General features: G+C 47.9%; 57 protein-coding genes and 1 riboswitch (1 of these 58 cut by a window edge). Of the genes, 32 read left to right on the forward strand and 25 right to left on the reverse strand.

The window, feature by feature from the left end; genetic code table 11:
• Positions 1-713, reverse strand: the 5' portion of a protein-coding gene (gene cls / locus EH198_RS03285; protein ID WP_124694104.1) for a cardiolipin synthase. It extends 703 nt beyond the left edge of the window; 713 of the gene's 1416 nt are visible here — the first part of the coding sequence; the start codon lies at positions 711-713; its stop codon lies off the left edge, out of view.
• A gap of 20 nt (positions 714-733) precedes the next feature.
• The gene (locus EH198_RS03290; RefSeq protein WP_246014071.1) at positions 734-1306 is read right to left on the reverse strand and encodes a class I SAM-dependent methyltransferase; all 573 of its coding nucleotides are present in this window, start codon (positions 1304-1306) and stop codon (positions 734-736) included.
• Between the two features lie 217 nt (positions 1307-1523).
• Between EH198_RS03290 and EH198_RS03295 the strand changes: the two genes are divergently transcribed.
• Positions 1524-3092 (forward strand): alkaline phosphatase family protein, encoded by a 1569-nt coding sequence (locus EH198_RS03295; RefSeq protein WP_425464150.1) that lies wholly within the window; start codon positions 1524-1526, stop codon positions 3090-3092.
• A gap of 51 nt (positions 3093-3143) precedes the next feature.
• Here EH198_RS03295 and EH198_RS03300 read toward each other — a convergent pair whose 3' ends face one another.
• From EH198_RS03300 to EH198_RS03315, 4 genes are all read right to left on the reverse strand, one after another.
• The gene (locus EH198_RS03300; RefSeq protein WP_124694105.1) at positions 3144-3926 is read right to left on the reverse strand and encodes an ABC transporter permease; all 783 of its coding nucleotides are present in this window, start codon (positions 3924-3926) and stop codon (positions 3144-3146) included.
• A 4-nt stretch (positions 3927-3930) separates the two neighbouring features.
• Positions 3931-4734 carry an ABC transporter permease gene (locus EH198_RS03305; RefSeq protein WP_124694106.1) on the reverse strand — a complete coding sequence of 268 codons (804 nt, stop codon included), beginning with the start codon at positions 4732-4734 and terminating at the stop codon, positions 3931-3933.
• Positions 4731-5720 carry an ABC transporter ATP-binding protein gene (locus EH198_RS03310; protein WP_246014072.1) on the reverse strand — a complete coding sequence of 330 codons (990 nt, stop codon included), beginning with the start codon at positions 5718-5720 and terminating at the stop codon, positions 4731-4733. The genes EH198_RS03305 and EH198_RS03310 overlap by 4 nt, the downstream gene beginning before the upstream one ends.
• Positions 5721-5898: 178 nt before the next feature.
• Complete coding sequence (locus EH198_RS03315) at positions 5899-6384, reverse strand: DUF6803 family protein (RefSeq protein ID WP_124694107.1); 486 nt, start codon at positions 6382-6384, stop codon at positions 5899-5901.
• 166 nt (positions 6385-6550) lie between these two features.
• On the opposite strand from EH198_RS03315, the gene EH198_RS03320 reads away from it, so the two are divergent.
• Complete coding sequence (locus EH198_RS03320; RefSeq protein WP_246014073.1) at positions 6551-7066, forward strand: GNAT family N-acetyltransferase; 516 nt, start codon at positions 6551-6553, stop codon at positions 7064-7066.
• A gap of 25 nt (positions 7067-7091) precedes the next feature.
• Here EH198_RS03320 and EH198_RS03325 read toward each other — a convergent pair whose 3' ends face one another.
• Positions 7092-7895: a MotE family protein gene (locus tag EH198_RS03325; protein ID WP_124694109.1), complete on the reverse strand. Its 804-nt coding sequence runs from the start codon at positions 7893-7895 to the stop codon at positions 7092-7094.
• A 261-nt stretch (positions 7896-8156) separates the two neighbouring features.
• Here EH198_RS03325 and EH198_RS03330 point away from each other — a divergent pair, with 261 nt between their 5' ends.
• From EH198_RS03330 to EH198_RS03380, 11 genes are all read left to right on the forward strand, one after another.
• A complete protein-coding gene (locus tag EH198_RS03330) occupies positions 8157-8771 on the forward strand; it encodes a DedA family protein (RefSeq protein ID WP_124694110.1) in 615 nt (204 codons plus the stop codon).
• Positions 8772-8809: 38 nt separating this feature from the next.
• Positions 8810-10297 (forward strand): sensor histidine kinase, encoded by a 1488-nt coding sequence (locus tag EH198_RS03335; RefSeq protein WP_124694111.1) that lies wholly within the window; start codon positions 8810-8812, stop codon positions 10295-10297.
• On the forward strand, positions 10272-10961 hold the full coding sequence (locus tag EH198_RS03340; protein ID WP_124694112.1) for a response regulator transcription factor: 690 nt from the start codon (positions 10272-10274) through the stop codon (positions 10959-10961). Before EH198_RS03335 ends, EH198_RS03340 begins: the two co-directional genes overlap by 26 nt.
• Positions 10962-11088: 127 nt before the next feature.
• A complete protein-coding gene (locus EH198_RS03345) occupies positions 11089-12273 on the forward strand; it encodes an MGDG synthase family glycosyltransferase (protein WP_124694113.1) in 1185 nt (394 codons plus the stop codon).
• Positions 12260-13456, forward strand: coding sequence for an MFS transporter (locus EH198_RS03350; RefSeq protein ID WP_124694114.1), 1197 nt, complete (start codon positions 12260-12262; stop codon positions 13454-13456). Before EH198_RS03345 ends, EH198_RS03350 begins: the two co-directional genes overlap by 14 nt.
• Positions 13457-13583: 127 nt before the next feature.
• On the forward strand, positions 13584-14402 hold the full coding sequence (bacA, locus tag EH198_RS03355; protein WP_124694115.1) for an undecaprenyl-diphosphate phosphatase: 819 nt from the start codon (positions 13584-13586) through the stop codon (positions 14400-14402).
• Between the two features lie 125 nt (positions 14403-14527).
• Complete coding sequence (locus tag EH198_RS03360; RefSeq protein WP_124694116.1) at positions 14528-17647, forward strand: efflux RND transporter permease subunit; 3120 nt, start codon at positions 14528-14530, stop codon at positions 17645-17647.
• 45 nt (positions 17648-17692) lie between these two features.
• Positions 17693-18985 (forward strand): VTT domain-containing protein, encoded by a 1293-nt coding sequence (locus EH198_RS03365; protein WP_124694117.1) that lies wholly within the window; start codon positions 17693-17695, stop codon positions 18983-18985.
• Between the two features lie 39 nt (positions 18986-19024).
• Positions 19025-19561 carry an RNA polymerase sigma factor gene (locus EH198_RS03370; RefSeq protein WP_124694118.1) on the forward strand — a complete coding sequence of 179 codons (537 nt, stop codon included), beginning with the start codon at positions 19025-19027 and terminating at the stop codon, positions 19559-19561.
• Positions 19558-20043, forward strand: a complete 486-nt coding sequence (locus tag EH198_RS03375; protein WP_124694119.1) for an anti-sigma factor family protein — start codon at positions 19558-19560, stop codon at positions 20041-20043. The genes EH198_RS03370 and EH198_RS03375 overlap by 4 nt, the downstream gene beginning before the upstream one ends.
• Before the next feature lie 5 nt (positions 20044-20048).
• On the forward strand, positions 20049-20876 hold the full coding sequence (locus tag EH198_RS03380; RefSeq protein WP_148091479.1) for a hypothetical protein: 828 nt from the start codon (positions 20049-20051) through the stop codon (positions 20874-20876).
• 119 nt (positions 20877-20995) lie between these two features.
• Here the strand turns inward: EH198_RS03380 and EH198_RS24970 are convergent, their stop codons facing one another.
• The 3 genes from EH198_RS24970 to EH198_RS03390 form a co-directional block, all read right to left on the reverse strand.
• The gene (locus EH198_RS24970; protein WP_246014074.1) at positions 20996-21127 is read right to left on the reverse strand and encodes a YjcZ family sporulation protein; all 132 of its coding nucleotides are present in this window, start codon (positions 21125-21127) and stop codon (positions 20996-20998) included.
• 229 nt (positions 21128-21356) lie between these two features.
• Positions 21357-21992 carry an FMN-dependent NADH-azoreductase gene (locus tag EH198_RS03385; RefSeq protein ID WP_124694121.1) on the reverse strand — a complete coding sequence of 212 codons (636 nt, stop codon included), beginning with the start codon at positions 21990-21992 and terminating at the stop codon, positions 21357-21359.
• Positions 21993-22126: 134 nt separating this feature from the next.
• Positions 22127-22873, reverse strand: coding sequence for an SDR family oxidoreductase (locus EH198_RS03390; RefSeq protein ID WP_124694122.1), 747 nt, complete (start codon positions 22871-22873; stop codon positions 22127-22129).
• Positions 22874-23211: 338 nt separating this feature from the next.
• On the opposite strand from EH198_RS03390, the gene EH198_RS03395 reads away from it, so the two are divergent.
• Complete coding sequence (locus EH198_RS03395) at positions 23212-23910, forward strand: helix-turn-helix transcriptional regulator (RefSeq protein ID WP_342772019.1); 699 nt, start codon at positions 23212-23214, stop codon at positions 23908-23910.
• Between the two features lie 69 nt (positions 23911-23979).
• Here the strand turns inward: EH198_RS03395 and EH198_RS03400 are convergent, their stop codons facing one another.
• The 3 genes from EH198_RS03400 to EH198_RS03410 all read right to left on the reverse strand — a co-directional run bounded on the left by EH198_RS03400 (position 23980) and on the right by EH198_RS03410 (position 27036).
• Positions 23980-24837 carry an NmrA family NAD(P)-binding protein gene (locus EH198_RS03400; protein ID WP_124694123.1) on the reverse strand — a complete coding sequence of 286 codons (858 nt, stop codon included), beginning with the start codon at positions 24835-24837 and terminating at the stop codon, positions 23980-23982.
• A 33-nt stretch (positions 24838-24870) separates the two neighbouring features.
• Positions 24871-26286, reverse strand: coding sequence for an MFS transporter (locus tag EH198_RS03405; protein ID WP_124694124.1), 1416 nt, complete (start codon positions 26284-26286; stop codon positions 24871-24873).
• A 162-nt stretch (positions 26287-26448) separates the two neighbouring features.
• Entirely contained in the window at positions 26449-27036 is a 588-nt protein-coding gene (locus tag EH198_RS03410) for a TetR/AcrR family transcriptional regulator (protein ID WP_124694125.1), read from the reverse strand.
• Between the two features lie 204 nt (positions 27037-27240).
• Between EH198_RS03410 and EH198_RS03415 the strand changes: the two genes are divergently transcribed.
• Positions 27241-27690: an Rrf2 family transcriptional regulator gene (locus EH198_RS03415; protein WP_124694126.1), complete on the forward strand. Its 450-nt coding sequence runs from the start codon at positions 27241-27243 to the stop codon at positions 27688-27690.
• Between the two features lie 204 nt (positions 27691-27894).
• Entirely contained in the window at positions 27895-28794 is a 900-nt protein-coding gene (locus tag EH198_RS03420; RefSeq protein ID WP_124694127.1) for an alpha/beta hydrolase, read from the forward strand.
• A 218-nt stretch (positions 28795-29012) separates the two neighbouring features.
• Here EH198_RS03420 and EH198_RS03425 read toward each other — a convergent pair whose 3' ends face one another.
• The 6 genes from EH198_RS03425 to EH198_RS03450 form a co-directional block, all read right to left on the reverse strand.
• Positions 29013-33221, reverse strand: a complete 4209-nt coding sequence (locus EH198_RS03425) for a sulfite reductase subunit alpha (RefSeq protein WP_124694128.1) — start codon at positions 33219-33221, stop codon at positions 29013-29015.
• A gap of 35 nt (positions 33222-33256) precedes the next feature.
• Positions 33257-34489, reverse strand: a complete 1233-nt coding sequence (locus EH198_RS03430) for a nitrate/nitrite transporter (RefSeq protein ID WP_124694129.1) — start codon at positions 34487-34489, stop codon at positions 33257-33259.
• Positions 34490-35025: 536 nt separating this feature from the next.
• Positions 35026-36018 (reverse strand): 3-oxoacyl-[acyl-carrier-protein] synthase III C-terminal domain-containing protein, encoded by a 993-nt coding sequence (locus EH198_RS03435; RefSeq protein ID WP_124694130.1) that lies wholly within the window; start codon positions 36016-36018, stop codon positions 35026-35028.
• Positions 36019-36148: 130 nt separating this feature from the next.
• Positions 36149-36490 carry a hypothetical protein gene (locus tag EH198_RS03440; RefSeq protein ID WP_124694131.1) on the reverse strand — a complete coding sequence of 114 codons (342 nt, stop codon included), beginning with the start codon at positions 36488-36490 and terminating at the stop codon, positions 36149-36151.
• A gap of 212 nt (positions 36491-36702) precedes the next feature.
• Entirely contained in the window at positions 36703-37071 is a 369-nt protein-coding gene (locus tag EH198_RS03445; protein ID WP_124694132.1) for a carboxymuconolactone decarboxylase family protein, read from the reverse strand.
• Positions 37072-37097: 26 nt separating this feature from the next.
• The gene (locus tag EH198_RS03450; RefSeq protein WP_246014075.1) at positions 37098-38732 is read right to left on the reverse strand and encodes a thiamine pyrophosphate-binding protein; all 1635 of its coding nucleotides are present in this window, start codon (positions 38730-38732) and stop codon (positions 37098-37100) included.
• Between the two features lie 164 nt (positions 38733-38896).
• Positions 38897-38993: riboswitch (cyclic di-GMP riboswitch) on the reverse strand.
• A 270-nt stretch (positions 38994-39263) separates the two neighbouring features.
• Between EH198_RS03450 and EH198_RS03455 the strand changes: the two genes are divergently transcribed.
• From EH198_RS03455 to EH198_RS03475, 5 genes are all read left to right on the forward strand, one after another.
• Entirely contained in the window at positions 39264-39566 is a 303-nt protein-coding gene (locus tag EH198_RS03455; RefSeq protein WP_124694133.1) for a Dabb family protein, read from the forward strand.
• A gap of 96 nt (positions 39567-39662) precedes the next feature.
• Positions 39663-40037: a hypothetical protein gene (locus EH198_RS25410; protein ID WP_124694134.1), complete on the forward strand. Its 375-nt coding sequence runs from the start codon at positions 39663-39665 to the stop codon at positions 40035-40037.
• 190 nt (positions 40038-40227) lie between these two features.
• Positions 40228-41703, forward strand: coding sequence for a protein adenylyltransferase SelO (locus EH198_RS03465; protein WP_124694135.1), 1476 nt, complete (start codon positions 40228-40230; stop codon positions 41701-41703).
• Positions 41704-41891: 188 nt separating this feature from the next.
• Positions 41892-42671, forward strand: a complete 780-nt coding sequence (locus EH198_RS03470; RefSeq protein ID WP_124694136.1) for a DeoR/GlpR family DNA-binding transcription regulator — start codon at positions 41892-41894, stop codon at positions 42669-42671.
• The gene (locus tag EH198_RS03475) at positions 42664-43479 is read left to right on the forward strand and encodes a Cof-type HAD-IIB family hydrolase (RefSeq protein ID WP_124694137.1); all 816 of its coding nucleotides are present in this window, start codon (positions 42664-42666) and stop codon (positions 43477-43479) included. Before EH198_RS03470 ends, EH198_RS03475 begins: the two co-directional genes overlap by 8 nt.
• A 100-nt stretch (positions 43480-43579) precedes the next feature.
• Here EH198_RS03475 and EH198_RS03480 read toward each other — a convergent pair whose 3' ends face one another.
• The gene (locus EH198_RS03480; RefSeq protein WP_246014076.1) at positions 43580-44710 is read right to left on the reverse strand and encodes a hypothetical protein; all 1131 of its coding nucleotides are present in this window, start codon (positions 44708-44710) and stop codon (positions 43580-43582) included.
• A gap of 331 nt (positions 44711-45041) precedes the next feature.
• On the opposite strand from EH198_RS03480, the gene EH198_RS03485 reads away from it, so the two are divergent.
• Genes EH198_RS03485 through EH198_RS03515 form a run of 7 tightly spaced genes read left to right on the forward strand, consistent with a single transcriptional unit; the run spans position 45042 to position 50097 of the window.
• Entirely contained in the window at positions 45042-45980 is a 939-nt protein-coding gene (locus EH198_RS03485) for a hypothetical protein (protein WP_124694139.1), read from the forward strand.
• A gap of 24 nt (positions 45981-46004) precedes the next feature.
• Positions 46005-46577, forward strand: coding sequence for a hypothetical protein (locus EH198_RS03490; RefSeq protein ID WP_124694140.1), 573 nt, complete (start codon positions 46005-46007; stop codon positions 46575-46577).
• Between the two features lie 24 nt (positions 46578-46601).
• A complete protein-coding gene (locus EH198_RS03495) occupies positions 46602-47066 on the forward strand; it encodes a cytochrome b/b6 domain-containing protein (protein WP_185702732.1) in 465 nt (154 codons plus the stop codon).
• Positions 47067-47089: 23 nt separating this feature from the next.
• Entirely contained in the window at positions 47090-47389 is a 300-nt protein-coding gene (locus tag EH198_RS03500; protein WP_124694142.1) for a hypothetical protein, read from the forward strand.
• Between the two features lie 3 nt (positions 47390-47392).
• The gene (locus EH198_RS03505; RefSeq protein WP_124694143.1) at positions 47393-47773 is read left to right on the forward strand and encodes a hypothetical protein; all 381 of its coding nucleotides are present in this window, start codon (positions 47393-47395) and stop codon (positions 47771-47773) included.
• On the forward strand, positions 47755-48444 hold the full coding sequence (locus EH198_RS03510; RefSeq protein ID WP_124694144.1) for a hypothetical protein: 690 nt from the start codon (positions 47755-47757) through the stop codon (positions 48442-48444). The genes EH198_RS03505 and EH198_RS03510 overlap by 19 nt, the downstream gene beginning before the upstream one ends.
• 12 nt (positions 48445-48456) lie before the next feature.
• On the forward strand, positions 48457-50097 hold the full coding sequence (locus EH198_RS03515; protein WP_124694145.1) for a multicopper oxidase family protein: 1641 nt from the start codon (positions 48457-48459) through the stop codon (positions 50095-50097).
• Positions 50098-50175: 78 nt separating this feature from the next.
• On the opposite strand, the gene EH198_RS03520 is transcribed toward EH198_RS03515, so the two are convergent.
• From EH198_RS03520 to EH198_RS03540, 5 genes are all read right to left on the reverse strand, one after another.
• Positions 50176-50799, reverse strand: a complete 624-nt coding sequence (locus tag EH198_RS03520; protein WP_124694146.1) for a class I SAM-dependent methyltransferase — start codon at positions 50797-50799, stop codon at positions 50176-50178.
• 15 nt (positions 50800-50814) lie between these two features.
• Positions 50815-51291 carry a hypothetical protein gene (locus EH198_RS03525; protein ID WP_124694147.1) on the reverse strand — a complete coding sequence of 159 codons (477 nt, stop codon included), beginning with the start codon at positions 51289-51291 and terminating at the stop codon, positions 50815-50817.
• A gap of 10 nt (positions 51292-51301) precedes the next feature.
• Entirely contained in the window at positions 51302-52441 is a 1140-nt protein-coding gene (locus EH198_RS03530; RefSeq protein WP_124694148.1) for a ParM/StbA family protein, read from the reverse strand.
• Positions 52442-52468: 27 nt separating this feature from the next.
• Positions 52469-52744 (reverse strand): hypothetical protein, encoded by a 276-nt coding sequence (locus tag EH198_RS03535; RefSeq protein ID WP_124694149.1) that lies wholly within the window; start codon positions 52742-52744, stop codon positions 52469-52471.
• Positions 52745-52912: 168 nt separating this feature from the next.
• On the reverse strand, positions 52913-53494 hold the full coding sequence (locus EH198_RS03540) for a hypothetical protein (protein ID WP_124694150.1): 582 nt from the start codon (positions 53492-53494) through the stop codon (positions 52913-52915).
• 183 nt (positions 53495-53677) lie between these two features.
• On the opposite strand from EH198_RS03540, the gene EH198_RS03545 reads away from it, so the two are divergent.
• From EH198_RS03545 to EH198_RS03565, 4 genes are all read left to right on the forward strand, one after another.
• Positions 53678-54868 (forward strand): cell wall-binding repeat-containing protein, encoded by a 1191-nt coding sequence (locus EH198_RS03545; RefSeq protein ID WP_124694151.1) that lies wholly within the window; start codon positions 53678-53680, stop codon positions 54866-54868.
• A 490-nt stretch (positions 54869-55358) separates the two neighbouring features.
• Positions 55359-56066, forward strand: coding sequence for a response regulator transcription factor (locus tag EH198_RS03555; protein ID WP_185702733.1), 708 nt, complete (start codon positions 55359-55361; stop codon positions 56064-56066).
• Positions 56063-57472 carry a sensor histidine kinase gene (locus EH198_RS03560; protein WP_124694153.1) on the forward strand — a complete coding sequence of 470 codons (1410 nt, stop codon included), beginning with the start codon at positions 56063-56065 and terminating at the stop codon, positions 57470-57472. The genes EH198_RS03555 and EH198_RS03560 overlap by 4 nt, the downstream gene beginning before the upstream one ends.
• On the forward strand, positions 57469-57669 hold the full coding sequence (locus EH198_RS03565) for a hypothetical protein (RefSeq protein ID WP_124694154.1): 201 nt from the start codon (positions 57469-57471) through the stop codon (positions 57667-57669). Before EH198_RS03560 ends, EH198_RS03565 begins: the two co-directional genes overlap by 4 nt.
• The last annotated feature ends 2 nt before the right edge of the window (positions 57670-57671 follow it).

The raw sequence follows: 57671 nt of genomic DNA on the forward strand, positions 1-57671 counted from the left end.
TCATCCCCGATATTCAAGCCGCCGAAAAAACCGATTTTGCCGTCCACCACCACAATTTTACGGTGATTTCGATAATTGAGCCGTCTATTGAAGAAAGAGGCCAGCAGAGGAAAAAAGCATCCCGTTTCCACCCCCGCGTCCCGCAGCCTTTTCAAATAGGCCTTTCCTAACCGGCGGCTGCCGATCCCGTCATATAAAAGCCGCACTCGAACCCCTTCCTGCGCTTTTCGAATCAACAATTGCTCAAACCGGGCACCGAGACGGTCGTCGCGGAGAATGTAAAACTCCACATGGATATGATGCTCGGATGCGGCAATCGAACCCAGCATCGCTTCAAAGGCGCTTTCTCCTTCGGCAAATACCGTCGTTTCATTACAAGCGGTAATGGGGGCGACAGGAATGTTGCCAAGTAATGCATGCAAATTGTCGTCTTGGTGAATGGTCTCCCCGCGAAGATTTGTCAGGGCTCGCTGTCGGCATCGATCCATGAGTTCTGCCTTTAACCGGTTCCAATGCCCGATTTCTTTCTTCGAAAGAGCAGGGGTGCGGTTGTATTCTTTCGCCACAAATAAATACAACAGGAAACCGATGACCGGAAAGATGTACAAGACGATGAGCCAAACCATCGCTTTGTTCGGACGTTGATATTCGAAGAAGATCACGAACGCAATTTGGATGATAAACAACAAGAGAGCCCCAACGATCCAAAGCAACGGTTCAATCTCCCCTCTTGTCAGGTTGATCTGAGGTTTGCCGTGAAAAACAACTCATGATATAAGAAACCTTTTCGAAACCGGTTGATTACCTGCGAAGTAAATTCATTCTCACGAAACAATTGAATGTATTCTTCTTCTCTCCGGATATATTCGCCATCGTCATAGAAGTTCATGAACCAATTGCATAACGGATTTTTCTTGCATATGCAAGGTTCCATAACGATGATGTTTCCGTCCGGTTTTAATATCCGCTTAAATTCCTTCATGTAATCGGCAATTTCTGCAGATGAAATATGGTGCAAAACAGCGATGATGAGTATGTAATCGACAGACTCATTATCTACAGGAAGCTTGCCATTTTCAAGAACATGAAACTTGTAATTCGGATATGACCGTCTCGCGTAATGAATCCGTTTTGCGTCCGGGTCGATACCGAGATAATGGATCGGCTGAAACATCGAACAATTGGCGCCTGTACCGGAACCAAAGTCAAGCACGATTTTATCGTTGAAAGCGAATCGGGGTGCAATTTGATTGTGTATATATTTCTTGGTAAACCATTTCGGACGGACTAGCCTATGATAAAGCACGGGTGAAGACGAAGTATTCAAAAGGAGCCACCATCTTTCCTGATTTTGAAGTCAACGACAATAATCTAACCTTCCAAACCGGGAAAAATTCAATAAAATTTTACATAATCACATCCTGAAATGGACATCTTTATATTTATTCGAAAAAAAATGATGAGGTGTAAAGTTGAGTAGAATGTCCTATGTAATGGGGGGAGGCAGGAAAAAAACCGTTGTTTTGACAATCGGTTTGGCTTTAATTATGTCTCTCACCGGGTGCCGGGTGAATTCGGGAACGGACGTTGATGTACATTCCGAACCGGAGTTTAAGGCCAAAGCAGTGAGCGGAAAGCCAGTTGTAGTCATTATTATTGACTCTCTGATGAACAAGCCGCTGCAGGAAGCGTTGGAACAAGATCGGGTGCCCGCCCTGAAATATCTGATTGATCACGGGCGATACTATCCCAGAATTATCAGTTCATTTCCGACCATGTCCGTAACGATTGACAGCACTTTGTTAACGGGTGTGTATGCGGATCGGCATCATGTTCCTGGGCTTGTATGGTACAGTGACCGGGAAAGGCGGATGATCTTTTACGGCAATGGGCCAAAAGAAGCTTTGAAGATTGACCAACTGCAAGTATTGACGGACAGCGTCTATCAAATGAATCAGGTTCAATTAAGCAAGAAAGTGAAGACCATTCATGAGGAACTGGCTGAATCGGGCAAACATTCGGCTTCGATCAACGCAGTTATTTTCAGAGGTAAAAAAGAACGCGATTTGCGCGTACCCAAATCGATGGCGAATACCACACGGCTGCCGGATCATTATAAAATAACCGCTCCGGAGCTGTTTTCGCTTGCAGCTTTCGCTCACCTTGACCCGCGAAATGCCAACCATACAGCTTTATGGGAAAAATATGGGATGAACGACAAATTCACAGCCCGGGACATTGCTTTTCTCGTAAAGAATGGGAAGCTTCCGGAAGTCACAATTGGATATTTTCCGGGAAACGACAGCGTTCATCACCGAAAAGGCTCCATGGCGACTAAAGGAATCGAAAGGGCCGACCGGGCGCTGCGAGACGTACTGGATGCGTACGGATCATGGGAGGAAGCGGTAAAAACAACCACCTGGATTATTCTAGGAGACAGCGCTCAAAGCGATGTGTTGGAAAATAGGGAAGAATTCAAAGTAGATCTTCGCCCTCTTCTAAACGGTTACCGAATTGCCAAGCTCGACCGGCCCGTCGGGCAAGACGACCAGATCGTCATCGCCGCTAACGAAAGGATGGCCTATATTTACGCTATATCGCCCGGTCTAAAGCTTTCCGGGATCGTAAAAGGTTTGCAAACCGAAGCAAAGCTCGACATCATAGCGGTTAAGCGGGATCATTCAGTTGCGCTTACGGGCGGAGGAAAAGGCGAAAATGTATTATCCTATCGCCCGGGAGGACCTTATTCAGATGAATACGGCCAAAAATGGTCGCTCTCCGGCGATCCCGGTCTCGCGGACATTTCGCTTCGTGGACATCGGATCAAATACGGACAATACCCGGACGTGCTCGCCCGATTGTACGGAGCGCTCCATTCACATGAAGGGCAATATATCGTCGTTACGGTAAAACCGGGATACGAGCTGGCCGGCGAAAGCTCTCCCACCCATCGGGGAGGAGGAGCACACGGTTCGCTGCATGAGGTGGATTCCGTCGTCCCCCTTATTGTAACCGGAACGGATTTGCAGCCGAAGTCACCCAGAATCGTTGATCTGAAAGACTGGATCCTGCGGATTGCGGGCGACAGATAACATCAGCCCGCATTCCCGGTGATAGCCGTAGGAATGCGGGCTGCGCTTGCTTTAGGACCCCGTGGAGCGATAATGTCGGACGCCGAATTGCCACACAGCCAGGCAGGGAAGAAGGAACAGGATGGCGGCCAGAGGAAGCAGAGCGTACAGGAGTCCGTGTCCCTGGGTCCGGTCCAGGAGAAAGAGCAGAGGCAGATAGCTCACGCAGCCAAACGGTATAATGAAGGTGAAAAAGAGCGTGACCCGCTTATGATAGATATTTAGCGGATACTGCGCCATCTCCCGCCCGCCGTCGGTCAGCAGATTCCCCACCTCCAGCCCCTGAACCGTCCAGAAGCAAAGAGTGGCATTCAGGATAAAGATACCCGCAAAAATCAGGATGCCGCCCGCCACCATCATCATCAGGGTCAGCACCTTAAGAGGCGTCCAGGCAATCGGGAGGTTCCAGAGAGCCCAGCCCAGCACGACGGCGCTTTGCACCAGACGGCCGAACCGGGTGAACTCGAATTTACTGCCAAGAACCTGGACAATTGTGCTCCGGGGACGTACCAGCAGGCGGTCAAATTCTCCGCTTACCACGAGGGAAGAGAAGACGTCGAACCCGCGAACAAAACATTCGCTGAGAGAGAACGCCATGTGAATGACGCCGAAACAGAGCGCCGTCTCAAAGAAGCTCCAGCCCTGAAGCTCCCCAAACCTGGAGAACATGAAATACAGGCCGGCAAAGACCGAAAAGGGGATGAAAAATTGCCCGAAGGTGAGCAGCCAGAAGGACGTCCGGTACTGCATCTGAGAGCGAAACAAAATTGACAGATACTTTAAATAAAGCTGCATCTTGTTATCCTCCTTGCACGACGACTCGCCGAAGCGCCCGGTTTATAAGCAGCAGACCGAGCCCAGTCAGCAGCGCCAGCCAGAATAGCTGAATCATAAGGCCCTCCAATGCTTCTGCCGCTGCAATATGGCCCGTATAAACCCGGAAGGGAAAATCCACCGTCCACCGGAAAGGCAGACTATTTGCGAGCTTTTGCATCCAAACCGGCATCAGGGGAATCGGCAGAATCATCCCGGCCAAAAACTCTCCCGCTGTCGCTACCATGAGGGTAGACCCGGTGGGCGACATCGTCCAGAAGATGGAGATGTAGATCAGCAGCGAAATCGCGCAGACTATGAGCAGACCGAGCAAGAGGGACAGAAGAAAAAGCAGAAAGGCCGTAATGCTGGGCGGCAGACTTATCCCATAGGGATTAGGGAGAAGCAGCACCGCCACCAGAAGCGGGAAGCAGCGAAGCACGACGCCGGAGACACGGGTCGCCAGAAGCTTTGCGAACCAGAAGCCATACAGACCGCAGGGACGGCACAGCTCGTAAGCGATATTACCGCCGGTGATCAGCTGAAAGATGTCCGGATCGCGGAAATAAAGCGCAATGAGGCCAAGAAACATCTGCTGGAGCCAAATGTATGTGACTACTTCCTGCAAGGTCATGGGCAGCTGGGCACCGCTGCGGTTGTAGAACGCGACGTATACCATAATGAAGACAAAGCCGAAAAAAAGCTGGGTGAGAATGCCGGCAAAGGCGGCAGTGCGGTATTGAAGGCCTGTTACGAAGCGCAGCTTTCCGACTGACAGATACATTTTCATATCTGATGCTCCTTGTACAGCTGCAAAATCAGCTCGTCCACCGATTTGGAATCCACCGCCACATCCAGAATTTCAGCCTGTTCGGATAATTGGGAAATGACGCCCGTAAGGCTGATCTGTGCGCTGTCGAAGGTATAAACGGCCTGCTGCGGCGACCAGGAATGGCGCACGGCACCGGGAATGTCGACGGGACGTAGGCAGTCCCGGTAATCGACGGTAAGGGTCCGGCTGCTGCCGAACCTTCGGCGCAGCTCGTCCAGGGAGCCGTCGTACAGGAGGGAGCCCTTTCCAATCATCAAAATCCGCTCTGCAAGTGCCTCAATGTCGTTCATGTCGTGGGTGGTGAGAATGACGGTAATGCCTTTTTCCTTGTGAATGGTCTTGATGAACTGCCGGACAGCAATTTTGCTGGCGGCGTCCAGGCCGATGGTCGGTTCATCCAGGAAAAGAATGCGGGGATCGTGCAGGAGCGAGGCCGCGATCTCGCAGCGCATGCGCTGTCCCAAGCTGAGCTGCCGGACCGGGACGTGGATCAAGTCGGCCAGCGCCAGAGTCTCCGTGAGCATGGAGAGATTTTTGCGGTAACGGGTGTCCGGAACCTTATAAATGTCCCGCAGCAGCTCGAAAGAATCGATCACCGGCACATCCCACCAGAGCTGGGAGCGCTGTCCGAAGACGACGCCGATGTTGCCGACATAGGCGGTCCGGCTTTTCCAAGGGGTGTAGCCCATTACTTTGCAGTCGCCCTCGTCCGGAACCAGAATACCGCACATCACCTTGATCGTCGTCGATTTGCCCGCCCCGTTTGGCCCGATGTACCCGGCGATTTCGCCCTCGCGGATCGTGAAAGAGATATCTTTTAGCGCCTCCACGAAAGTATGCTTCCGGTAAAATAGAGCTTTTGCCGCCTGCCTTACCCCGGCGGCCCGTTTTGCTACTTTGAATGTTTTGCCGATCCCTTCCAGCGAAATAATAGGGTTGCCCAATTCAGCACCTCCGTCAACGTTTAATTACAGCTCAACAAATATAGCGGAAATCCCCAAAAAAGAATAGACTTTTACAGAGAAACGACAGGTGAATGTTGTTTTTTTATAAACTGTAACGCCCAAGAAATCAAAAAAGACTTCGGAGCCCGGCTCCGAAGTCTTTTTTGATTCTCCCTGATTAATGATTCATTCCGGCCATTCCCCCGATGATTTCCGGGTTAATCATTCCGAAGATCATCGCAACGTGGGCCACAATGAGGAAGCCGCTGACGAGGATAAAGTGAAGCTTCAATTTTCCTTCTGCGGAACGATTGCGGGCGATTATGCCAAGATCAAGAAGGGCGAGAGGCAATAAGAAGAGCACACCGCTTAGGTAAAAACCGACAGCGACAACGTCCACCCAAGTATGCCATTCTCCGTTTACGGTCAAAGGGATAAACGCGGTGGGGAACAAGTATATAAAGATTCCTGTGAAATACAACCCGGCCAGGATGCTGCAGATGCGGTTAAAGCTTCTGAGACCGCCTTGCGTCGTTTTGTTGAAGAGGATAAAGAATTCGGTTACAGTGATCGTCTCGGCAAAGATCACGGGAATGGCCATGAATAGAATCAAATTCCATGGCTGATTGTCCGCAAGCAGGGACATGTAATGCGTCATGCTCATTGTTTGATACTCCCCCAATAGATAAATTAACTTCGAGGCCATTGTATAAAAAAATTATGTGGAATGTGTGAAGAAGCTTCTAATGGAAACAACAAGCAGACATATATATCGTACAATCATTTAGATGAGCTTGAAGAAATCCGTTGAACAGAGGAGGGTGTATCCATTGTTTATCATTCGGCCGGAACAAAAAGAAGATATTCTTGAAATTAGTGAGGTGAATAACCTTGCTTTCAAGGGAGAGGAAGAGGCCAAACTGGTAGAAGCAATTCGGGCCTCGGAGTTTTTTGTTCCGGAGTTGTCGCTGGTTGCCATTTCAAACGAAGTAATCGGTCATATATTGTTCAGTATCATTTCCATTGAAACAGATAGCGGAATCGTGCCGACGTTAGGACTCGCGCCTTTATCAGTCAAACCTGAGTTCCAGAATCTGGGCATAGGCTCTGCTTTGGTAAGAGAAGGTTTAAAAAAATGCAAAGAATTAGGATTTGAACATGTTGTCGTGTTGGGACACCCGAATTTTTATTCCAGGTTCGGGTTTATTCCTTCTAAGACCAAAGGAATCAAGCCACCGTTTCAAGTACCGGATGAGGCATTTATGGTGCATGAACTGAAAAATGGATCACTTGACCATATTACCGGAACCGTGAAGTATCCCCCAGCTTTTGATGTTGTATCTTAATTGAGACAGTCATCTCGGAATAGGGTTACCTGCCAATCGCTTTTACGATAAGAGCTGCCGATGCAATTAGTGTCTGATCATCAGTCATGACCGTTAATATTCTGGTTCGTGCGGAGGAGTCCATGGCTTTCACAACGGATAGAGTCTTGGCAGTGTCTGTTTGCAGCAAGTTGTCAATAAGTTTAGCCGCTTCAGCAGGAGGCATTTGGGAATAGGTCTTGGCTACCTCGTTCAAAGGTGAATTTTTCAGCTCCGCCCGCTTGATGAAATTAACCTTTTTTTGAAGCTGGGCGATCTCCTGATTTGTCCAATCGGAGCGGTTTTTAAGCTGGAAAGAAACCTCCGCAACCTTGGCGGGATCCATTTTACTCCAAATATGTCCGCGTTCAATTGAAGACATCTCGGCCATTGCATAAATGATTTCTTCGGCAGATTGGGTTTGCAGGATCGCGGCAGCTTTGGATGGCAGCATTGCAGCATAGCTTTTTGCAATTTCGGCAGCGGCGCGGATATAAGTTTCTTTTTTGTTCGCGCTTCCCGGTGAAGGGGAGGCTGTTGACGCAGCGTTAGCGGCATTTGCAGCCGGAAGTGTGGATTTGACGGTGCCCATACCGCTCTCTACAGGTGGTGTGGATTTAGACGTGTCTGGATAAGAGGAGGGCGCCACTGCCGAGGTACCAGCCGATGTTCCACCGAGCCAGGTTGAAATCAGCTGTGCCAAAGGCTTACGATAAAATAAAGCTCCGCCTATTAAGATCAAAACAAATAGCAGAGGCAACCATTTAAACTTGCGTTTTTTTCGAGAAATGGCAGCGGGGGTCTTATTCACCTGGGAGTTTTCCTTCGGCGAAGAGATCTTTACTGGGACGCGCTGAGGTCTGGCTAGGGGCATTCAAGTACACTTCCTTGTTCAGTCTAATTAGGATTGGCAAAGTATAGCATGATTTTGTTAAAAAATGATTAAGGCCTGATTATAGCAAACTGTGTATATCCAGCCTCCAATTAATTAATAAATCGTTAAGAATTGATTCATGGCCAGTTCATACTTAAGCTGTAAATTGGAGTATATGTCGGAGAGGAGTGAAACCTAATGCACCAATTATTGGCTTGGATATCCGAGACGACGCTTCACCTTGTGGATACAATGGGAATCTGGGGGATATGGATAGGAATGATTCTGGAGAGTGCCTGTATTCCGATTCCCAGTGAAGTTATTATGCTTAGCGGCGGTTGGTTGGCTGCTCAAGGATCGCTATCTTTTGCGGAAGTGGTTGTCGCGGGTGTATTTGGAAATCTCATGGGTTCGATGATCGCTTATTATGTCGGAGTCACGGGAGGCAGGCGGTTGCTGGATAAATACGGAAAATATATTCTCTTAAACACACATCATCTGGAACAAGCGGAGCGATGGTTTGGACGTTATGGAGAGAGCACGGTTTTCTTTACCCGCATGCTGCCCTTTATTCGCACCTTTATCTCATTGCCGGCGGGGATCGCCGGGATGAAAGCCTGGAGATTTGCCATATTCACAGCGCTTGGCTGCATACCTTGGGACTTGGCTCTTGTCTACATAGGTTTCAAGCTAGGCGGAAATTGGACCATTGTGGAGCAGTATTTGCGGCCGGTCAGCTATGCGATCTGCGTAGCTGTACTTTTACTGCTGGTTTGGTGGTTGCTGCGGAGAAGGAAGGAACGGGCGGTGTAACCATTTTTGAATCCTAGAGGCAGGGAGATTGACCAAAGATGTCCATTCGTTTGAAATTTTTGCTTTCCTATGCGGCAATGCTTGTGATTCCCCTGTTTCTGCTTGTTGTAACCGCCTTGCTGCTGACTGTGGTTTACCATGGAGATGTTCAAAGCCTTAAAAACGCCTACGAAAGCAAATTCGAAGGAATGGAAGAGAGAGATACCCGAAATTTAATTAAACACACCTTTCTGCAAAATTCCGCTTTGCTCACGGATACCGGATTTCTGAATGATTTTTCCGCAGATATGCTCCAAAAGAATACGGCCATCTATATCCGTTCCGAAAATAAAGAACTCTACGCTTCTGACGATCTTTTGCAGAAAAAGGGTTTAATCGACGAGCTGCCTTCTTTCACAAAGGCGGGACGAGAGTATGAGCCCTACCGGCAAAAATATAACAATGAATGGTATAAAGTCGCCCAGTTTGATTTATTATCCAAGGACGGCACGCCGGTAAGCCTTTTTTTGCTGACAAAACTTGATCCTTTGGTTCACTTTGTGAGAACTTTTTTTCCCATCCTCTTCCTCTCAACGCTGGTCGTGCTTCTGTTGACGCATGGGCTGCTGACCTCCTATATGTCGAGACGCATTATCCGTCCTTTGCTTGAACTGCGTAGAGCGACGAAGCTGGTTACCGACGGCAACTTGGATTTTAAGGTGAACATTAGCGGCAAAGATGAGCTGGGCCAGCTGGGTATGGCTTTTGAGAAAATGAGATCCCGACTACAGCAATCCATTTATCTGCAGCAGCAATATGAGAACAATCGCAAAGAATTAATTACGAACATCTCTCATGATCTGAAGACGCCCATTACGGCTATTAAAGGCTATGTGGATGGAATATTGGAAGGCGTGGCCAACTCGCCCGAAAAAAACGAGAAGTACATGCGCACGATTGCCGCTAAGGCCGGGGAGATGGACAGACTGATTGACGAGTTGTTTCTTTACTCCAAACTGGATATGCAGAAGCTTCCATTTTCCTTCGAATCCGTGCCTATTCTCCCTTTTTTGACGGATTGGGCGGAGGAGCTGGAGGTAGAGCTGGAGAAAAAAGGCGTGCAGCTTCAAATCGAAATGAATGGCGGAGAAGGAGCCTGGGTATCGGTAGACCGCGATTCGTTTAAACGTGTACTCGGCAACATTATTCAGAACAGCCTGAAATATATGGATAAGCCTGAAAAGAAAATCACGGTAAATACTCGTTTGGAGACCGAGCGTTTTATTCTTGCCATTCGGGATAACGGCCCCGGAATTCCGCCGGAAGCAGCCCCTTTTATTTTTGATCGCTTTTACCGGGCGGAGCAGTCGAGAAATACGAACACGGGGGGCAGCGGTCTGGGTCTATCCATTGCCAAGCAGATCATCGCCGGTCACGGGGGAAGTATTTATGCAGATAGCGAAGAAGGCGAAGGAACTGCCATTTACATTGTTTTATCGATAGAGGAGGGGGCACCGGGAAATGGAGCGAACGATACTGATTGTTGAAGACGAACCTTCGATTGCCGAACTCCAGCGGGATTATTTGGAGATGAGCGGATATCGGACCGAAATCGCCGTCAATGGAGAAGAAGGCCTGGAGATGAGTCTCACCGGTAAATTTGAATTAATCGTACTGGATGTCATGCTGCCCAAGCTGAACGGATTCGAGGTATGTAAAAAGGTTCGCGAAGAGCTGGATATTCCCATCCTTATGGTCACCGCCAGACGGGAGGACATCGACATTGTCCGCGGTCTAGGGCTTGGAGCGGATGATTATATTACGAAGCCCTTCAAACCCGCGGAGCTTGTCGCCAGAGTCAAAGCCCATCTTGCCCGTTATGACCGTTTGAAGGGACACAGATCATCCACAAATGAACTGGAAATCAGGGAAATACGGCTCGATCCCGACTCCCGCCGCGCATTTGTGAGGGATCGGGAGGTAACGCTGACAACGAAGGAATTTGACCTGCTATACTTTTTAGCGCTGCATCCCAATCGGGTATTCAGCAAGGATCAGCTCTTCGAGAGATTATGGGGCGTTGATTCGTTCGGAGATACGCAGACCGTAACCGTGCATATCCGCAAGCTCCGGGAAAAAATTGAAGAGGATTCCGCCAATCCGGTTTATATCGAAACCCTTTGGGGCGCCGGTTATCGTTTCCGTTCTTGAAGGCAATTATAACCCCGTATTCGCGACTCTCTTGCGGAAGTTAATATTCCATTAAGAATCCCTTTACGTTCTTTTTACGATTGAGGGTTAGAGTTAGAGAGAGCCAAGATAGAAAAGGAGCTTTCTTATGAACCCAAACCCTGTAGTGCTAATTGTGACCTCCACGTTTGGAGACGGTCATGTCAAGGTGGCTGAAGCTATTGAACATTCTTTCAGATCCAGAGGGATTAATCAGGTCCACACCGTTGACCTCTTTGCTGAAGTCCATCCTAAGCTGAATGAGCTTTCCCGAAGATTCTATTTGAACAGCGCGGTATACGCTCAAGGACTGTATGGATTATTGTACGAGATGACGAGCGGGATGAAGCCGAGACGCGCCCTGGGCCGGCTTTTGCATTCCATGGGCAAGCGAAAGGTTCAAAAGATACTGGACGATATGCGGCCGGATGTCATTATTCATACCTTTCCTTATTTGGCAGCCGCCGAACTTGGCGAGGGGACTGTAAGCGGGGTGCCGATATTCACCGTCATGACGGATTATGTTCTGCACGGAAGATGGCTCCATCCGCACACCATGAAGTACTTTATCGCAACGGAAGGTATGAGGCAGGCCCTGCTGTCGGAAGGTATTGCTGAAGACGCGGTCGTTGTCAGCGGAATTCCAATCCGTCAAGCTTTTGAGACTTACCAGGATCGTGAACTGCTCCTGAAAAAGCACGGATTATGCGGAGACCGGCGCTATATTCTCCTTGCAGCCGGCGCTTACGGCGTAATGAGTCATACCAGCAAATTAATAGAGACCGTAATCGCAAAATCCGATTTCGATTTAATTGTGCTCTGCGGAAATAATCATAAGCTGCGAACGGCTATGGAAGAACTTTATCAAGAGAACAGCCGTGTCCATTTGCTCGGCTATACGGAAGAAATGCAGGAACTTATGTGCATTTCCTCTTGTCTGCTGTCCAAGGCCGGCGGAATTACGCTTACCGAGGCGATTGCCCAATCTCTTCCGGTGATTGTATACCGGCCGCTCCCCGGACAGGAGGCAGGCAACGCGGAATGGCTATCCCGGCAAAAAGTGATAGACACCGCTCACAATGAGGAACAGTTAATCGATCAGCTTCGTCAATTGGAGAAACCGTTATACCGGAGAGAACGGATACGGCGTATGAAGGCTTTTTCCCGAAAATCATCAGCAGAGCATATCGTTTCCGAGATTTTGAATGCTGTGGAGCAGCGGCAACCCTTTGCCGGGCAAGCGAAGCCCAAGATCGTCGAAGGGCAGGTGAAAACCATCCATGGGTATCTCTAATACGGTAGAAGAGCCCCGGCAATCCTTCACCCGCCTGGCGGTTGTTCTCTTTTTCATGGAGTGGGTAAGAGGGGCCTTTCTGGTCGCTTATTTGCCGGCATATGCATTGGAGGGCTGGGGGCTTTCCTCATCCATCGTCGGAATAGCAGTGTCCGTTCACTATTTGACCGACAGCCTGATCAAAGGCTTCACCGGCTATCTGCTGGACAGATTCTCTAACCGTAAGGTGCTTCACGGCGGCTTCACCCTCAGCATGATTGGACTGTTGCTCATGGCAACTACTCATAACGCGTGGATTCTCATTGCCGCTTCAGCTTGTTTGGGAGCCGGCTTCTCTCCGATCTGGATCATTTGCATGAGCCAAATCAAAGAAGAGAACCGAGCGCAGCAGGCAGGGGTCTTATATGCATATTGGATGGCGGGTCTGGGACTCGGTCCGGTCACCCTTAATCTGGTTATGGGCTGGGGCTTGTCCATTTCGCTTTTAATTATTGGCCTGTTTTTTACCGCCGGCTGGATATTGGCCGCTATGGTGAAGCTTGATGATGTCGCAGCGGCGCCGCGTTTAGAGCTCACCATAAATGAGCAGTTTGCCGCTTTGTGGGACAAAGTGAAAAAGGGCGGTTTTCTGGTGCCCGGCATGGTGCTGCAAACTACGGCGGGTGGAATACTGGCGCCTTTTTTAACAAGCTTTGCGGTCAAGCATGTGGGCCTCTCGCATACACAGCTATCCATTGTATTATTGATGGGCGGCGCCGGTGTAATTCTGCTTCTTGTCCCGATGGGCAAATGGTTCGATTATGCCGGGGGAAGATGGTTCCTGGTATTGGGGTTCGGTATTTTTGCAGCGGCATTATTCGGACTAACTTCGATCAGCTCTTTCGCCGGCGCAATGGGGTTCTCGGTTCTGTTAGGGTGTGCGTATGCAGCGTTATTGCCTTCATGGAACGCATTAATGGCTTGCTATATTCCTGAAGATTCCGTTGGAACAAGCTGGGGGCTGCTGTTCTCCATTGAAGGTTTGGGGGTAGTCATCGGACCACTAATCGGAAGCTGGCTGGCAAGCGCAGGGAATGAGCTTCTGCCTTTTCAGGTCAGCGCGTGTATGTTCGGGTTGATCAGTCTGGTCTATCTGCTGTCTCCGTCCCGTTTGTTTGCGCATAAAGAAAGGTCGATGGGTTAAGCCATTATGCCATGCAGTTAAGATTTATTTAATAGTCTCTTCACGTTGAATTTAGGATTATAGCTTAGTCTAAGATTATGAAGACAGGAATCATCACTAAAAGAAGACGGAGGAGGGCGCCGCTGATATGCACGAGTTCATTATCGCAATCATTCAAGGAATTGTAGAGGGAGTCACTGAATTTCTGCCGGTATCATCCACAGGCCATCTCATTTTGAGCGGAGAACTTCTCGGATTCACCGGAGAAAAAGCCGACACTTTCGAAATCATCATCCAGCTTGGAGCTATTCTTGCTGTAGCCGTCATTTATTGGCGGCGGATACTCGGCTTGCTGGGTCTAATGAAGATCCAATCCGAAAATGGAGATACGAAAGAGAGGCCGAAATTAAACCTTTTACATATCATATTGGCTTGCTTACCGGCAATGATACTTGGGTTTATACTTCATTCCTTTATTAAAACGTATCTGTTCTCACCCTATACCGTACTTGCGGGGCTTGTACTGGGAGGACTCTTTATGCTTCTTGGCCAGAAGAAACAGACTCCTGTGCGGGCGGAGAGCATTGATCAGCTGTCGTATAGACAGGCGCTGACGATTGGTCTATTCCAGTGCCTATCCCTGTGGCCGGGATTCTCCCGTTCCGGAGCGACCATTGCCGGGGGCTTGCTGGCGGGAGCAGGCTATAAAGCCGCGACTAATTTTTCCTTCCTGGTTGCCATCCCGATGATGATTGCCGCAAGCGGTTATGAATTACTAAAGAGCTACCAGACGTTAACGGCAGCCGATGCCGGCTTCTTCATCGTCGGATTCCTCGTAGCCTTCGTAGTGGCGCTCCTGGCCGTGATAACCTTCCTGAAGCTGCTTGAGCGGCTGAAGCTCGCGCCGTTTGCCTATTACCGGTTTGCGCTTGCCGCGATTTTCTTCATCTATTTGCTGGCACATTAAACATCGAAAGAATGGATAGGGCGTCAGACAAGTTCTGATACACTATCCATTCTTTTTTTACCCCAATGAACAAAAAGGTCCTCTTTGAAGTCTTTTCTTTATATAGACTCGAGAGGAGACTTGAAATGAAGCGATTAATCGAAGCAGTCATGCAGCGGGCGACCATTATTTTGGTCAGTGTCGTGCTAATTTTAGCATGGGGGGCGGTATCGGCTTTTCAAATGCAACGAGATTATCTGCCCGGCATCAATAACACCACATTAATGGTGTACTTGCGGGCATCGTCCTACCAAGCGGACCAAATGAAACGTGATATTACCGCGCCGCTAGAGGAAGTGATTCGCAAGACGAACGGACTGACCCATCTGGAGACGACCTCATACGATGGCGGTCTCTTGATGAATCTGTATTACCCGATGGATTATGATATGGAAAAAGCGGAGAACACGATCAAACAAGCGCTGAACGATGCCGCATTGCCGGATGGGGTGGGCAAGCCTGCCGTGACAAGATTAACCTCCAGCACCTTCCCGATTCTGAGCTACAGTCTGACTGCGAAGAATAACCAGGTAGATGACCTGACCTTGCAATCCTCATTGCAAACGGATATTGTGAAACAATTAAAATCCGTTCCCGGAGTGGCCGATGTCCAGACCGTCGGGGGAGCAAATAAAGGCTATGTCGTCAGCCTTCGGACGAAAGATCTGGCGGCAAACGGCTTAACGCTGGACGATTTTAATAAATCCATTGCAGCCGATATTCCCAGCATGCAGGGGAATCTTGCGAATGTGAAAGCCTCATTTCCGATTAGGGTAGAAGGTTGGGACATTACGGATCAGCAGCTGAATAACTTTGCGATTAAGAACAGCGTTGGAAAAAGCGTACCCTTATCCGCCGTTGCGTCGGTATTCGAGTCGCTTACGGATGTTAAGACCGTCTCACGAACCGATGGCCAGGCAAGTGTGCTTATCAATGTGATCAAAACGCCGACTGCAACCATCACGGATGTTGCCGGGCATGTGAAAGAACGGGTTTCCGGCATAGCGGCGGTGAAAAGCGGTGACGTCGCGATGACGCTGCTGACGGATCGTGCCCATGATCTGAACGAATCCTTGAAGGGGCTTATTCGCGAGGGCTTGCTGGGCTGCCTCTTCTCGATGCTCTGTGTGCTTTTCTTTTTCCGGAATGTGAAGTCTACAATCTTGATTGCCGTATCGCTTCCCATTACGCTCCTTGCTACCACAGCTATTCTGAAATGGATGGGCGTTACGCTTAATTTATTGACCGTTTCCGGATTAATTGTAGCCATGGGGCGCATTGTGGATGATGCGATCGTTATCCTGGATAACATATACCGGAGAGTACAGGAAAATAGAGGTGAACCCGTCTTACATGTATTAGCTTCCGCGGTTGTGGAGATGCTGCCGGCAATTTTCGCCTCCACGGCGACAACCGTTGCCGTTTATGTTCCGATTGCTTTGGTTGGCGGCATCATTGGCGCTTCATATTCCGGCTTTGCCTGGTCTGTCGTCATCGCGCTTGGGGTGTCATTCCTCGTAGCAATGCTTGTCATTCCGGCTTTCGCATATATCGGTTGGAGAGAGCCTCATGCCAAAGCGGTAACGCTTGAGCCCTTGATGAAGCCATTCCTCTTATCCGCATTGAAGCACAAAAAAACAGTGATCAGTATCTCGATCCTCCTGTTTGTTGCCGCCGCCCTGTTCGCCGCCCGTCTGCCGTTTAGCCTGCTGCCCAGTACGGCCGGCGGACAGGTGGCTGTAAAAGTGGAGCTGCCGAAAGGAACCCCGCTCTCGGAAGTGGATAAGGAAGTAAAAGCTGTTGAAGATGTTCTGCATAACAACGCCCAAATCGCTTCCTATTCATCCACTTTCGGTTCTTCATTTACACCGCAGGCAGATGACGTATTTGACCAAGGCGGCGGGTATATTCAGCAGCCGAACGTAGCCAATCTTTCCATTCAATTAAAAAACAAGAAGGAAGTTAATTCGTTCATACCGTCTTTACAGTCTGATTTGTCCCATCTTTCTAACCGTGCCGCCATTACGGTAACCAATCAGAACATCGCAGGCGATGATTCAACGATTAAAATCATGCTGATGGGCGCAGATGGCAAGACACTGGAGCAGGCCGCGGAACTTGTGCGGACCAAACTGGTCGATATCCCAGGTCTAAGCGTATCAGGCAAAACCGATATGACCAATGGTATTCCTAAGTACGCCATATCCATCGATAGGGAGAAGGTTGCGAAGGCCGGTATCAGGGAAGGTGACATTAACAAGCTGTTGAAACGGTATATGGCCAAAGGGAAGGACTTTGACATCATGACGTCAACCGGTTCGGGAGTCATTCCGGTAGATGTCTACATCGACCCTATTCAAAAGAACACGGTTAAAGAGAAGACATTGCCTGTCTATACACCGGAACAAGTGCTGGCTTCTCTATCAGCAGAGCTGCTCACCGGCAGTAACGGCCAGTCGTACCGGTTGGATCAATTGGCATCCATTCATAAAAGCGATGCGGTTTCATCCATTCAAGAGCGCGATGGTCAGCCTTTCTCAGTCGTTACCGCGCAAATCATTTCCAGTGACATGAGCAAGGTGTCGGGCGCGGTCGATCAGGCTCTGAAAGATGTGCAGCTTCCAAACGGGGTAACCTATTCCCTGGGAGGCATTACAGAGCAGGTTACGCAAATGATAATCGAAATGACGATAGCTGTAGTGATTTCAGTATTGCTCGTCCTGCTTATTACCAGCATTGTATTTAAAGGATGGAGAGCGCCGTTTGCCGTATTGATAAGCATTCCGCTGGCTATGTCCGGTGTGGTGCTCGCCTTGTATGCGATCCACGGTCAATGGAACCTGGCTGCATTGATTGGGGTATTGATGCTTACGGGTATAGTAGTGACTAACGGGATTGTCCTTATCGATAAAATTGAACGAAATCGAAAAGAAGGAATGAGCCTGAGGGGGTCCATAGTGCAGGGGAGTCTGTCCCGGGTACGTCCGATTTTTATGACGGCGGGTACAACCGTTCTTACGCTGATTCCGCTTGCTTTATCCCATAGCGCCGATACGGTCATTTCACAGGTGCTTGGCATCGTGGTTATTGGCGGTATGGTCACCTCAACACTAAACAGCTTTGTGGTAATCCCGATTATTTACGAATGGATGCAGAGAAAAGCGGACCGGAATACCGAGCTGTCCTTGAACGGAAGCGCAGTGTGATTCCTGCCCGGTATGTATAAACTATAAGGAAGAGGAGGGGTTCCAGTGAACATAGTTACCGCATGGCTTGAACAATATGGATACGGAGTTATTTTTATAGCCTTATTCCTTGAGATGCTCGCATTGCCTCTTCCTGGTGAAATGTTGATGAGCTATACGGGATTATTCGTTTTTGAAGGGAAATTGAATTTGCCGCTCAGCATCTTATCCGCGAGTGCCGGTGTAACAGCCGGCATCACCCTTTCTTACTGGATCGGTCACTGGCTGGGAAGGCCCTTTGTACACAAGTATGGGCATCGGGTTCATCTGGGTGAAGACCAGCTCCTTAGAATGAATGTGTGGTTTGAAAAATACGGAGACAAGCTGTTGTTCGTCGCGTACTTTATACCCGGGATCAGACATATTACAGGGTACTTCTGTGGGGTAACCCGTATGCCTTTCCGGAAATATGCGATTTATGCGTATTCGGGCGCCATTTTTTGGGTCAGCTTATTCATTTCACTTGGCAGGGTATTGGGACCGAAATGGGAAGCTTACCACCAAACCGTGAATCGCTATATGATCCTGTTTGGGGTCGCTTCCGCGTTGTTGACCTTGCTGATCTATTTCTATCAGAAGCATAGACAGCGTGCCCTGGCAGCGCTTATGGTCTTGCTTACAAAAGGTGTGCGCCATTTCAACTCGCTCGGCAAAGTCAGATTCCTGGTTCTGTCTTCGTTTGCCGCATTTGTGTTGTTTGTTTCCTTGATGCTTGGACTTATACAGGATTTCTTGGCACAGGAATTTAACCGCTTTGACGAGGTTGCTTCTTATGTTATCCTCTCGGTATTTGGACCTGAATGGAAGGACCTTATGAACGGCTTTGCCCTGTTAGGTTCGATCTATCTGTACGGGCCTCTGATTGCAATAACCGCTATTTGGATCATACTGAGTGCCCGCCAAAAGCTGCTTGAGCTATCCTTCCTGTTCTGGGTCGTCATCGGTGGGGAAATGCTTGATGAAGGATTGCGGGTGCTTTTTCATCGTCCAGGGCCGGTTGCGGCCGGATATCAAATATTCAACACCTTCCCCAGTGAAGAAACCTTAACTTCGATCAGCGTATGCGGATTTTCCGCTTTTTTAATGCTTCGTCATTACAGTAATAATCTCATCCGGATTTCAGCCGTTTTTGCTGTCATACTCTTGGGTCTCCTTGTCGGGGTTAGCCGGATTTATTTCAAAGTGCAATTTCCGAGTGACGTTGCGGCCGGCTATGTCTTCGGCGGGGTATGGATCAGTCTGAACGTCATTCTGCTGGAGATTCTGCGAATACTTCAGACGAACGAAATTATGGCATGATAATGAGAAAGCTGCCGTATCCGGTAGGAGTGAACATAAGTGGTAGAAGAAGAACTTTATCAGATTATTCATAAAGCCAAAGGTGGCGACCAAGACGCATTTGCCGAGCTTGTGAAACGTTTTAAAGGCCATGTTTATCGTTACGCCGTCGGCATGTTGAGTAATCGAATGGATGCTGAAGATGTTTCTCAAGGGGCGTTTGTCAAAGCGTTTTATTCGATATCCGGTCTGGACAATGAATTTGCGTTTTCCTCGTGGATGATTCGAATTGCAGCCAATCTGTGCAAGGACCGGTTGAAAAAAAGAGCAAAAGAGAAAGAGTTCAGCGATGAGCAACCCAATGAGCATCTGGTGGACCCCAATATACCCGACATGTCGGTGAAACTATCCATAGAGGAATGCTTGAGCAGGCTTTCCATTGATCATCGGGAGGTTATCCTGCTGCATGATGTGCAAGGATACCGTTATGAAGAGATAGCGGATATGCTAGAAGTGCCTCTTGGAACCGTAAAGTCGCGGCTATTCGCAGCTCGAATGGCACTGCGTAAGGAACTAGCAAAGGAGGAGCAGGGATGACCGGCCATTTAGAGGAGCAATTATCCGCTTATATGGATGAGGAGTTAAGTGATGACGAAAGACGGCAGATCGAAGCCCATTTGGAGATATGTGAGTCCTGTCAAGTCCTGCTGGAAGAGCTGTTAACCCTCCAAAGCAACATCACACGCACTTATGAAGAGATTCAAGGACCGGCAGATTTTGAAATCCGGGTTATGCAGGTAATCGCAGACAGGCAAGAACCAGCTGCCGCCGGAAAGGGTTGGATATTCGTTCCTCTTCTGTCTTTCATGGCACTTGGGTTACTCTGGTTCGCAGCCGGAGCCATCTTAATGAAACTGATTAACGGGTTTTTGAAATTAGTGGTCGCTCTGGTCTATATGGCGTCGCATTTCGTTTCAGGTGTGCCTGTCTTATCCGGGGCAGTGGTTGTGCTTTCATTAATTATCCTGTCAACCTCCGTTTATTCGCTTAGACGGCTGCTTCAAGCCTCAACCAGTTGAAAGGGATGAACACATTGAGAAGGATTTTTTATACATTAAGCTGTTTTGCATTCCTCATGCTCCTCATTCCGGGTATTGCATCGGCAAAGAGCATTTTCGAGCATCAGAATACGACCGTACCCGCAGGGCAGACCGTAGATGATCTGTATGTGTTTGGAGGCAATGCCGAGGTATACGGACAAGTGACCGGTGTGGCGGTCGTTGTAAACGGCGATCTTCACCTTGGCAGCACAGCCGATATAAAAAGCGTTGTCGTCGTAATCGGGGGCCTTGTTAAACAAGATCCCGGAGCCGTGCTCGGTGATGATATATATACAATTTCTCTGGACAGTGCGACGCAAAACAGTCTGTTGATCGGGGGCGGGCTTGCCCTCGGTTTATGGGTGCTGCAGCTCGCCGTCAGTCTGCTAATGATTCTTGTACCTGTTCTAATTCGGATTTTGGGGAAACAAAAAGTAGCCGCATTTACTGATCGCTATCCCTTAAGCTCCAATGGACGGCTGATTCTTATTGGTTTGTTGGGGTGTTTGATCCTCGCGGCTTTGAGTACATTGCTGCTTGTCACCGTTATCGGCATGCCGATTATCATTGTTATCTTGTTGGCTGTGCTCCTGGCGCTGGCATTTGGAGCTACCGTCATTAGTTTCCGGATTGGAGAGATGTTTCATGGGCCAACGCTCATGTCCGATTGGATGAAGGTATTAGTGGGTGCCGCCATCTTAACCGCCTTTATCAATATCCCCATTGTCGGGTGGCTTCTGCTGCTGCTTGTCTTGATGATATCTCTGGGCATAAGCATACAGTGGATTTTCAGAAAGAGAACGAAACAGTAAAACAAGAATTCATGATATGTATACCTGCCTAAAGTTGTCCCGTTGTTACTAAAAATTTTAACTCCCGCCGGGCATGTGGTCGCAAACTCCCGGCGGGGCTGACAACCGTCAGAGATAATTTAGATCCAGCAAGTTTTCAAAATGATGACCAGCAGAATGTAGAGAACCAAAATTGTACCCGTAGATGTGAACATAGGATAAACGGGGCCTTTATCTTCTCCGCCTACTCCTCCAACGCAACCGTAGCCCATTTGGATTTCCTCCTCTGTTTTATAAGATACAGCACAGTATATGACTAAGGAAATGTAGGTGATTAGGCTAATGGGCATGAATGATAACCTGTTTTTTGTCTACCTCAACGGATCAAAGACAATATCGGTGGCTTTGCAACGAATAGGGAAGATCAGCAAATGGAAAAAGAGAGCTGAAGTCTCAGCTCCCTTTAGGGGATCTTTTTTAACCGTATGGACCGGAAAGATTTTAGAACGTTTTTGCAGCCTCTTTTGCTTTTTCGATCGCTGCTTCTTTAATCGATTGAGCTTGGTCCGGCTTTGCGGCCATGCCTTCAACAAAAATCCCGTCAAAGGACGGCACGCCATGGAATTGCATGATTTTTGCCAAATAGCTGTGGCCGCTTTCGAAACCAGCTGCAGGGCCTTCCGAATAAACGCCGCCGCTTGCTTGAATGTGGATCGCTTTTTTGTCCGTCAGCAAGCCAATGATGCCTTGCTCGGTATATTTGAAGGATTTACCTGCGACGCAAACAGCGTCAATATAAGCCTTTAAAATTGGTGGGAACGAAAAATTCCACATTGGTGAAACAAATACATATTTATCGGCTGCGACATATTGATCCACGATTTCACCCAGTCTTCCGACTTTAGCCTTCTCGTCGTCGGAAAGCTGGTCGAATGAAGATCCGGAAGCAAGCTTGCCCCAACCGCTGAATACGTCCGCATCGATATGAGGGATGTCCAGTTTAAACAAGTCGAGCCTGATCACCTCATCGTCCGGGTGTGCTTCCCGGTAAGCTTCGATAAATTCGTTCCCGACGGCCATGGAGTAAGAAGTCTGATGATCGTGAGGGTGGGCAGTTATATAAAGAACAGTTGACATATGTAACACTCCTTTTTAAATGGTTTAGTTTATTATAACTTAAATAAAGTATATTTTCAAATTATAATTACTAAATTAATTAAAGGGAGTGGACATTAATACATCACTAGGTTAAACGAGCGGCGCACTAAGGCTTACCAAGGAAGCACTCCGTTTTCATCAAAGAATCCGCCGGTAGGCCCATCATCCGAAAGAGTAGCAAGACGAACGACGATTTCTGCAGCTTGTTCAACGGTTCGCTTACCTTGAAAGCCATTTAGATCGGTAGTCGTAAATCCTGGGTCTGCCGAGTTTACTTTTACCGGCGTGTCTTTCAGCTCATGGGCGAAGTGAACAGTTAACGCATTGACTGCGGTTTTCGAGGTATTATACAGTAAAATTTTGTTATCATAAAACTCAAACACGGGGTCGCTGTGCAGCGTTAAGGAACCAAGCCCGCTGGATAAATTGACTATCCGTCCTGCCGCCGATTTACGAATGAGCGGTAGCAAAGCCTTCGTTATGGCAAACATACCGAAAAAGTTAGTTTCGAATGTTTCCCGTAATACCTTAACGTCTGTTCTCGAAGGAACAAGAATATCTTCCAAATTACCAAGCGCGACCCCCACGTTATTGATCAGAACATCCAACCGACCGAAGGTCCCCCCAATTTCTTTTGCCGCTGAATCAATTGAGAGTTGGCTTGTTGCATCCAGTTCAATAAAATGGGCTGTGACCCCTTCAGACTGTAATTTCGCTTTGGCCTCAATTCCTCTTTCTTTATTTCGGGCACCTACTAAAATAGTAAATCCTTGTGAGCCTAAACGCCGGGCCGTTTCAAATCCGATTCCTTTATTTGCACCGGTAATCAGTATTGTTTTACTCAATGTTTGTTCCGACATCTTGAAGACCTCCCATTCATTTATTGTTGATTGGATGTTGCGCCGAATACGATAGCGTCCTCCTTGCAGTTTTTTGACATCCTGTTATCGGCCCCACTGATAATGTATAATACCTGTAACCAGTTTAAGGAGACGGACGGTTATCCTAGGAGAAAAACTACTAACCAAGATCAATCAACGGGAGGTTATGGTTTGATGGAAAATTTGAAATTCGACCGACATCATGAGTTGGGACAGTTTTTAAGGAAATGCCGTGAGCGGATTTCTCCCAAGCAAGCCGGTATTCCGCATGGAAACCGAGACGTACGCCGGGTCTTCGGCGCGGAGAAGTGTCAGCCTTGGCGGGGATAAGTCTTGAATGGTACACGTATCTTGAACAGGGAAGGGACATTCAAGTTTCCGTTCAGGTTTTGGAAAGCTTGACCCGTGTACTTCGGCTGGATGCCAATGAACGCAGGCATTTATTTTTACTCGCATATAGACAGTACCCTTTGGAGGAAAAGCGTGCCCAGTCCGTTATTAGCCCGAACCTGCAGAACTTCCTGGATCAATTGGCCGCTTGTGTAATTGACGTTAGAATGAATGTTGTGGCATGGAATAAAGCGTTTTGCATCGTATACGGTGACTACGACTCGATGACCGTGCGGGAGCGGAATTTGGTATGGAGCACCTTTACATCCGACTATTTGCGTCAAATCAAAGGGGAATATTGGGAAGAAGGAGCGCTGCGCTGCTTGGCGCAATTTCGGGCCGGGTACGGCCGCTTTATTGAAGATCCGTGGTGGGGGGAACAAATCCGGGAATTAACGCAAATCAGCCAAGAATTCAAGGAAATGTGGCAGCGCCAAGAAGTTCTCTACGCTCCGGAAGGGAACAAGGTGATTTATCACCCGGTAGCAGGGGAATTGATCTTTAAACATCTTTCATTTACGGTTACCGACTCGCCTGAGCTTCAAGTCGTGATTAATACGCCGCTGGACGGTACGGACACAGCCGACAAAGTGAAACGGCTTCTTTCCCAAAAAGAGTTCTTTTAAGATGAAAACAATGAAAAAATGACCTCAACATCCACGGGTTATATGGAGATGAGGTCATTTTTAATATGTTTAGCCTTTTTTCCAAAATGCGGTATGCGATTTGGCGAAATCGGCTAACGATCGCGGAGGACGGCCGGTCACGCGTTCCACGGTATCGGTCACGAGATCCTCGGTGCCGTCGTTTTTAATGCCTTCATCCAAGCCCGCAAGGAAGATCGCGTAGTCTTCAGGCATCCCGAGGTTGATCATCCCGGCCGCGAGCTCTTTCGTCTCTATGTGTGTATGTGTAATGGTTCGGCCCGTAGCGGCACCGATAATTCCCCCCGCCTCTGCGTAGCTGAGGGACTGCGGACCGGTGATGATGTGATCGGTATTATGGGGCTGCGGGTCAATCAGCGCCCGTACGCCCACCTCCGCGATATCGTCCGCATCAACGAAGCCCATTCGTCCAGGCCCCGTGGCCGAAATGATCACCCCATCCCGGTTAATCGTCGCACCGTGGGGGCCTTCCGTGAAATTTTGAAAAAAGTACGAAGGCCGCAGAACCGCCCACTCCGGCGCAAACTGACGAACTGCCTGATGCACCTTGCCAAACACAGGCCCTTCTTCCGAAACGGAGGCGCTGCCGAGCAGTACGATCCGTTGCACCCCTGACTTCAACGCTTTCTCCAGAAAAGGCAACATCAATTCTATAGGATTCATGACCAGAAGCGGGGCTACGAGATAGACTTTATTTGCGTTTTTTAGTGCCAAATCGAACGTGGTCTCGTCATTCCAGTCAAAATACACATGTTCGTCGATAGTGGAAGCAGATTGTTCACGGCCGGCTGTACGAACATTATAACCAAGTTCCTTAAGTCGTCTGGCGATTCGGCTTCCTGTTTTGCCGGTTCCGCCCGTAATCAGAATTTTACTGTTGTCCATCATGTCATTCACTCCTGATTCAAGAAATATTTTCATTTATGCGGCTGCTTTTACTTTCGCGGATTTTTTGTGTCTAAGTGAGATAAACGCCACGGCAATGCTTATCAGCGCAATAACGGCTTCGATGAAGATTGCCATACGGATCGCTCCATTGAGCGCCGCGGACTCCATCGTTTCCAGCGTAGCATTCGCACCCAAACTTGCCGAGATGATCGCCATAATGACAGCCAACCCGACGGCGCCGCCAATCTGCTGTCCGGTCGTGACGATCGCGGAGGCGACTCCTTGCTCCTTCATGTCAATTCCTGTGCTTGCCGCAATATACATCGTTGTGAACGTAAACGCCTGACCCAGACCGATAATAACCATGCCCGGAATGACGTCCCAAGCCGATCCGGTTTCGGATACCCGGGTCAGAAGCAAGAATCCGATGACGCCAAGTCCCATCCCGGCCGCAATCGTGCCGGCAACGCCAACGCCTGAAATCATTTTGTTAATCAGCTTGGCTCCAAGCAAAGCGCTGACCGTCAGAGGCAGGAAGGTAAGGCCAGACTGGATCGCGGTATATTGCAGCACCTCTTGCGTGTACAGCGTCAGGAAATAATACAGCGTACCGAATGAAGCGGAGAATAGAGCGGCCGTAATGGCTGCGCCGGTCAAATTGCGGTTGCGAAACAGACGGAACGGAATCAGCGGCTCGCTTGTGCGCTTCTCAATCGCTACAAACAGCAGAAGCGAGGCAGCCCCGATTAGCCCCGGAATAAGCGTTGCTGTATGCAGCCAGCCTGTGACCGGGGATTGAATGAGATAATACACGATTAAGATCATGCCGACTGTTACGGAAATCGTCCCGGCCGCATCATAATGGCGGGTTTCGGACAGTGTTTTGCTCTCCATAAGGGCCATTGGCGACAGGATAAGGACCAAAATAGCGATCGGCACATTGACGAAGAATGTCGATTCCCAGCCAATGTAACTGGTTAACACACCGCCCAGAAGCAATCCAAGCGACATTCCGACTCCGCCCATTGACGCCCACACACCCAGCGCGCGGTTGCGTTCCTTGCCTTCTTCAAAATTGGACATAATCAGGGACAGTGTGGCCGGGGACAGGAGCGCTCCGCCCAGCCCTTGAATGCCTCTGGCGATAACGAGCGCGAGCTGCGAGCCTGCCAGCCCTCCGAGTAAAGAGCCAAGACCAAAAAGCGCCATGGCGATCATAAACATCCGTCTTCTGCCAAGCAGGTCTGACAATCTTCCGCCGATAAGCAGGAATCCGCCAAAGGCCAAGGAGTAGGCGCTAATGACCCATTGCAGATTGTTCGCGCTAAAGCCTAGATCCGCCGCCAGGGAAGGCAGGGCCACAAAAATAATCGTGTAATCAAGCGCCAATATCAACTGGGATACCGCCAAAAGCAGCAATGCCAGTCTTTTATGTTTCGAGTTGTTCATATGAATGTTCATCCTTTCTTTTGTAGATCAAACAGTCTGGAATAGGTAAAAAAATGAATTTATTTTCTCCAATTCAGAGCACGCAGGGGAGAATCACCTCCTTTATAGATCGTTCGGTCAAAAATATTTAAAATAATAATGAAGCATCTGTATGAAGCTTCATTATTTATCTAGCACCGAGAGGGTGACAGCCGCAATTTGGTCCAGAACCTGCGGGTTGTCGGTAAGTTTAGCCGCTTGGGTTAGCGCATATCGCGAATGATACAAATAGCGGGCAAGGGCAAGCAGGTCATCATGACGGCCGCTCAGTTCGCCTTGTTCACGGGCCCGAACCAATGCGTCATAAAAGGCTTGTTCCAGACGTTCCATGTCATGCTTGAAAAAAGCCGCAATCTCCGGATCGTGAGGGACTTGATCAATGGCGCTGTACAGAATGAAACATTCCTTGCGGCGCTGTTCATCCTGCAAAACGGCTGCAATTTCGTGAAAAATGTCGGCAATCGCTTGTTTCACCGAACCCGAACGCTCCAGATAGGAGACGACGGCCGCCGATTTCTCATTGACATAATATTTGACTGCCGAGATAAAAAGGTCCCTTTTAGTCCCATACGTATCGTACAGACTTTGGCGGGCAATCCCCAGACCGTCGAGTAAATTTTGCAGTGAGGTTCCCTCATAACCGTAATGGCCGAATACTTCCATGGCCTTATGCAGCACAAGGGTGGTATCGAACTCTTTGCTTCTAGCCACAACATTGCACCTCCTTTCTGGTGTTATCATACCCCTTTTCAGACCGTTTAGTCAAGAAAAAAATTATTACTTTTATTCATCGCAGGGCAATGAACGGGAGCAGGTAACTAACTTGTCTGTAAAAAGATCGTGAAGCGCTCTTGCCAAAGGGTTGACAAACTATTTTGATGTAATTATTATAGTTACAACGAAAGGGTGATCACCTTGAGAATCAGCAGCCGGTTTTCAATAGCCGTTCATATGCTCTCGCTAATCCACGTGCGGACTGATCTTCTGACTTCAGAGCAGATTGCCGACAGCGTAAACACGAATCCGGTAATTATCCGCCAAATCAGCCGGTTATTAAAGAAATCCGGTCTGCTCGATGTGAAACGGGGCTCCGGAGGGGCATTCTTGCTAAAGGAGGCTGCCGACATTTCCTTATATGACGTCTACAAAGCCGTCGAGGTGGTGGAGGAAGGCGAGCTGTTCCATACGCATGACCATCCGAATCCGAACTGTTGGGTGGGAGCCAATATTAATCAGGTGTTGGAGCTGATTTTATTGAAGGCTCAAACGGCGATGGAACAAGTTCTGCGAGAAATCTCCATAAAAGAAATAACGGTACTTATGGTTCAAAGAAAGAATGCTTCTCATGCTTCTGCGGAAGCATAATTTTTTGAGCTTGTTGTAATGATCGTGTTTACAACGATACTCGAAGTTCTTAATTTGCCGGGCGGACTTTCGTTTGTTGTCGTTGTAACATTTTTCATTACAACATGGAATTTGTATTTGAAGGGGGTGAGGACCATGTAGCAATGAAATTGCAGGCTAAATTTTACCGGCTACATATTATTTATTTTCAAGGAGGAACGTCAAATGGCAGATATCAGCAATGCAGAACAGGAAATCAAGGTGCTCGACTGGGAGCAAAATGTCAATTCGTATGTACAACTCATTCCCAATATTGAGTTCTCCAATGTAGAGGGAACTTCATTGAAACTGAATTTACTGGTGTACCGGGACCCGATGGATGAGTTGTTCGGCAGGGAAGGGAATAAAGAAACGTATTCTTTGATTATTTACTTGCAAGGCTCGGGATGGGGATGGACGGAACAGAACATTTACGCTTTCATCCCTCAACTGACCGATTTTGTGAAACAAGGCTACGTCGTCGCGTCTGTGCAATACAGAGGAAGCGGAGAAGCTCTGTTCCCGGGACAGCTTCAGGATGTGAAGGCGGCGGTGCGTTTCCTGAAAGCCAATGCGTCTAAGTACAATATCAATCCGGAAAAAATAGGAGTATGGGGAGATTCATCGGGCGGACACCTGGCTCTTTTGCTTGCCTTGACGGAAGGTATCGAAGAATTTACGGGAGACAGAGAGCATCTTGAAGAGTCCAGCCAGGTTCAGGCCATTGTAGACTGGTTCGGCCCGACGGATCTTTTGTCCATGAGTCAATATCCGTCCCGCTTAGACCATGATTCGCCGCATTCGCCGGAATCGAAGCTGGTTGGCGGAGCTATTCAGGAGCATAAGGATAAAGCGAAAAAAGCAAGTCCAAGTCAATATGTGCATCCTGATGCGCCTCCGATCTTGATGATGCACGGGGATCAGGACGATGTCGTGCCATACGAACAAAGCCTTGAATTTTTGAAGACAATGAGGCAGGCCGGCAATGATATAACTCTGTATAAAATAACGGGCGGCGGACATTTCGGCTTCACCCAGCCTCATACGCTTGATGTGGTGAAGGATTTTTTTCATAAGCATTTATAAAAATAATAATCAAGCCGGCAGAAAGCATCAGAAGCCCGCTGAATCACCGTTTTATGCAAAGAGTTTATCGTCAATGCGGTTCACCATGTCGTTCGCTACACGAACGAGGCGGTTTTGTGAAATAAAGAATGGCTTTAGTAAATGGAAAAGGGGCGATCCCAAAGTCATCCAGGATGACTTTGGGGATCGCCCCTTATTTCTGATGCGGGCCATTTTTATTAATAGACATCCCGCAAATATCGTCTGCTCAGCGACAGCTCTTTCACATAATCCTTCGCTTCATCCGCACTCATCCCGCCATGCTGCTGAATAACGGCCTTCAGCGCGGCATCCACCTCTTTGGCCATTTGATTGGCATCTCCGCACACATAAAAGTGGGCGCCTTCCTGCAGCCAAGCCCAAAGCTCTGCGCCGTGCTGCATCATGCGGTGCTGGACATAGATTTTGTCGGCCTGGTCGCGGGAAAAGGCGGTGTCCAGACGATGCAGTAAGCCTTCCTTCTGGAAAGCTTCTAGTTCATCCCTGAAGTAAAAATCGCTATCTTCACGCTGTTCTCCGAAGATCAGCCAGTTCTTGCCCCTGGCCCCGGTCGCTTGTCGCTCCTGAAGGAAGCCGCGGAATGGAGCGATTCCGGTACCCGGACCGACCATGATCATCGGCGCATCCGGATTTGCCGGCAGACGGAAATGAGCGTTCTTCTGAATAAAAATCGGGATTTCTGTATCCTGTGCGGCGAGGTCTGCCAGAAAGGTGGAGCACACGCCTTTTCGGGGGTTGCCGCCACACTCGTAGCGTAAGGTGGAAACCGTGATATGGACCTCGTCCGGATTGGATTTCGGGCTGGATGAAATGGAGTACAGGCGGGGCTGCAAAGGCTTGAGCAGCTGAGTAAACTCCGCCGCGCTCATGGATACCGGAAACTCCTGCAGCACATCGATCAGCTGACGCCCCCACAGCCACTCCTTCAGGCTTGCCTGGTTTTCACTTTGAAGAAGCTCGCTCAACCTTTCATTCTGTGATTGATCGCGGATAAACCGGAGCATTTCCGGTGAAATCCGGGCAATTTCGAAGTAACGTAGCAGCGCCTCGGCGATCGGCACTTCTCCTTGGCCTTTTACCGTAACCGGGAAGGATGGTTCCAGTTTCACCGCGCTTAGCAAATTTCCGACAAGCTCAGGACAATTGGCCGGCCATACCCCCAGAGCGTCACCTGCTTCGTACCGCAAACCGGTATGTCTGAGGTCGAAAGCATAGTGGCGGGTTTCCTTCTCGGAATTCTCTTTATTCAGGCGCCGGTTGAACAGGATACGCGAATGCACCGGGCGATTTCGGTTATATCCATTTTGTTCCGGGATCGGGGAAGCCGCATCGGGGCCGGTTGCTTGAGCCGATATGGCGGTGGCTGCAGCCGTAGGTAAGGCTTGCTCCCGGTTGCTTGCATACTCGCGTAACATCCCCGCAGCTGTGTTCGTCCACGTTTCGACCTGTTCTTGGTAATCCGTATCGCAATGAGCGCAGTCAAGGAGCCGCTGAGCGCCAAGCTCCTCCAAACGGGCATCCAAATTTTGTCCGAATCCGCAGAACTGATCGTAATTCGAATCCCCGAAGGCGAGAACGGCATAGCGAAGCTCAGTCAATAGAGGCGCATGATCCGCTTGCAGGGACTGAAAAAAGCTTTCCCCATTGTCCGGAGGATCTCCGGCACCGAAGGTACTGGCAATGAACAGGACAAAGCGCTCCTTGGCCAGATCCGGTACGGCATATTGATTCATGTTGACGAGTCTTATATCATAACCGGATTCCTGCAATTTCTTCGCGCAGTCGATTGCCGCACCTTCCGCATTTCCGGTCTGCGAGGCCCAGAGAATGGTGACAGGAAGTCTGCCCGCAGCCTCTGGCGCCGCTCCCGCCGCCGTTTCAAGCTTGGAAATCGTATCCTCATCGGGAAGGGAACTGCGGGAGAACATCCCGGCCAGCAAGCCGTCTACCCAATAACGTTTGGCTGGTTCAAGCGGCGCGGCAGGGGGCAGAACCGGAATGCCGGCAGCCGTTCGCGAATCCTCGGTGCGGAGACCGGTTAAGAAGCCCGACAGATAAACTTGTTCATGACTATCCAGCGTTATGGCTTTGGGGGATTGAAGGCCCAACATGTTAGCGAGCGTATCTAGTTGTGCCAAATACAATTCCTCCTTCTGATTGACGGTCGCTGCGTTGGTTGGAAGAGGTGTCTCAATTCCATCTTTGTCCGATAAATTATGCTCCGCTGACGGATGCCCCGCAGCCTTGACCAACGAGACGGAGCAATACTTCAATTCGGGCTGAAAGGACAGGGGGTCGACAGAATCATTGGTGACGTCGTTTACCGCCAGATTCGGCCCAAACACATCATTCCAATGGAAGGGGGCAAAGCAATTTCCCGGGCGCACCCGATCATTAATGACTGCTGGAAGAATAGCCCGCCCTCGCTTCGAACGAATTTCTACCGGGTCGCGATCTTTAATTTCAAGCATCGAAGCATCCTCCGGGTGAATTTCAATAAAAGGCCCTGGATTCAGTTTATTTAGCGTGGGAATCTTTCCCGTTTTGGTAAGCGTGTGCCATTGATGCTGCAAACGGCCGGAATTCAGCACAAAAGGATATTTGTTGTCCAGTATTTCTGCAGGCGGCATATACGGCCGCGCCCAAAAGATTCCTTTTCCGCTTTCCGTGGGGAAAACAATGCGCGGAGCGCTGCTGCCGGCAAACTCTATCGGCGTACTGTCGGCCTGATCGTTCAAATAGCGGATCGGGTTCCGATCGCTCGCGCTGTCCGAAGCACAAGGCCACTGCACAGGCGTTTCGCGCAGCCTTTCATAAGTCGCGCCGCGAATGTCATAGCCGGTCTTCGGATTCCAGGCCTGCTGGATTTCCTGATAGACCTCAGCTGAGGAACCGTACGAGAAAGCCGCGGAATAGCCCATTTCGCATGCAACCTGGGCGATAATCTGCCAGTCGGGCATGGCTTCTCCGGGCGGCTCGACCGCTTTCTGCATCAAGGTCAGGTTGCGCTCGGAGTTGATCATCACACCTTCGGCTTCGGCCCATAGAGCGCCGGGCAGCAGAATATCCGCGAACCGGTTCGTCTCAGTATCGAGGAACGCATCCTGCGTAATGACCAGTTCGGCAGCTTCCAGTCCTGCAATCACGTTCTTGCGGTTCGGCACGGTGGCGACCGGGTTCGTACAGATGATCCAGCAGGCTTTGATATCGCCGGATTTCATACTTTCGAACATGGATACGGTGCCGGTGCCGACCTCAGTACGAACGGTGCCCTCGGGAACCTTCCACATTTCCTCGATAAACCTCCGGTCTGCTTCGCTTAGGACGGAGCGCTGACCGGGCAAACCCGGCCCCATGTAACCCATCTCCCGGCCGCCCATGGCGTTGGGCTGGCCGGTGAGGGAGAAGGGGCCGCTTCCCGGGCGGCATATGGCCCCTGTAGCGAGATGCAGATTGCAGATGGCGTTCGTATGCCAGGTGCCGTGTGTACTCTGGTTAAGGCCCATGGTCCAGCATGTCATCCAATTAGGGGCCCCGCCGATCCATTCGGCGGCTTTACGGATATCCGCCTCGGGGATTCCTGTAATTTCGGCCACCTTGTCCGGCGGATAATCTTCCAGGAAATCCGGCATGTTCTCAAAGCCGGAGGTGAACTCTGCGATGAAGGCCGGGTCCGTATGGCCGTTCTTTACAAGCAGGTGCAGCAGTCCGTTAAGCAGGGCGAGATCCGTTCCGGGCCTGATCTGCATATACAGATTTGCTTTTTCCGCGGTAGCCGTACGGCGGGGGTCCACGACAATCAGCTTCGCTCCCGCTTTAACCCGATCCATCAAACGCAGGAACAGAATTGGATGACAGTCGGCCATATTGGCTCCGATAACGAAGAACAAATCGGTTTTATCCATATCCTGATAAGACCCCGGAGGCCCATCCGCTCCAAGCGAAAGCTTGTAGCCGCTGCCGGCGCTCGCCATACAAAGGCGGGAATTGGATTCGATGTTATTAGTTCTTATGAAGCCCTTAGCCAGCTTGTTGATCAAATACTGGGCCTCCAATGACATTTGACCCGAGACGTAAAAGGAGAGGGCATCCGGGCCATGTTCGTCAAGAATGGCACGGAGCCGCTTGGCCGTATCGCTGATGGCGTCATCCATGCCGACTTTGGAGGCCAGGCCCTTTCGGTCCTGACGCATATAGGCGTTTTCCATTCGCCCCGATTCTGTGATGGCTAGAGCGGCAGTGCTGCCTTTGGTGCACAGTCTGCCGAAATTGGCCGGATGCTCTTTATCTCCAGTGAGTTTGACAACGCGGTTACCGGACACCTCGAGTACGATTCCGCAGCCGACGCCGCAGTAAGGACAGACACTTTTTACTTTTTTCGTTGTCATGTGAGTTCACCCCCACTGAAGTTTTTTTTAATCTGCTAGAAATTGACGCCGGATTCCGCTTTAGCCCAGGATTTTCTCCAGGAACGTGTAACCGCGTAAAAAATAAGGGTTGTTATTAACACGATGGAACCTACAACAAGGAATCCTGTGACCTGTGAACCTGTGGATTGCTTTAGCGGGCCGAGGATGTATGTTGGCAGCAAATATCCTCCCAAACCTCCTGCTGCGCCGACGATTCCCGTAATGACTCCGATTTCACTGGAGAAGCGCTGAGGTATGATCTGGAATACCGATCCGTTCCCCATGCCAAGGCAGGCCATCATTACGCTGGTATATAGTAGCATTACAAGGAATGAAGAGGGCATAGTAGCAATCGCAAAGGCGCATACGGAAACCACGCTGTACAAAATAACCAGGAGACGCATGCCGCCAATTTTGTCGGCGATCCAGCCGCCTACAGGTCTGAAGAAGCTGCCTGCAATGACTGTAATGGTTACCAGGTAACCTACCTGAATTTTGGTCAAACCGCCGGGATTCGCGCTGTCGCCATATATATCATAAAAGAAAATGCTCGCATAGTTGGCGAATCCGACAAAACCGCCAAAGGTAATGGCATAGAACATCGAGAACCACCAAGTATCCGCATGCTTGAACACACTGAGGTAATCCATAATTGGCTTTGGTGCAGGAGCATTCGGGGCATCTTTAACCAAAATAGCAAATACGATCATGACCATAACCAATGGGATCATCGCGATACCAAAAACATTATGCCACCCGTAAGCCTGAGCGAGCTGCGGCCCGAAAAAGGTTGCCAGCGCCGTTCCGCTGTTGCCTGCTCCCGCAATGCCCATCGCAAGTCCCTGATACTGTGGAGGATACCAGCGGCTCGCCAAGGACAGTGATACGGCAAAACTCGCGCCCGCGAAACCGAGCAGAAATCCGATCATATGAATCTGCAGCAGGCTGGTTCCGCCAAGCCAACCCCACAGAAGAGGGATGAGGGTTAGGGACATGCCGGTAAGGCCCGCTTTTTTACAGCCGATGCGGTCTGCCAATATTCCCATCGGTATCCGGAACACCGAACCGCCCAGGATCGGAATCGCAACCATTGTAGCTTTCTGGGTATCCGTTAAGCCGAAATCCTTAGTGATGAAGAGCGATAGAGCTCCGCACAGCACCCAAATCATAAAGCTTACATCAAAATATAAAAAAGCTGACAATAAACTCGGGGAATGACCGGCTTTACGAAATTCTTTTGCTTCCATTTTTAACTTCCTCCTTTTATTGGGTAAACCACTGTTTTGTTAGGGCTTGCAGGTGGGCTGGGAGTATTCGAGTTCATTTGCCGCTGACATCGCCTCCTTAAAAAGTAAGTGAATGAGCAAAAAGAGCCGACTGACAGAACCCGCAAATCTGCGGATTTCGTTAATCGGCCCCGTTGCCATTGCAGCCACATCATTGTGACTGACTGTATAATTTTAAGTACAGCAGTACAACAAGCCATCCGGCCACAGCGTTGTGAGGATTGACTGTCCTGCTCTGAGTGACACACTGTTGTGTCGCTAAAAATCTTATAATGCCAATATAATTAGCTTTTGAATTAATGTCAATAATAATAACATAAAAATTTAAAATAATTAATTTTAATGCTGTTTTCGTGTTTTTTGAGCTAGATGTGTGATTTAAACTGACATTCGATTTCTATTCCTTTTCCGGAAAAATTATCTGTAAAAGGAGGCTTAATAAAAAAAGCGTCCCTAATGCAGATGTTCTGCATTAGGGACGCTCTTGAATATCTAGCTTAATACTCCATCACAAAAGCTACGTTTTGCCAACCGGCGCCAACGGTCCAGAACAGAAGCTTGTCCCCGCGCTCGAGTTTCCCCGTGTTTACGGCTTTGTGCAGGGCGATAAAAGGGCTGCTCGTGGAGGTATAGCCGAATTCATCGCCTATGTAGACGGCTGCGTCGCTGTCGATACCGGTTTTGCCCGAAACCGCTTGAATGTTGGGAAGTGATAGCTGAGAGAAGCAGGCCACTTTAATCGATTCAGGGGCAATCTCATTATCTCTTAGCAATGTGTTGATAGACTCGGAAGCGGCGTCTACGCAAATCGAGTCGTCAAATGGGATGAATTTAACATTGAACTCTCCGGCGCCCACGCCGGTGCGTCCCAGATTGGCTAAGCCTTCCGCAGGGAACATCGAATTGCCGTAGACGCAAGTGTCTGTCTGGTAGATGGAATCGATGAAGCCTACGGAATTCTCATCACGCTCCAGAATGACCGCGGCGGCGGCATCTCCAAAGTTGGCGTAATATACAGGGTCATTCTTGTCGGCATGCGGTGCAACATGGTCGGAGCCGATGACCAGAGCGCGGCGGATTTTTGGATTGGCCATCATTTGCCGGCTTACCTGTTCAACCGAAGCAGTCATTCCCGCACAGTTTGCATTGCTGTCAATGCAGATCGTATGGGATGCGCCGCCGATTAGCCGGTGGATCATCAATGAATTGGTAGGAAAGATATATTCAGGAGTTTGGCTCGCATAAGCGATAAGGTCGATATCAGCACCGGTAAGACCGGTCTTCTCCAGAACATTGCTCGCCGCCTCGAAAGCCATCGACAGGGAATTCTCTTCCTCATTGTCAATGCTGTAGCGGTTTTCACGGCCCAGAGCAGCGAGAAGTCCACGGATATCAATGCCTTTTTCGTCAAAATGCTCAATGAAAAAGTCGTTGCCAATCTTTTTACTTGGATGATAGATATCTATGTCCTTAATACGAATCCCAGCCATATGAATCCTCCTAAAAGTTTTGTGAGCGGCGCTTCAGGCTTAACTTCGTACAAAACTTGCATCGAAAGCATCCGCTAAGTTTAAACGCCGCTGTCTTTCCCTGGCTCAACAGTTGCAGGCGTAGCCAGATTTAAATGCTGATGATTTCCAGGTTTTCAAGTCCCGCTTTACGTCCCAGACGAGCCAGCTGCATTTTGAGGACAGGATTATTCTCAAGGGTAAGCTTCACTCTTTCAAATCCGTCTTTCTTGAACATCATGAAGCAACCTTCTAGAAGCGGCACAACATCAGGGGATGTTACATTCAGCTTTCTGCAATCAATATCCAGTTGATAATCAGCTGGAGTAATAGGATTAATGGTTTCTTGATAGGCTTGAATCGATTTAAGACCATCTTCTTCGGTGAAGGTTCCCTCCAATTCGATATTAATGACTTTTTTGGCAGAATCGGTGTTCAAAATAAATTTTCCCATGTGCTCATCTCTCCCAGAGTTTGATTAGTTCAGCATTAACCCGACTGTGCGAACACAACCGGTATTAATAAATATCCTTCATAACTATTCACCAACGTCAATATTCGACATTATCACTTTAGTTTTGGGATATTTTAACTTTATTATATACATAAATTTCTCATCCGTACAATAAAAAAGTCGAATGGTGTATTATTTTGTCGCGGGAGCAGTTATTGGATTTCTTCCAGTGTTGAGAGCAGAACATTAAAAGCGGTAATAACCCTTGGAGCACCGACACATGGCACCAGATGCAATAAAATACCCTTGATTTGATCGACGGTCATGCCTACACTAAGCGCCATCACATAATGAACGCCGAGCTGGTCGAACTGGCCCATCGATATTAAAGCGGAAATAACGGCAATCTCTTTCCAATCCGCGCCAATGGTGGTCCGCTGAAAAACATCGCCATATGCGTTGCCCATGATATATTCGGCAAGCTCTGGAAAATGCTCTTTGATCGGAGCCAGCGCTTTGGCGCCATAGTCGCCTGAAAGGTTGGAGAAATGCTTGAGACCGCTGTTGATGTTGTCTATCATCGGAATACCTCCTAAACGTTTTATGTTTAATTCAGATTCAATACACGGTGTGCAGTAGGGGGCACTTCGTCACGATCAGTCAATAGTTCGATGACAGCAACACGGTTTAAAGCCACAGCTTCGCTAATGGCGGCAGCAAATTGATCTTTAGTCTCGCATCTGAAGCCGGTGGCTCCTAGAGATTCGGCAAACTTCACGGCATCCATAGGAACTTCAAATATCGTTCCGTCAATTCTGCCTGTGGTTTTTTCCATACCTTTTAAAGCCATATCGAGCTGCATATTGTTCACAACGATGAAAATAACCGGAATATTCTTGCAAACGGCGGTATTTATTTCAGTGCCGAGCATCATGAAGCAGCCGTCGCCGGTAATGCAGAATATCGTTTCTTCAGGAGAAGCAACCTTGGCGCCGATCGCCATTCCGATTGCGTTGCCCATGCAGGCAAAGTAGGCGTCAAAGACAAAGCTTCCCGGTTTCTTCACGTTGTACCATTTCACGGCGTTGAAGCCGTGGCTGCCATCATCCACAAATACCGTATTGTTATAAGGGATCAGGTCGCTCATGATGCTCATCACCGATGCAAGTGAAAGATTGGGCAGAACTGGCAGTTCTTCCGAATAATGAACGGCGGTCTCCGTTTCGCGTGTTTTAATCGCGGCAGTGTCAACATTCTGGAGAACCAGCGACAGATTATCGCGTAAATCGCCACCGACCGCAATCGTATGGGAGTTCAGGATTTTACCTACAAAAGTAGGGTCAACATCAAACTGAATCAGCGTCTCCGGATGGTTCTCCGCCTTGAGATTGCAGGTGGTCATATCGCTGAGCCGCGACCCAAGCACGATAAACAAATCGCTATGATTCAATAGGTCGTCGCCATGCTTGCATCCGCCAACACCTACAGGTCCGTGGTACAGCGGATGATCCCAGACGATAGAGCCTTTGCCGCCGGGAGTGGTAACGACAGGAATATTGAAGACTTCCGCCAATTGAATCAATTCCTCATGCGCGCCTGAGCGGTTAACGCCTTTGCCGGCAATGATGAGAGGCTTTTTGGCATGGTTAATGGCGTTGATAACCCGGCCAATATTCGCGTAATTGACGAGTGTTTCCCTTTCAGGGATAACGATTCGGCATTCTTCAAGCGGCTCTGTCTGGACATCGAAAGGGATGCAAAGATGAACAGGCCCGCGTTGGCCACCGAGTGCAACAGAAATGGCATGGTTGAAAATCGTGCTGAAATGATCGCCGCGTTCCACCAGCTTGCTGAAGAGCGTTGCGGGTCTGAACATTTCCGCCAAATCGGCTAGATACGAAGAGGAATCCTGGCACTGCGGAATACCCAGCTCTTTAATGGATTGATGCCCTGTTATGAAGAGGACAGGGAGGTTGTTGGCTTTGGCGTGCGCAGCGGCGGTAAGGAGGTTGGTTCCTCCCGGGCCGGAAGTGCCGAAAGCCACGGCGAGATTTCCCGTCTTGAGGGCGTAACCGGAAGCTTCGAATCCTGAACTGGACTCATGTCTCCCGGGGATAAACTCAATACCGTAATCCACCATTTTCAGAACGATGGGGCAAATGGATTTGCCGATAATACCAAAAGAATGCTTTACACCGAGGTTGCGTAGCGCCTCCGCCATATAGTCTGCGACTGTCTTCACAAAGATCCACCCCACGATTTATTATTGTTTGCTATGTTATCTATCCTTCGAAGTGAAACCGGAAGTTAGAATAACAAGTAAATAGAAAACCTGTACTCAGGTACTGAGCACAGGTCGGTTGACAAATCACCATATAGGACGCTAGACATATAGCATCCCGGTTTTTCAGCAACCTGGCTGTCATGGTCTCAAATGAAAAATGAGACTGTAGATCCATGGCTTTGCGTCATTCCCTTTCGGAGAATTTTGCCCATATTTAGTTTATTTTTTTGAAAAAATAAAGAATAATTACCCTTTACAATATATTCCTACTCTGCTTTTGTCAATATATTTTATACAAAACACCCCGAAATTTGACGAATAATATGATTATCTAAATCTCTGTTTATAAAATAGGCCTAATGTAGGAGTGAACGGGATTGAGAAGAAAGAAAGAGTTGAAAATGACAACCATAAAAAAAGTGCAAAGCAGATTTGCTTTGTCACTTAGGTGAACATGCCGTTTCGCATTAATGAAGGAGGGATTTCACGATGTACGAACATCTTGTAGTATTTAAATTCAATACTAACATTACACCCGCCAAACAACAGGAGCTTCTGGATCAACTGCTCGCCTTTCGGGATCGTATCCCGGGAATATCCGATCTGAGTGCAGGCATCAACGTAACTGAAGAAACGGAAAACATTCATGGCTACACGCTCGGATTAAGGGTTACGTTCAAAGACCTGGAGTCGCTGCGCTCTTATGGACCGCATCCCCTCCATCAAGAGTTTGTGAAATCGCTGGACGGTATATTGGAAAATGTAATAGTGGTTGATTACCCCAAGGTTTAAATTCGAAAAACAAACTTATTTACCGCTGTATTTGTCTTATACCGTTCTATGAAATTCTTAATATACTGTATCAACCTTAGAAAAGGAGTGATATAGTTGGCTAACAGTGATGTACGTCTTGCTCTTTGGTCTGGCACCAATTTTTCAGTTCGTCGGATTCTCTTCAGACGTGGAGGAGTTGCAGTTCGTGATCTTGGAGCGTTTCGGTTTAACAACGTTCTCTCGAGCTTCCGGCTCAGAAATGTGGTGGAGAGATCCCAGGTAACACTTGTACTGTTCTCGCGTATTAACTTTCAGGGGTCATTCCGCGTGTTCCGTGGAAGCCAAAACGTGGCAAACTTGGGTAACTTCAACTTTAATGATGTTACATCTTCGTTGATTTTGGTTGGCCGCAACCTTACAAACTCCGAAATTGCCCGAATTCAAAGTACTGGCATACCGCCTCGTGACATCCTCATAATCAGACAATAATCGGTAATAACGGAAAAGGGTGCCTCGTGCACCCTTTTTTGTGTGTAATTAAGCTGAGTTTTGATGTGGTGAGATCCATGCCCGCCCTGTAAGGGTATAATAAATTATCAGTAGTAAAAACTAAACGAGCTGCCTTGTGTTGATATAGTCAGAAGATAACTAAAATAATCTAATGAAAAACGGAGACACAATGACCGAAAACAAAGCAATTATAGAAACAGGTTGGAACTTCGACAATAGTTATGCCCGTCTGCCTAAATCATTTTTTACCACACAAGCCCTAAACCCTGTACGCTCGCCGAAGCTGGTTATTTTGAATGAACCGTTGGCGACATCCTTGGGGTTAAACGTTCAAGCGCTGCAAAGCGATAATAGCGTAGCGGTGTTTGCCGGCAACCGAATTCCCGAAGGCGCCGTGCCTCTTGCTCAAGCTTACGCAGGCCATCAATTCGGACATTTTACCATGTTAGGGGACGGCCGGGCTCTGCTGCTTGGAGAACAGATCACTCCCCAAGGCGAGCGGGTTGATATTCAGCTTAAAGGTTCAGGCAAAACGACTTACTCCCGCCGTGGCGATGGCCGGGCGGCCCTTGGACCGATGCTGCGCGAATACATCATTAGCGAAGCGATGCATGCGCTTGGAATTGCGACCACCCGGAGTTTAGCCGTGGTGACAACCGGTGAGTCAATATTCCGCGAAACCATGCTTCCTGGTGCAATCCTAACCCGCGTGGCTGCCAGCCATCTGCGCGTCGGCACCTTTCAATACGCTTCGAAATGGGGTACTGCAGAGGACCTTAAGGCCCTGGCTGATTACACGCTGCAAAGACATTTTCCGGAAGTTGAGGCTGATGAGAACCGCTATCTGGTCCTGCTTAAGGAAGTTATCAAGCACCAGGCCGCGCTGATTGCCAAATGGCAGCTTGTTGGCTTTATTCACGGGGTAATGAATACCGATAACATGGCCCTCAGCGGAGAAACTATTGATTACGGTCCCTGCGCCTTCATGGATGCCTATGACCCGGCTACGGTATTCAGTTCCATTGACATTCAAGGCCGTTATGCCTATGGCAATCAGCCGCATATTGCCGCGTGGAATCTCGCGAGATTTGCTGAGACCCTTTTGCCGCTGCTGCATGACAAGGAAGCGGAGGCTGTGAAACTGGCCGAGGATGCGATTTCAGATTTTTCAGTGTTGTTTCACCGGAACTGGCTGGCTGGAATGAGGGCAAAACTGGGGATTTTTAACGAAGAGCCGGAGGATGAATCCCTGATTGAAGATCTCCTGAGCATGATGCAGAAGAATCGTGCGGATTACACCAACACTTTCCGCGCCTTAACTTTTGATAAGCCGGAGGATACGGTTTTGTACAGCAACGCGGAATTTGTTCAGTGGCATGACCTGTGGCAGAAGAGACTGGGCAGGCAGGAGGAACCCAAAGCCTCCTCGCATCAGTTGATGCGAAGCAGCAATCCCGCGGTAATCCCCCGCAACCATCGGGTCGAAGAGGCACTGGAGGCCGCGGTTAATCAAGGCGATTACAGCGTAATGGACCGGCTTCTTGATGCTCTTTCCAGTCCCTACGCGCATTCCCCCGAACAGGCTGATTACTCCACAATCCCCGCGCAAACTACATGTCCTTACCGGACCTTTTGCGGAACCTGAATAACATACCTGAATAACATATTTTTTTCATTCCGCGCAGGGCGCGGATTTTTTTTATTTTAAGGGTACAAATTCTTAAGTTGAATTAATGATGCATAAAAGACGATAAATAATTGTAATGACTTATAGTATGATGTAAAATGACTTACATAAGGACGGATTAAGGAATAGTTAAGGAGACATGGAGCATGTTTCAGGAAGAGCGGATCAATGCCATTACCGATTATTTAAATCAACATCAACGAATTGATATCAAAGAAATTTGCCAACAGTTCGACGTATCCCGCGATACGGCACGCCGTGATCTGTTAAAGATGGAAGAGCTTGGACTTATTCTTCGTACGCACGGCGGAGCCGTTTTACCCCCCAAAAAACACAAGGAGGTCTACGAGTATAAAGAACGCTTGGGCAGAGAATCCAGTGAAAAACGTGAAATTGGACTTTTCGCAGCTTCCCTTATCAAAAATGGAGATTGTATTCTAATGGATGCCTCCACCACCGTTCAGTACGCTGCGGAAAATATTGCATCCGAAAATATTGTTGTCGTTACGAATTCGATTGATATCGCGGATGTGCTTTCCAGAAAAAATTCGGTCAGAACCTATTTGCTTGGAGGTGAGTTAAACCGCCAGCATCGTTTTCTGTATGGCCAATCTACGATCGATAAATTGGCTGATTACCAGGTTGATAAATTGTTTCTTGGCGCATGCGGAATTACTTCCGACGGTTTGACCTACCCTTATGAGGAGGATGGCGTAGTCAAGCGTGAAATGATTAAACGGGCGAAGCAGGTAATTGTCCTGGCTGATCACACCAAGTTTGATGACCCGATGTTTTTTAGAATAGCCGGACTGGATGTCATTGATCTGTTGATCACCGACCGCAAGCCAAGCGAAGAAATGATGGAGAAACTAAAAGAATTCCAGGTGGAATTATTAACGGTCTCGGAGGAGGATAACGATGATTAAGCTGATTGTTTCCGATTTGGACGGTACTTTACTGAATCATTCGCTCAGAATCACGGATAGCGACTGGGAGGCGGTGAAGCTTGCGTTTCATGAAGGGTTTGAATTTTGCATTGCGTCCGGGAGAATGCACTCGGAAATCAAGCTGCTCATGCAGGAATTTCACGGCCGGTATTTTGCGGTCAGCCAGAATGGCGCAACCATTTACAAAAAGGATAAGGAACTTGTGGCTAACTATTTTTTTGAACCGGAAGTCTCATCACAGATCCTTCATTTTTCTTCCAGGCAGAATCATTTTGTAAACTTTATTCACTGTACGGACGACTCCTTTTATACAGAGAATCGAACGGAGGCGACGCTTCCCTATGAATCCCGCATTTTAACCGCTTGCTCTGAGCGCGGAGATTTGGCGGATGCTTTGAAGAACGGGGAAATCATGAGCTGCAAGTATTCTTTTTTTGGAGAAATTGATCAGTTAATTCTTCTAAAAGACAAATTGCAGGATCAGTTCGAAGGCCGGATCGAATCCTTCATTTCGGCTAACGACTGCCTTGACGTCATGCCGTTAAATGTGAGCAAAGGAGCGGGACTATCCTTCATCATGCAGGAGCTGGGACTGAGCCGGAATGAAGTCGCATGCATCGGAGATTCTTTCAATGATCTGTCCATGTTTGCCCTGACGGACCATAGCTTTGCGATGAAGGGAGGCCATCCGGACGTCAAAAAGAAAGCGGCTCATGTGACTAACTCCGTCGCTGAAGCGATCGAACAGATCATCACCTATAATCGCTCGCTGGAAGCAAGACGGTGATCCGGTAGGCGTCGATTGCGTTATTGGTTGGGCGGAAAAACAGGAACGGTTCAAAGCGCAAATCGCCTTTGGACCGTTCTTTTTTTGAGGGGACGCTATGCTACAGGATGCCGCAATTTTTGGATATGCGATCGAGAACATCAGAAGAACTTCCATATTTGCACATGGCGTCACAATCACAGCGAAGATCGGAAAACAAAATGTAGGAAATGCGATGGACGCTCTCCTGCTGAAGGGAAGGGCGAAGCAGCTGAGCCTGGACTTCTTTTTCCCGGTTATCGGGGCAAATCAGGTAAAGCCGGGAATCCTGATTTCCGAGCGACAACGATAAATCATGCAATCTTAGAATCCCCGAGTAGATGGAGGTGCTTTTTTCAACTTCAAAAGCGGATTTGATATTGTTCCTGTCATCCAGCCAGATCACGTCGATGAAGGATATCGTCTCAGCCACGGATTTCGGAACGTTCAACGGCGGCAGGGAAGAGACTGAAAACTCTCCAAGAACATGGTGGTTCCATTTGCGTTTGTGATCGTTCTGTGCGATCCACACCCGGTAACCCAACGCATTTCCGAGTCTGGCCAGATGATACTGCATCTCACTGTGTTCATTTTTCTCTTTAATATCGTTGGTTACGTCCAAATGCCTCTTGAGTTTGGTTTTTTCACGCTTGGCAGCTTCCATCTTCAGGTATTTCTCCGCATTTTCGCTAATGATGATTCGGCCTGATCCGATTTCAAACATGAACCCTGCAATCGCCCCCAAGTCTTTGGAGAAAGCCGAGCGGTGGGCTTCATTCATTTCCATCAGCTCTGCCCGCATCTCCAAATAAGCCGGCCATGATCCAAGCTTGATCTTGCGCCCAAGCAACAGGTTGAACCCATTGACTATCGCTGTATTGAACGGCGGAAACAAGGTAGGATGAAGAAAATATAGGATATTGGCTACTGCCGGTCCCAGCCCTTTGATTTGTAAGCTGTCCAAGTTCAATATCTCCGTCAGGACCGTTTTTTCCTGGGTTGTCTGGGAAACGGACTTTAAGAACCTTCCAAAAGCGAGCTGATGCTCTTCATTTTCGTAAATATCAGGGATACGCATCTTCGGCTTCCAGTAAAAGGCGTGAGCCGCTCCTTCAAAGACTTGCTTCTGCTCACAGATCGCCGCCAATACGAATTCAAGCGGAGAACCTTTAAAATCATTTCCGAATGTCCTTGACTCAATGGCTTTTATCACGTCGATTAATCCGTTTTTTATGGTGCGAAAAGCCTTTAAGCGATCGTTGTTATTTAGAAACCATGTATGATACACGGATTCCGGATCCGATTTATATTCCTTAATAAGCTGTTCGATATTCGATTCCATGTTCCATTAGTTCCTCCATCATGAGACTTAAAAAACCATACTCCGAATTATAATGCGGAATATCGGCAGGGGCTGTGCGTTTTATTTATCTTGAAAAAACATGCTTTCCTCATGGTTTCTTCATACTTTCCCCAAAGTGAATTGCTATTCTTGAGCTACGGGCAAAGTCATCGATACTCTTCATAAAGGAGGTGAGTATGTTTTGAAAGCAATTCGCAGCATTATCGGTTTCGTTCTCATCATCATTATTTTATCCAGCCTTGGATATATCGGATGGTTCGCTTCAAAGAGCGGTCTGCTATCATGGAATAACTTTGGAACGTCCGCAAATGAAACCAACGCACACACCCAGCACTCTGCCATGCAGCAATCGGAGACATCTTCAAGTATGAAAGTGAATCCTATTGATGAGCTGCAGAAGAAAGTATCGAGCGCCAATGAATCGGTTAAGCAGATGTCGGATTTGATGTCGGATTACCCTTATACTGTTCCGGCAAGCACGGCAACTTACAGTAACAACGAATCAGGTGGAACTGGCGGTCAGACCGGTGTGCAAAGTCCGGTACAGGTTCCGAACTTTAAGAGAGGCATATACCTCATGTCCGAGAGTGTATATCTGGTAAATCAGCTGAATCAAACGGTGGAAGCTCAGTCCGGATTGACTGAATCGGCCGCTCCAACCTATCAGACTTATGTAAGCCGCTATAATCTGCTGGTTCAGAGCCAAACAACGCTTAACAACGTTTACATCAAGCTGAATAATGCCAAGGATTTATTCCTGTCCAACGATTCTGAAGCTCCGGCAGCAGATTATAGCGGGCCTGGCGATATCCGGGAAACGAACAAGGCCATTTATCAGATGGCGCAAACGGTTATGGAAATGGAAAGCCTGAACCGGTGGGTCAATAATGAAATTGAGCAAACCGTTGTACAGGCTCGGAATCTTTCTGCCGCGGAAGCATCCAGTACGGTTTCCCCAAACCAATCCAATGGGTTTAGCGTTAGAGGCATTCAAATTCCAGGGCTCATGACGACGATTTCCGTATTGTTCATTGTCTTGTTGGTGGTCGGGTTAATCGGAATGATCCGAAGCTTGGTTGTATCGAGACCTGAACCGGCTAACACGGAAGAAAACATTTAAATTTAGAAGGAGGAGAAACAAGAAATGATGGATATGGATATGTCCGGAAGTGTTCAAGGCTCGGTGGATATGGGGACTTACGGAGGCACAGGGAGTGTTATCAGCGGAATTCTTTCCACTGTGACTCAATTACTGTTGGTCGCTTTGATCATAAGCCTTATTGTTGGAATAGCCGTTTGGCTTAAAAACGCGTATTTCAAAGAGTCCTACAACAAAGGAAAACAGGTCATTAGCAATGATCCGATGTTAAAAACCATATTTATCCTTGCTGCTACGTTTGTTGGCGTAATCATCGTTTTGTATCTGCTGGGCATTTTGATGAATGGCGGATTTAATCCGAACCGAATGGGGATTGTATCCTCTTGGAGCGTCTCGGGAATATTGACCTTCTTTGTAAAACTGTTGACCATTCTTTTTGTAGTAGCTTTGATCGCTTCCTTGTACAGTTATGTGAAGCAAAATATCAATAAAACCCCTGTCGCTTCTTCCAATGGGGCTGTACTTGCAGCAGGAAACGAATTGAAATCCAATCCAATTGAGGAGAAACCTCATACCGACAAGACCAGTCCGGATGAACCGGAAACAAACAAAGACTAAAACGGATTGAGGTTGATGCGGGCAATGAAGTTTGATTTTATCCTTCACTGGCTATGGGCGCTTGTGTTCTCCATCTTGGCTCTTAGCGGAATTGCAATGGCGGGAGCGAAGTATGGTTGGGTGATGCAGTATGATATTGCAACGGCGGATGTCGTGCACCGCTTGGCGGCGGTTGTATATGTCCTGCTGACCCTGATTGTCATCATCTACGAAATCATCCGTATCCTGAGACGGGATAAGACCAAAAAGCCATGGCTTGTATTCGGTCCATCCGGTTATGGACTCTTTACCTTCATTACCACTCTGACTTTTATTATTACCGGAGCGATTATCTGGCTCTTCATGGATAGTAACCACGCGGCAACGGCTTTTACACTATGGATTCATGAAAAATTGACTTACCTGGCGGTAGCGAGCGTGATCTGGCACATCTATATGAAGACCCACGCATTAAAGTGGCCCAAGAAAAAGGCACAAAGAGGAAGATAATCAAAGAAGGGAGGGCCTTCGTCATGTGGATGCAGAAAAAATGGTTTATGTTGTTGATCTGGTTTGTTACGACTTCATTCTTCTTTGTCTTTGCCGCCATATTGATCTCGATGTTTCGCTTTGGGCCGACCGAACAAGAGAGCATGAGTTTCATGATGGGTATGATGAAGGCCATGGAAACCTCCCTGATGGGATTGTCCATGCAAGTGAAAGAAGACGCAAATGTGCAAAGGTTATTGTTTGAGAGCGTTCAATTCGCATTTCCTCTATTAGCCATTAGCATTGCAGGCGGCGTCTACGTACGGTGCAGAGGAAAGGTGTAACCCATGTTCAATAAACAAAAACGGCCGTTCTGGCAGCTCAGCTCCGTGTTTGCAATCATCGTCATACTTGTGCTGGCCCTTTCCTGGAGCAATAAAGCAGAAAATGCGGCCCAAATGGATGCTTCAATGGCTGACATGATGAGCAATGAGACTCTGGGTTATGCAACCGTACCGGATTTGTTCACTCTCGGTACAATGGACAGTCCGGAAGAATCATCAGGCAATGGCGAGCATGCCGGGCATCATGACCAAGAAGGAAAACTGTATGCTATGCATCTTATAACAACAGCACTTCTTGTGTTTACACTGCCAATCATTATAGCAGGGGCCTTATTTCTTGCCATTGTATGGCCGAAGCCCGTCAAATGGAGGAACTCAAAATGAATGCTCTTGGAGCCTTTGGAAACTTGTATATGGCATCCCTGCTGATTCTTCTCGTCGTTGGTTTGCTGTTTACCATTTATTATCTGTTAAAAAAAACGTACGGCTATATTACTGTTGCAAGCAAACAAAAAGGAAGTAATACAACAAGCTTAATTGGAGGGATTTCCCTAATGAAAACGAATGGTTGGATGAAATTGGCAATTTTCTCGTTTGTCGGTTTGATTATCTCTGTAATTTTACTTAATTTAACGAGTCCCTCAAACACAAATACCACTACGTCAACGAATAATCAGCATAACGCCCATGTTAACGGGACTGCAGGAGTCGGCGCTTCGATGCAGGGCACAATAAACGGTGCCGTACCGATGGATCAAATGAATGAGATGATGCAGCGTATGAACCAACTGCAGCAGGAAATGATGCAGATGCAGCAGCAGTACATGGGCGGCGGGCAATCCAATATGAACCCGGGTATGAACCCGGGCAGCATGGGAGGCAGCATGGGGACCCCCGGCGGCATGGGCAACTCTAGCGGCATGGGCAGCATGGGAGGCGGCATGATGGATGACATGGACATGATGAATATGGGCAGCGGCAGCAGCAACATGAATAACGGCGGCAATGACAACAATATGAATAGCAGCAGCGGCGGCGGAATGGGAATGATGTAGGAGGAATGGGGCTTGAGCAATAAAAGTCTTGTATGGCTGTTTTTCTTGGCATTGATTATTGGCGGGACGGCAGCCGGTATCTTTATAAGTAATACCTCGGCTTCCAAAGATTCAACTACTATTGATAGTGTAAATGAAGTGGATACTGGCGCAACCAATCATCAAATGAACCATAGTTCTCATGGAACTGCGGGTGCGGGTACTGCTGACAGTATGGGGGAAGCGATTCCCCCTAGTCCTTCTCCCTCTCCTGAAGCAACTGCGGGTACTGTCCAAGAGGAGCAGGCGACTTTACCGCATCCTAAATCCGGGCAGCCTGTAAAAGGTTTTACCTTGACAGCCATGGAAAGTAATTGGGAATTAGCATCCGGCGTGACCCAAGCGGTCTGGACATACAATGGTACTGTGCCCGGTCAAGAAATCCGGGTTACGCAAGGAGATTTTGTTCGGGTTACGCTGAAAAATGAACTTCAAGTACCCGTCACTATTCATTGGCACGGTTATCCTGTAACCGCAGGTTCAGACGGTGTTCCCGGGATTACACAAGATGCGGTGAAGCCTGGCGAAACCTATACCTACGGGTTCACAGCCGATGTGGCGGGAACGTATTGGTATCATTCTCACCAGGAAAGCTCGGAACAGGTCGACAAGGGACTCTACGGCGCTCTCATTGTGGAGCCGGAACAATCCGAACAGCCGGATAAAGACTATACATTAATCCTGGATGAATGGATGAAGGAAGGCGGAGACGCTCACGGCGCTCACGGATCGGGAAGCATGAGCGATGAAGAAATGATGGCTTCCATGTATAATATTTATACGGTAAACGGCAAGTCGGGATCATTGATAAAATCTCTTGAGGCTAATTTAGGAGATACCGTCCGCTTGCGTTTTATTAACGCCGGATATCGTTCCCATGGAATCCACATTCCCGGAGAGTTCCGGGTAGTAAGTACGGACGGACAGGAAATAGCGGAGCCTGCCGTGGTCAAGGATGAGATCGTTAACATCGCTCCCGGAGAACGTTATGACATCGAGTTGAAAATCAACTCGCCAAAGGATTATGCAATTGAAGCGCATGACGACAATAAATATAACGATCAGTTGGTTATACCGGTTAAGGTATCGGGAAGTAAGGGCGAAGAAATGGAAGTGCAGCACGATCAATTAACCGCGTTTGATCTTTATAATTACGGCAAGCCAGCCGAGTCTGAATTAAGCAAAGTCCAAAAGTTTGCACTGGAGTATACTGCCGTGTTGAATTCCAAGATGAACGGGAATGGGCAAGTGTATACGATCAACGATAAAGTCTTTTCAGAACTCCCGGCTCTTCAGGTGAAAACCGGCGATTATGTAAAGCTGACGTTTGAGAATCAAGGTACGGTGGATCATCCGATGCATGTACACGGCCACTTTTTCCAAGTCCTTGAGAAAAACGGGATTAAAGTAGAAAGTGCGATCATGAAGGATACCGTTATGGTTAAACCCGGTGATAAGATCGTCATCGCCTTTAAGGCCGATAATCCCGGAAACTGGATGATCCACTGTCATGAGCTTCACCATGCTGCGGGAGGAATGGCGCAACAATTGACTTACACCGATTTTAAATCGGGTTATACTCCTCCTTCTAATGCAGCGAACAAACCGGAATAGATAATGGGAAAAAATGGCTATCCCGAAAGCCGCCACAAGCGACATTGGGATAGCCATATCTTTTTTTCAATTAGTGCATTATTTCGCACGTTTATTGGGGGTTAACACGAGTCTGCGGACGATGGAACCCATTAAGGGTACATTTTCCTCGATGCTAAAACCCGCTTTTTCAATATTTTGCAATGTTCTGCGGTTGATGTTAGCCCCTGAAATTCTGACTGTGATCGGATTGAGCAGGTCCATTAATATTCCTGCAAAAGGCTGCTCGCTGCGCATATGCTCTAACAGAAGCACTTTCCCGTCCGGCTTGCACACTCTTCGGATTTCCATTAAGCCGGCTACAGGATCCGGCACAGAACAAAAGACACAGGTCGCAATCACATAATCAAAAGAATTGTCGGGGAAATCCATATGCTGGGCGTCCATCTCCAAGAGGGTTACCGGAAATGGAGCGTGGAGTGCTTTTTGTTTGGCATAACGTAGCATGCCCGGGCTAAAATCAATACCGGTAACACCCGCTGCATGTGGTGGATAATAAGACAAATTGGCCCCGGTCCCAACGCCTACCTCCAATACCTCACCGTCCACACTACCGAGTAAGTCGGCCCGCCATTCTTTTTTGATCATCCGTTCCATTACATCAAAGATTCGCGATATCCGGTCATATCGTTTTCTAATAATGTCTGATCCATTTGTTTTCATGCTTCATGATTCCTCCTAATCCTCGTCAAGAAAGAATCCAACGAGTTTGTTATGGTAAGAAGTACTGATCCGAAAGGAATCATGGTTAGATTGTGACGCCGTAATATCCGTTTCTGTATTCAGAGGGACCTCACTTATTTCAGGCTGTGTTAGGGATGCTGCTAAGCCATTGGATAAGCCATTGGAAGAAGAAAAGGACGGCATGCCGCTGGTTAATTGCGAAATCCAGTTCATTAACAATTGCTTGGTGAAAGGGTGATTGAACCAATCCTGCTGTTCCTCGGTAAGATGCTCCGGCAACGGAAGTACTACATGCGGTTTTTCCTTAAGGCATGCCTGATTTAGCGATTCGATCAACAACTGCGTAATTTTATTGCTGAATGTTCTTTCGCCTGATTGTTTTAATTGTTCCAAATAGGCCAGAATCGTCTGCGGAGTATTATCAGGCAAAGTAATGATTATCGTATGGGATTGCGGTGAGGAAGAACCCATTTATGACCACCTACTTTGTTGTGGCAGACACTTGTTCATTTTTATATTGAAGGTAGACAGACAGTAATTTGTAATATGCCCTTGCAATCATCCATATTGAATCCTTCGTTCCGACAAAGCGAAGCGGATAACCCTCTTCATGTTCATTGATCTTCTCAAGGTAAGGTTTAAGCAGCAAGGAACCTCCGCCGATTTGATAGGAAACGCGGATACTTGGAACCTTGTTCCAAGAGCTCCGGATCAATTTATATTCTTCACGGGCGATCTTGACCAATACTTCATCCACAATAGACTGGATGCTTATCCGTTTCCCTCTGAACCAGATGAAATTTCGTTCCTCTTTGTTTGCTGAAGTAATTACTTCGACTAATTGTTGTCTGTTCAAGAACCGGTATCCGATTTCGTGCTGGACCCGTTCGATAATTTCATCCAGATAGGGGGAAACTCCCTCTTTAATTCCGTCCGAATAAAAATTGTCCACGGTCCCGTCCTCATGAATAATAGCTGCATCGGTTGACAGCCCGCCAATATCATTAATAAGCACGGTCATCCGCGTCAGGTCCTCATTACGGACCGTTCCGTCATCATTCGTCGTCAGATCAATTAACGCGACATGACCTTCAATATTAACCAGCACTTCTTCGAACTTCAATCTTATCACTTTTCCGCCGATTTCCGGAGTGGTCTTGAATCGCACTTCATGAGTATTGTCCTTTAGTTTTGCTTTAAAGGTTTTGCGCTTTCCCCGTTTAGCTTCACTTAAAGGCAGCCCCGTTGAAAGATAATATGTAGCTTTGATAACTCCATCCTTTTCACTCAATGCTTGAGCGGCATCATAAGCCAATGCAGTCAGCAGCATAACCACGGGCTGATCGGACTCCGACTTTTCACTAACCGTTGTGAGTTCGTCATTATGGTTATATCCTCCGGCCAGATTACCGACAGCATAAATTCCTTGCCCGCGCTTAAGCGCATTAGAGAGAATCTCCACATGGAGACCGTCCAGGGGATGCTTTTCGAATTCCACTATATCACGGGATGGGCCGATTTCGGCGATAACATTTGGAATATAAACCTCCTGATCCAGCCCTTGAACATAGGCTTTTAACGCATCGTTGCCGATATCTACCGCGGCCTGTCTGATACTCATGTCAATTTCCTCCCTTATTAGCCTGTCCTAATGCTTGTTTTCCAAAGTGATGGCAGTGTCATTGAAAAAGTTCCGCTTTACATAGTCGAGTGCAAGGCTGCTGCTTTCGCTTTGCTCAATATGGCGGTTTTGAGGCGGGATTATGATTTCAGAAGAGAGACGGGGCGGATGGTTTCGGCTTGATGCAATGGCATACAAATGGACAAACCTCAATATTCCCAAAGTAATCGTTGCCAAGGTAAGAAGAATGAATAGGAGAAGGACAAAGGCAATGGAATCTGCAAATAAAGAATTATTGATCATTTAATAACCCTCCATGCTTAAACCTTTTTTCGAAAAACATGATTGTTCATCTCCTTGTCCAGAATTTTCACTAATTTTTATACTTAATTTACCAAATAAATATGTTGAATCTATGTAGATTTTTAGTAGAGGTATAAAAATAGACGAGCGGGTCCAATCTGGTGGTAATTATTTCATATTCATCATAGTATGGCTTGGATGCTTAGGGTTAGGAACCAAAGTGCCGGTTGAGTTGTAGACGGAGTAAAGAATAATTAAAGCAGTGATTGCCAGAAACATAAGGGATGGAGAACGAAAGATCCAAGCGGAGCGTTTCAGAACAGATTCCTCGATTTGACCTTGGAGCATAAGGGTATGAACAAATTGGAGGAAACCGCCGACGACCATAAAAATAAAGATTACTCGATTCCACTCGGACGAAGGCAGCATAACAATGAGCATCGCCCCCATCAAACCGGCCATCATGCCGGATAATGCCCCGTTTAGAAATGCTCCGATATGGATTATTGAGCCGGTTATCCCTCCGGCAAGAATGCCTGTTAGCACACTGATCAACAATGACAGGAATAGGTTTGATGAGAATCCGGCGCCAATGATCGTCCCGCTGCCAAAGCCGACAACCATCCCGATAACCATAGGCGAGATCATTGCAATATTGCCAGTAACGGCGGAACGGAAGCGATGAATAAAACCAAACGACCAGCAAGCAAAAAAACCGTAAAAAATAGCTGCGATAATCCAGTTGAACATGAGTGCAACCCCCTGCTTGTTTATATAGTATCGTATGTGCCTTGGGTTAAAGTGCATGCCTGACTTTTTCGATCTTAACTCCAACCTAATAATCATTATTATTACAAATTGATTCCACATAATTTCTACATATTTTTAAGGTAAAGTGGCATTAATTTAACATTTCAAAATGGAGGGAAAATGATGATAAAAGGTTTAGCGGTTGTTAGTATCACTTTAGTATTAAGTGCAGTCCTGGCCGGCTGCCAAATCGGGAACAAAGCGGCTGAACCGGCGGCTGAAGACACCAATAAATCATCCGTTGCTGTTCCTTGGGTAGGCACTAAAAATACAACGCGGATTAATACATCCGATCCGGTTGAAGCGGCTGTTCTGGTCTCCCGCACGCTCTGGACAGCGGTATCCGAAAGCAACAGACCGGCAAGCGTTGTGTTGACGGATGTAAGCAACTGGCAAATTGCAGCCGTGAGCACCGATTTGATTCACCATCCGAGCAATGGCCCGGTTCTTTTCTTCGAGAAGGATAAAGTCCCCGAAGCCACGCTGGAGGAATTAAAACGTTTGAAGCCGCTAGGCGCAGAGAGCAATGACAACATCCAAATCGTGATTGTCGGTCCTGTTTCTGCAAGTGTTGAAGAACAGTTAAAAGGTCTGGATATGAAGACGGACAAGATTGAAGGTGAAGAGCCGGCCGCCGTAGCCCAAGCGATTGATACGTATTATGCCAAAGTTGCGGGCGAACTGCCGCAGGCCGTTGTGGTTGGATCTATGGACAGCCCGGAATATACGCTGCCTGCGGTGAATTGGATTGCCCATATGCCTGAACCTCTGCTATACGTTACGAAGGACGAAGTTCCTGCACCGACCGTGGAGGCATTAAAGGAACGCGGAGGCAATGCGGTTATTTATCTAATCGGACCAGAATCCGCTGTTTCTTCTAACGTGGAAAATGAATTGAAATCCTATGGAACGGTTACCCGTATTTCCGGTGATGATCCGTACGCAAACTCGATTGCCTTTGCTCAGTTTAAAGACAAGAATACTCAGTTTGGCTGGGGAATCACCACGCCTGGACATAACCTGTCGTTCTTGACTCAGGATGCCACCCTGCTTGCCATTGCTGCGGCTCCGTTCTCACACTTGGGCAAACATGCCCCGTTGATTTTTACCAATAAGGACGGCTTGCCGGATTCCGTCATGGAATACACAATGGATCTTCAACCGAAATTCCAGGATTCGCCGGCAGAAGGACCATACAACCACGCTTGGATCACAGGCGATACCTCGACCATTTCAAACGGCGTACAAAGTGAAATCGATGATATGCTGGAAATTTCGCCTGCTTCCGGCGGCAATCCGCACGCAGGCCATTAATAAAACCAGAACTCAATTATGAACAAGCTGGCACCGTAACCAACGGATCGTCAGCTTGTTTTTTTAACCTCAACCTTTCAACATATTTTCTCCATAATCCTTCCTTACAATAAGACTATAAAGTTCCACAAAGAAATACAGAGCTTGAAATCCTATAGAGAAAAGAGAGGTATTCGTGATGAGCTGCTGCGGAAATCATAACCATGGAAGCCAACATAACGGTAACAACAATGATGATCAAGGAAAGAGCAAGAAATATATCTTAATGATGAAATTATGCTGTATCGTCCCGATTGTTCTGGTAGCCGTTTTGCTTATTGCTAATTCCGTGAAAGGAGCGTCCGGTAATATACTGACCTACGGCCTGCTTCTGCTTTGTCCCCTTTCCCATCTAGTATTAATGCCCCTATTGATGCGAAACAAGAAACACTCAGCAAACGAACGATCCAAATATTAATTTAAAACTCAGAGAATAAAGAAGGTGGGCATTGTGTCGAAGCTTCATGTGTTAATCGTAGATGATGAATGGAATATGAGGAACCTGCTCCGGATTTATTTGATGAAGGAGGGATTCCAGATTAAGGAGGCGGCTACAGGACTGGAGGCGTTATCCATGATCAGGAAGCATTCCTTCGATATTATTTTACTTGATGTCATGATGCCTGATATGGATGGCTGGCAAGTATGCAAGGAGATCAGAGAAACCGAAACGGTTCCGATATTAATGCTGACGGCGCGAACGGAAACTAAGGATAAAATCCATGGTTTGGGTATAGGTGCGGACGATTATTTAACAAAGCCGTTTGATTCGGAAGAGCTCCTGGCCCGAATATATTCGTTAATCCGCCGATCAACGATTACACAGACTTCGCTGCCTCAGCAGTGGGTGCTTGAATTCCCGCAAATGACCATATTCCCCGATGCGCGGGAGATTCGCATTCAAGAGGAACTGGTGGATTTTACACCGAAGGAGTTCGATCTGCTGGCTCTGTTATCCCAAAGCAGGCAGCGCGCCTTCAGCAGGGAAGAGCTCGTTGAACGGTTATGGGGATATGATTATGAGGGCGAAATCCGGGTGGTGGATACCCATATCAAGAATATACGTGAAAAACTCCAGAAGGCTGGGATGACTTACAATCCCATTCAAACGGTATGGGGAGTGGGCTATAAGTTTTTTGTTTCCGGAGAACAAGAGTGAGAAGCAACCGGATCGGATTTAAACTTGGCTTGATTATTATCAGCGTGTTCTTGATCGTGTTGGTATTTCTGGGATTCACCATTGACCGTATGTTTACTAACTATTATTATGCCCGCATGCAGACCGACACGGAGGAGATTACTTCCCACTTTGCGCTAATGGCGGACTCTACAGATGCAACGTCAGAGCAGACAATGAAGACTTTTGCCGAGTTCTCCAATGTAAGTATTTTCAATATCCGCAAAAATGGAGAGGTCATCCTTCATTCGGGAGTCCACGATTCATCGGACCGAACCTTTATCCGGGTCTCTGACCTGTATAAGATTTTTGCCGGAAAAAAGGTGAACTTACTGTATGAGGATGCGGCAGGACACCGTTATTTTGTATCGGGGCAGCCCATTCATGAAGGAGGGGCTGTTGCTTCCGCCCTTTATGTCATGTCTTCTACCGAACAGATGGAGAAATCGTTGTCCGGCGTGCGAAATTTACTCATCCTCTCCGGATTGGGCGCATTTTTGCTGGCCCTTGGGATCACGTGGATTATCGCTCAATTTTTATCCCGTCCGCTTCTGCAAATGCAAAAGGCGACCCGCAACATTGCCGCCGGTGAGCTTGAAACGAGACTGGAGCTTAAAAGCAGGGACGAAATGGGCGCCTTGGCCGAAGCAATCAATGATCTGGCGGTTGATCTTCAGCGTTACCGGGATACGCGGCAGGAATTTTTTGCAAATATATCCCATGAGCTGCGGACGCCGATCACTTATCTGGAGGGTTATTCCCGGGTGGTCAAAGACGGGTTGTACGAGACCGAAGCGGAGAAACATCAATACCTGGATATTATCTACGAAGAATCGGTCCGGCTTCAGCATCTGGTCGATGATTTGTTTGACCTGGCCAAAATGGAAGAAGGAAGAATTACACTTGTCTTTGAATGGGTTGATTTGTCGGAACTCTCTAAGCACGCGGTCAGGAAGGTTGAACTGAAGGCCAAACAAAAAAATCTGAGTCTTTCAATTCAGCAATCCGGCGCGGCCTCATGCGTATGGGCAGATCGCAAACGGATGGAGCAGATTGTACTGAACCTGCTTGAAAATGCCATTCGTTATACAGAGCGGGGAGGCATTAAGGTAAATTTGCTATATGAAGCCGCTTCTGTAACATTTATTGTAGAGGATACCGGAATGGGGATTCCCGCGGATGAGCTTCCCTATATTTTTGAACGGTTTTATAGAGTGGAAAAGTCCCGCTCCCGTCAATTTGGAGGCACTGGACTAGGATTATCTATAGTGAGGAAATTGGTAGAACTACAAGAAGGGAAAATCCAAGTTTCCAGTAAAATAGGAGAAGGCACCCGATTTGAAATTCGGTTTGTCCTGCAATCAGACTTTGGGGAGGAAAGCACATGAAAAAAATAGAGTGGCTGATTGCCGTATTTTTTATAGGAATGGGTTTAATGTGTATGAGCATATCAGCGCTTTCTTTCCAAAGCGATTCCTTACTGCAGGTAGGCGGCTATATCAAAACCTTATTAATTTGCGCAATTTTGCTGATCGCCATCATATTTCTGCTGGTCCAATGGATTCGTGTAAGAAAAAAACGTTGAAT

This window comes from Paenibacillus rhizophilus (assembly GCF_003854965.1).
GTDB lineage: Bacteria > Bacillota > Bacilli > Paenibacillales > Paenibacillaceae > Paenibacillus_AQ > Paenibacillus_AQ rhizophilus.

Excerpts from the sequence above, each read along its gene's own strand:
- EH198_RS03300 (WP_124694105.1), bottom strand. The coding sequence starts at position 3,926 with ATGCAGCTTTATTTAAAGTATCTGTCAATTTTGTTTCGCTCTCAGATG.
- EH198_RS03305 (WP_124694106.1), bottom strand. The coding sequence starts at position 4,734 with ATGAAAATGTATCTGTCAGTCGGAAAGCTGCGCTTCGTAACAGGCCTT.
- EH198_RS03315 (WP_124694107.1), bottom strand. The coding sequence starts at position 6,384 with ATGAGCATGACGCATTACATGTCCCTGCTTGCGGACAATCAGCCATGG.
- EH198_RS03330 (WP_124694110.1), top strand. The coding sequence starts at position 8,157 with ATGCACCAATTATTGGCTTGGATATCCGAGACGACGCTTCACCTTGTG.
- EH198_RS03335 (WP_124694111.1), top strand. The coding sequence starts at position 8,810 with ATGTCCATTCGTTTGAAATTTTTGCTTTCCTATGCGGCAATGCTTGTG.
- EH198_RS03340 (WP_124694112.1), top strand. The coding sequence starts at position 10,272 with ATGGAGCGAACGATACTGATTGTTGAAGACGAACCTTCGATTGCCGAA.
- EH198_RS03345 (WP_124694113.1), top strand. The coding sequence starts at position 11,089 with ATGAACCCAAACCCTGTAGTGCTAATTGTGACCTCCACGTTTGGAGAC.
- EH198_RS03350 (WP_124694114.1), top strand. The coding sequence starts at position 12,260 with ATGGGTATCTCTAATACGGTAGAAGAGCCCCGGCAATCCTTCACCCGC.
- bacA (WP_124694115.1), top strand. The coding sequence starts at position 13,584 with ATGCACGAGTTCATTATCGCAATCATTCAAGGAATTGTAGAGGGAGTC.
- EH198_RS03360 (WP_124694116.1), top strand. The coding sequence starts at position 14,528 with ATGAAGCGATTAATCGAAGCAGTCATGCAGCGGGCGACCATTATTTTG.
- EH198_RS03375 (WP_124694119.1), top strand. The coding sequence starts at position 19,558 with ATGACCGGCCATTTAGAGGAGCAATTATCCGCTTATATGGATGAGGAG.
- EH198_RS03380 (WP_148091479.1), top strand. The coding sequence starts at position 20,049 with ATGAACACATTGAGAAGGATTTTTTATACATTAAGCTGTTTTGCATTC.
- EH198_RS24970 (WP_246014074.1), bottom strand. The coding sequence starts at position 21,127 with ATGGGCTACGGTTGCGTTGGAGGAGTAGGCGGAGAAGATAAAGGCCCC.
- EH198_RS03385 (WP_124694121.1), bottom strand. The coding sequence starts at position 21,992 with ATGTCAACTGTTCTTTATATAACTGCCCACCCTCACGATCATCAGACT.
- EH198_RS03390 (WP_124694122.1), bottom strand. The coding sequence starts at position 22,873 with ATGTCGGAACAAACATTGAGTAAAACAATACTGATTACCGGTGCAAAT.
- EH198_RS03400 (WP_124694123.1), bottom strand. The coding sequence starts at position 24,837 with ATGATGGACAACAGTAAAATTCTGATTACGGGCGGAACCGGCAAAACA.
- EH198_RS03405 (WP_124694124.1), bottom strand. The coding sequence starts at position 26,286 with ATGAACAACTCGAAACATAAAAGACTGGCATTGCTGCTTTTGGCGGTA.
- EH198_RS03420 (WP_124694127.1), top strand. The coding sequence starts at position 27,895 with ATGGCAGATATCAGCAATGCAGAACAGGAAATCAAGGTGCTCGACTGG.
- EH198_RS03425 (WP_124694128.1), bottom strand. The coding sequence starts at position 33,221 with ATGACAACGAAAAAAGTAAAAAGTGTCTGTCCTTACTGCGGCGTCGGC.
- EH198_RS03430 (WP_124694129.1), bottom strand. The coding sequence starts at position 34,489 with ATGGAAGCAAAAGAATTTCGTAAAGCCGGTCATTCCCCGAGTTTATTG.
- EH198_RS03435 (WP_124694130.1), bottom strand. The coding sequence starts at position 36,018 with ATGGCTGGGATTCGTATTAAGGACATAGATATCTATCATCCAAGTAAA.
- EH198_RS03440 (WP_124694131.1), bottom strand. The coding sequence starts at position 36,490 with ATGGGAAAATTTATTTTGAACACCGATTCTGCCAAAAAAGTCATTAAT.
- EH198_RS03445 (WP_124694132.1), bottom strand. The coding sequence starts at position 37,071 with ATGATAGACAACATCAACAGCGGTCTCAAGCATTTCTCCAACCTTTCA.
- EH198_RS03455 (WP_124694133.1), top strand. The coding sequence starts at position 39,264 with ATGTACGAACATCTTGTAGTATTTAAATTCAATACTAACATTACACCC.
- EH198_RS03465 (WP_124694135.1), top strand. The coding sequence starts at position 40,228 with ATGACCGAAAACAAAGCAATTATAGAAACAGGTTGGAACTTCGACAAT.
- EH198_RS03470 (WP_124694136.1), top strand. The coding sequence starts at position 41,892 with ATGTTTCAGGAAGAGCGGATCAATGCCATTACCGATTATTTAAATCAA.
- EH198_RS03475 (WP_124694137.1), top strand. The coding sequence starts at position 42,664 with ATGATTAAGCTGATTGTTTCCGATTTGGACGGTACTTTACTGAATCAT.
- EH198_RS03490 (WP_124694140.1), top strand. The coding sequence starts at position 46,005 with ATGATGGATATGGATATGTCCGGAAGTGTTCAAGGCTCGGTGGATATG.
- EH198_RS03495 (WP_185702732.1), top strand. The coding sequence starts at position 46,602 with ATGAAGTTTGATTTTATCCTTCACTGGCTATGGGCGCTTGTGTTCTCC.
- EH198_RS03500 (WP_124694142.1), top strand. The coding sequence starts at position 47,090 with ATGTGGATGCAGAAAAAATGGTTTATGTTGTTGATCTGGTTTGTTACG.
- EH198_RS03505 (WP_124694143.1), top strand. The coding sequence starts at position 47,393 with ATGTTCAATAAACAAAAACGGCCGTTCTGGCAGCTCAGCTCCGTGTTT.
- EH198_RS03510 (WP_124694144.1), top strand. The coding sequence starts at position 47,755 with ATGGAGGAACTCAAAATGAATGCTCTTGGAGCCTTTGGAAACTTGTAT.
- EH198_RS03520 (WP_124694146.1), bottom strand. The coding sequence starts at position 50,799 with ATGAAAACAAATGGATCAGACATTATTAGAAAACGATATGACCGGATA.
- EH198_RS03525 (WP_124694147.1), bottom strand. The coding sequence starts at position 51,291 with ATGGGTTCTTCCTCACCGCAATCCCATACGATAATCATTACTTTGCCT.
- EH198_RS03530 (WP_124694148.1), bottom strand. The coding sequence starts at position 52,441 with ATGAGTATCAGACAGGCCGCGGTAGATATCGGCAACGATGCGTTAAAA.
- EH198_RS03535 (WP_124694149.1), bottom strand. The coding sequence starts at position 52,744 with ATGATCAATAATTCTTTATTTGCAGATTCCATTGCCTTTGTCCTTCTC.
- EH198_RS03540 (WP_124694150.1), bottom strand. The coding sequence starts at position 53,494 with ATGTTCAACTGGATTATCGCAGCTATTTTTTACGGTTTTTTTGCTTGC.
- EH198_RS03545 (WP_124694151.1), top strand. The coding sequence starts at position 53,678 with ATGATAAAAGGTTTAGCGGTTGTTAGTATCACTTTAGTATTAAGTGCA.
- EH198_RS03565 (WP_124694154.1), top strand. The coding sequence starts at position 57,469 with ATGAAAAAAATAGAGTGGCTGATTGCCGTATTTTTTATAGGAATGGGT.